The sequence below is a fragment of the Sciscionella marina DSM 45152 genome, assembly GCF_000379465.1.
Taxonomy (GTDB): Bacteria; Actinomycetota; Actinomycetes; order Mycobacteriales; family Pseudonocardiaceae; genus Sciscionella; species Sciscionella marina.
Genome location: NZ_KB905390.1, coordinates 53770 through 109170, shown reverse-complemented (window position 1 = coordinate 109170; position 55401 = coordinate 53770). Strand labels below are relative to the sequence as shown.

The window sequence follows — 55401 nt, the reverse complement described above, 5'->3', positions numbered from 1 at the left end:
ATTTCCAGCCCAAGTACGTGTTCGCCGCGACCAAGGCCGGATGTGCGCTTCCGAGGCGATGGCGCTGGTCTCCTCGCTACCCACGGAGCAGTTCCTCGACTCCGGCCGGCGGGTGCCCTATCTCGCCTCGGTGCTCGTGGTGCTCGCCGGTCTGGTGCTGCGGTTCCTCTCGGTGGAGAGCGCGGAGTTCACCGAGGCGCTCGCCGAGGGGAAGAAGCGCAAACTGCCGCTGGTCACCGTGGTGCGCGAGCACGGAACCACGATCCTGCTGATGATCGGCGCGGGAACGGCCACCTCGTCGCCTCCTACTCGATCCAGGGCTACCTGCCCTCCTACACCACCGAGCAGCTCGGGCTCCCGGAGAAAACCACGGTCATCGCGATCACCGCGGCCTCGGCCCCCTCGGTGTTCGTGCTCCCGTTCTGGCTGTTCGTCGGCGCCCGGACGCTGCCGACCGAGGTGCGCTACACGGGGCTCGTGCTCGCCCGCGAGGTGAACGCCGTGCTGTTCGCGAGCACCGCTCCGTTCATGGCGACCATGCTGGTGCACCTCGGCGGCGGCAGCCCGTGGTGGCTTGCCGGATACCTGGCGCTTTCCGGGGTGGGCACCGCGGTTTCGGTGCTGCGGCTGCGGGAAACGGCGCCCCGTGTCCTGGCCCGCGCGGCGGCGGGGAAGACTGGGAGCGCGAGACCGCACAGGGAAGGCATCCGATGAAGATCACCGCACTCGAGACCTACTCCGTCGCGCCCCGCTGGCTGTTCCTCGCGGTGCGCACCGACGAGGGGATCACCGGCTGGGGCGAACCGGTCATCGAAGGACGCAGCGCCACCGTGGCCGCCGCGGTCGGAGAACTGGCCGACTACCTGATCGGCACGGACCCGTTCCGTATCGAGGATCACTGGCAGGTGCTCAGCAAGGGCGGTTTCTACCGCGGCGGGCCGGTGCTGTCCAGCGCGGTCGCGGGGATCGACCAGGCACTGTGGGACATCAAGGGCAAGGCGCTCGGGGTGCCGGTGTACGAACTGCTCGGCGGGGCGGTGCGGGACCGGATGCGCACCTATTCCTGGATCGCGGGCGACGAACCGAGCCGCATCGCCGATCACGCGCGCGAGCGCATCGAGCAGGGCTTCGACGCGATCAAGATGAACGCCTCCGGGCGGATGCGCCAGCTGGAGTCCAAGGCCGAGCTGGAGGCGCTGATCGGGCGGGTCACCGCGGTGCGCGAGGCGATCGGGGACGCGAACGACATCGCCATCGACTTCCACGGGCGGCTCTCCCCCGCGCTGGCCCGCGAGGCCTGCCGGCTGCTCGAACCGCTGCATCCGCTGTTCGTCGAGGAACCCATCGTCCCCGAGCTCACCGCCGATCTGCCGCGGATCTGCGCGGGCACCACGGTCCCGATCGCCACCGGGGAACGGCTCTATTCGCGCTGGGATTTCCGCGAGGTACTCGGTTCCGGGATGGCCGTCGCGCAACCGGATCTCTCCCACGCGGGCGGGATCTCCGAGGTGCGCCGGATCGCCGCGATGGCCGAGGCGTACGGGGTCGCGCTCGCCCCACACTGCCCGCTCGGCCCGATCGCCTTCGCCGCCTGCCTGCACGTGGACTTCACCAGTTCCAACGCGCTCATTCAGGAGACCAGTCTCGGCATCCACTACAACATCGGCTCGGACCTGCTCGACTACCTGGTGGACGCGAGCGTCTTCGACTTCTCCGCGAGCCACATCGAGCTGCTCACCGGTCCCGGACTGGGCATCGAGGTGGACGAGGCCGCGGTCCGCAAGGCCGCCGAGGACGGGCCGCGCTGGCGCAATCCGGTGTGGCGCAACGCGGACGGCTCGTTCACCGAGTGGTGACTGCTGTTCGGTGCAACTGTTCAGTATTGACGCACAAGTTTTGCCACACTAAATTCGGTTACCGTCGTTGCCGCACGAGCGAACGGAGCGCCGGATGTCCGAGGAGTTCGCGGGATCCCTCGCTGCCGTCGGCGCCGAACTGCGGCAGCGGCGCACCGCGGCCGGATACACGCTGCGCGAGCTGGCCACGGCCGCGGAGTTGTCCCCCGGATTCCTCTCGCTGGTCGAACGGGGTTCCTGCTCGCTCTCGCTGACCTCGCTGTTCGCCGTGTGCCGCGCGCTGGAGATCGATCCCGCCGAGCTGCTGCACTCCGGGCAGCAACCGCGCCCGGCGGCGAAACCCTATGCGGTGGGCACGAAAGGCTGCCCGGACCGGCCCGATGTGGTCGTCGGGGAACGCAGTTTCCGGGTGCTCTCCGAATCCTTCGTCGACCGCGGGATGGAACCACTGCTCATGCGGGTCGCACCGACCAGCACCCCGGCCCCGCCGACCCAGCACGAGGGTGAGGAGTTCGGCTATCTGCTCAGCGGGCGGCTGCTGTTCACAGTGGACGGTGCGGAGTTCGAGCTCAATCCCGGTGACCACATTCATCTTTCCTCGGGCGTACCGCATTCGCTCGTCAATCCCGGTGGCCCCGCCGAGGCGCTGTGGGTGGTGTCCCGGCGGTTGTTCTGAATCCAGCGCACCAGGAAACCCTGCGCAAAGGAGCGCGCAAAGTGCTACGGAACGACATCAGCCGGACCGAACGGAGCTTTCTCGGACATCCGCGCGGGCTGGCCACGCTGTTCCTCACCGAGGCATGGGAACGGTTCTCCTACTACGGCATGCGTGCGGTGCTGCTGTACTACCTCTACGACCACGTGGCCAACGGCGGGCTCGGGCTCTCCACCGCGAGTGCCGCCTCGATCGTCTCGGTCTACGGGGCCGCGGTGTACATGTCCGGGGTGCTCGGCGGCTGGCTGGCCGACCGGGTGCTCGGTTCGCGGCTGGCGATCCTCTCCGGCGGGCTGCTCATCATGGGCGGGCACATCGCACTCGCCATTCCCGGTGGCCTGGCGATGTTCTTCATCTCGATGGCGCTGATCGTGCTCGGCACCGGGCTGCTGAAAACGAACGCCTCCAGCGTGCTCGGTGAGCTCTACGCGGACCAGGACAGCCGCCGCGATGCCGGATTCAGCCTGTTCTACATGGGAATCAACCTCGGCGCCTTCATCGCGCCGTATGTGGTCGGCACCCTCGGGCAGACCGTCGGCTACCACGTGGGATTCGCCGCGGCCGCGGTCGGCATGGCCTTCGGGATTGTCCAGTACGTGCTCGGCGCACGGTGGCTGGGAAACGCGGGCAGGCAGGTCCCGCATCCCTTGCACGGCACGGAATTACACAAGGCGCTCGGCAGGATCGCCGTCTGTCTCGCCGGTCTGGCCGCGGTCACCCTGATCTTCTTCCGGATCACCGGTTTCGCGGTGGACGGGATCGTGAACCTGATCTCGGTACTCGCCATCCTCGTCCCGCTGACCTATTTCGTGGTTCTGTTGCGCAGCAAGCGAATCAGCGGAGTGGAACGATCCAGGGTACGCGCCTTCGTCCCGCTGTTCGTGGCCGCCGTGGCCTTCTGGATCGTGGACGAACAGGGCGCGACCGTGCTGGCCACCTTCGCCGACAAGCGCACCGACCGGGTCATCGGCGGTTTCGAGATCCCCGCGTCCTGGTTCCAGTCGATCAACCCGATCGCCACGCTGATCTGGGCGCCGGTGCTCGCCTTCCTGTGGATGAAGCTCGGCAGCAGGCAACCCCGCACTCCGACCAAGTTCGCGATCGGCCTCGCACTGACCGGGATGTCCTTCGTGATCATGGCGATTCCGGGTCTGTTACACGGAACCCGCGCACCGGCGAGCCCGTTCTGGCTGCTGGCCAGCTTCATCGTGCTGCTCGCGGGCGCGGTGTGCCTTTCCCCGGTCGGCCTCGCGGTGACCACGAAACTCGCACCGCGCGCCTATGCCGCGCAGCTGATGAGCCTGTGGATGATGTCCGACTCCGCGGCTCAGGGCATCAACGCCCAGCTGGTCAAGCTGTACAGCCCGGAAACCGAGATCGGCTATTTCCTCGCGCACGGTGCGGGGGAACTGCTCATCGCCACGGGAATGCTGGCCATCGGCGGCTGGGTGCACCGCAATATGGCAGGCGTGCACTGAGAACGCTCGTTTCGCCCAGAACACAAGGAGGAAGTGCATGAACGCAAGCGAGGTCATCGTGCTCGGGGGTGGCGTGTTCGGCGCGGCGACCGCATACGAGCTCGCCCGTGCCGGTGCGCGCACCATGCTGGTGGACGCGGAACTGGACGGGCGGGCAACCTCGGCGGGCGCGGGCATCGTGTGCCCATGGACGAGCCGGATCGAGGACGAGCACTGGTACCGGATGGCCCGCGCGGGAGCGGAACGCTATCCGGAGCTGCTCGCCGAGCTCGCCGAACTGGGCGCGGGCGATATCGGCTACCGCAGGGTCGGGGCGCTGTGCCCGGTCGAGCCCGGGGACCGGGACCGGCTCATGGCCCGGCTACGCCCGCGGCTCGAGGACGCGAGCGCGCACGGCGCGGTGACCGAACTCGAAGCGGGCGAGGCGGCGCGGCTGTTTCCCCCGCTGCGCCCCGGTCTGGCGGGCGTGCACGTTCCCGGTGCGGCGCGGGTGGACGGGCGGCTGCTGCGCTCGGCACTGTGCCAGGCGGCGGGCGCGCTCGGCACCCGCATCGTGCGCGGTACCGGGAAACCGCAGCTGACCGACGGCAAGGTCGACGGGGTGACCGTGGACGGCGAATTCCATCGGTGCGCGAAACTGGTCGTGGCGGCAGGCGTGTGGACGCAGCCGTTGCTCGCCGAACTCGGCGCCACGCTCCCGGGAAGCCAGCAGCGCGGCCAGATCCTGCACCTGCGCCTTGCCGGGGCGCCGACCGGGGACTGGCCGGTGCTACTCCCCGAGGGCGGGCACTACATGGTCAGCTTCGACGACTCCCGGGTCGTGGTCGGGGCGACCAGGGAACCGGGCGACTGGCTCGAACTCGCGGCCACCGCGGACGGGCTGGCCGAGCTGCTCGGGTTCGCGCTCGGCATCGCCCCCGGACTCGGCACGGCCACCCACGTCGAGACCCGGGTCGGCTATCGCCCGATGAGCCCGGAAATCCTGCCCCAGTTCGGCCCGGTCCCCGGGCATCCCGGGGTCTTTCACGCCACCGGGCTCGGCGCATCCGGGCTCACCCTCGGGCCCTTTCTGGGGCGCAAGCTCGCCGAACTGGTGCTCGGCTAGGGTGCGGGGTAGCGGGCGAAAGGGAGACGATGACGGAATTCAGCACCCCTATCCACGGACGCTATTTCGAGGATTACGTTCCCGGTTCCTGTTACGAGTTCGGCGAAGCCTCGGTGGACGAAGCCCAGATCATCGAGTTCGCCAGGGAATACGATCCGCAGTCCTTTCACACCGATCCGGAAGCGGCGGCGGACGGACCGTTCGGCGGGCTGATCGCGAGCGGCTGGCAGACCGCCGCGCTGATGATGCGCCTGTTCGCCACGCACTACCTGTCCAGCGTGGCCAGCCTCGGCGGTCCGGGAGTGGACGAACTGCGCTGGCTGCGTCCGGTCCGGCCGGGTGATTCGCTGCGCCTGCGGGTGACCGTGCTGGAGGCGAGCCCCTCGAATTCCAAACCGGACCGGGGACTCGTGCGCACCCGCGCGGAACTGCTGGCCCCGGACGGCGAACCGGTGTTCAGCGCGATCGTGCTCAACTTCCTGCGGCGCAGGACATAGACACAGCCTGCGGCGCAGGACATAGACACAGCCTGCTCCGCAGGACCTGAAGAAACTCCGGAACCGAAGGAGAAGACATGGCAGAGGACACCAAGCGTTCGGTGCACATCGAACGGACCGCGTTCGGCCGCTACCGGGCCAGCAATGTGCGCGGCGGGCAGCTCGAATTCGGTTCCGGGGAAGACACCGACTTCACCCCGGTCGAGCTGCTGCTCGCCGCGCTCGGTGGTTGCGGGGCGATCGACGTCGACTTCATCACCGCGCGGCGCGCCGAACCCGAATCCTTCACCGTGACCGTCTCCGGGGACAAGATCCGCGACGAGCACGGCAACCACGTCACCAATCTGGATGTGCACTTCCAGGTGGCCTTCCCCGATGGCGAGGCGGGCGACGCGGCGCGGGAACGGCTGCCGCAGGCGATCACCCAGTCACACGAGCGGTTGTGCACCGTCTCGCGCACCGTCGAACTGGGCACTCCGGTCAACGCACACGGCGATTAGGTACCCGGTACCCCGAGGGTGGGGATCTCGGTGACCTGGTCCAGATAGGTGCCGTAGCCGACCCGCAGTTCGGTGCGCCCGCGCGCGGCCCAGGCGTGCTCGCGCACCGGAAGCAGGTGCAGTGGATCGGCGCCGGACGCGGTGAGTTCCACGCGCGCGTCCAGTCCGGTGACCCCGCTCTGCCCGGAGAACTCGAACGGGATGCGCACCAAGTGATTCACGTCGAAGCCCTTCCCGGTCGCGCTCGGGATCAGTTTGAGGCTGAGCTGATTGGTGAACCAGTCCGGCACGAGTTCGGCCGCCTTCCCGGTGTCCTCGGCCTCGATGCGGACGACCGGAATCTCCGCGGTGGTCAGGATTTCCGCGGAAGTGCGCTCCCCGGCGCGGTCCAGCAGTACCCGCTGCGCCTGCTTCTTGGGCAGGCCGAACAGTTCCCGCCCGGTGAAGCCGTGGTTGAGGCCGGCGATGTAGGACACCAGCGGATACGCGCCCTGTTCCCCGGAGCGTGAGCAGCGCACGCACACCCCGCCCTGTTCATAGCTGGGCAGCTCACCGACGAGTTCCCCGTCGCGTTCGAAGCTGGCGCTCAGGAACCGGGCGACCCAGATCAGCACCTCGGCCTCGCCGTCGCGGCGCAATGGCGGCGGCAGCAGCGAATCGACGACCCCGGCATCGGTGCGGTAGACGACGGTGAGCCAGTCGAGGCTGGCCCGCTCGGTGCCGACGGCGTAGAGCGGGGCGAACGCGGGCATCGCGCTCGCGGAAGGGACGGTCATGTCTGCTCCTCGGTCAGTTCGCCTGCCCGTTTCAGGGTGCGCAGTTCCAGGGTCAGGTCGATATCGCGCACCCCGGGAAGCGCGCCGAGCACGGTGGTGAGGAATTCGTAGAGCTGCGCGTAGTCCCGGACCGCGATCTCCCCGCACAGGTTGAATTCCCCGGTCGTCGCGGCGAGCAGCAGCACGGAACTGTGCCCGGCGAGCGCCTGCCCGACCGTGGTCAGCCGGGACGGATCGATCCGCACCCACAGCAGCGCGCGCACCGCGAGCCCGAAAAGGCCGGGATCCACGACCGCGCGCATCCGCAGCAGCCCACGGTGCATCAGCTCATCGGCCCTGCGCCGTGCGGTCCGCTCCATGACCCCGGCGCGCGCGGCGACATCCACCCAGCGCATCCGCCCATCGGCCTGCAGGGCGGCCACGATCTCCTCGTCCACCTCGGTCAGCGTGCCGACCTGGCCTGCCTGCTCACCGTGGTCCCAGCGGTCCGCGCGGCTGCCGCGCAGCCGGCGCACCACGTCCTGACCGAGTACCCCGCTGTCCCAGCCGTGCGCGGTGGCGAACCGGCGGATCACCACGTGGCTGCTCGATCCGGTCACCCCCTGCATTCCGCCAAGCCGTTCGTAGGCGAGTTCGGCGAGCTGACCGGGATCGGCGACGACCACCTCGGCCATGCAGTCCACGGTGCCGGAGAGCAGGTGCGCCATCCACACCTCGGAGCGTCCGGCCAGCTCGGCGGCCACCGTCGGCGCGGTGCCCGGGGTGCAGGAGACCCGCATCAGCACCGGGGTGCCCCGCCCGGCAGCGATCACGTCCAGGGTGCCGAGTACCTTGACCACGCCGCGTGAGCACAGTCGCGCGCCACGGCGCGCGACGGTCGATTCCGGAATGCCGAGCACCTGCGCGATCAGCCCCCAGCTCGCCCGCGGATGCAGCACGAGCGCGGCCGCGACGCGCCGGTCCACCGGGTCGGCGGGTCGTTCTCGCTCACCCAAGAGTTGCCCGCTTCCGCTCAATCATTGAACTCAAATAGTCGATCTTTCCCGATGTGATTTCGACTATGGCGATGTACACCCACATTAGCGCATGCTCATGGCCAGTCCGCAAGACCAACCGAGGAGGAACGATGGCGGCCGGACTCTTCGCACGGCCCGCCCGGTCGCAACCGGAATCGAGGCGTGCACGCGCGGTTATCGCGGGCACGATCGGAAATTTCGTGGAGTGGTACGACTGGGCGCTCTATGGGCTGATGTTCCCGTTCTTCGCGGGCCAGTTGTTCCCCGGAACCGACACATCCTCGCGGATCTCGGCGCTCTCGGTACTCGCGATCTCGTTCCTGATGCGCCCGGTGGGCGCCGCGGTGCTCGGGGCCTATGGGGACCGCAAAGGCCGCAAATCCGGGCTGGCGGCGACGATCCTGCTGATGGGCGGCTCGAGCCTGCTGTTCGCGGTCGTGCCCAGCTATGCGGCCGCGGGCTGGCTCGCCCCCGCGCTGGTGATCCTGGCCAGGTTCGGCCAGGGCATCGCGACCGGCGGGGAATACGGCGCCTCCTCCGCCTATCTGACCGAGTGGGCGAAACCGGGCAGGCGCGCGTTCACCGCCTCCTTCCAGCAGGTGTGCGTCGGGCTCGGGGTGCTCGGCGCCTCGGCCTCGGTGACCATCCTTTCCGCACTGCTCTCCGATACCGCGATGCACGACTGGGGCTGGCGCATCCCGTTCGCGATCGGCGCGGTCGCCGGGCTGGTCGGGCTGTGGCTGCGGTCCAAGGTCGCCGAGCCGGAGCCGTACCAGAACCTGGAACGCAGCGGAACCGTGGAGCGCGCCCCGCTGCGCGAGATGCTGGGCGCGCACCGCAAGGCCGCGCTGCTGCTCGGCGGGCTCTCCCTTTCCGGATTCGTCACCTACTACATGTGGCTGACCTATCTGCCCTCCTACGCCAACATCACCACCGGAATCGACAAGGCATCGGCCTCGCTGACCAATACCATCGGGCTCGCCGTGTTCGCCGTCGTGCTGCCGTTCATCGCGATCCTCTCCGACCGGATCGGGCGCAAACCCACCCTGCTGATCTATTCCGTCGGTACCGTGCTGCTCGCCTATCCGCTGCTGACCGGGCTGACCGGCGGGTTCGGGAATCTGTTGCTGATCGGCACCGCGGGACTGTTGCTGCAGGCGTTCAGCAGCGCCACACTCACCCCGCTGTACGCCGAGCTGTTCCCCGCGCGGGTGCGCACGGTCGGGATCGCGCTGCCGTATGCCGTCTGCGGGGCGCTGTTCGCCGGGACCGCCCCGCTGATCATGGAGGCCTTCGCGGACGCGCACATCAACTGGGCCGCCCCGGTGTACGTGATCGCCGTCGCGCTGATCACCACGGTCGTGGTGTGGCGAATGCCCGAGACCAAGGACAGGAGCCTGGCATGAGCGAGCTTGCGAGCGAATCATCGATACAGCGTCCTCGGCGAAGCACCGAGCTCCCCCAGGGAGCGAGGGCATGAGTCGGCTGCTGAGCCCCTCCGACAGCGTGCCCCGACAGGTTGGGAGTGTCATGAGCCAAGGATCCGTTCCGCCGCAACCGGTCGTCCCGCTGGCCACCGATCGCGACCGGGTGGCTTCCCCGGCCCCGGAGCTGAGCAGCGGGCAGCGCGAACGGCTGGCCGACATCCTCGCCGGGCCAACGGTTTCGCTGCACGATCACCCCGTGCGGCTGCCCGATCCGCTCAATGAGCGCAGCTGGATTCGGTTCGCCGATTCCGGGCAGGTGTTCCTCGGCGAGACCGGACTGTCCACGGTGTTCGCCAGCAAGCTCGCCGGCGGAACCCTGGACGAGGCGGTCGCGTTCGGAACCGCGGTGACCGCGCAGCAGAACAGCGGCGCTGCGACGTCCGACACCACCGTACTCGGTGCACTGGAGGACCTCGGGCCGATCGGTACCGAGCTGCGCGGCCTCGATGCCTTGTACGGCGCGGGAATCCGGTGTGCCGGGCTGGCTTACAACACCGGTACCGCGCTCGCCGGTGGGCTCGGCCAGGATCCGGATCCCGGTCTGAGCCCGGTCGGCAGGGGCGCGGTGCGCGCCATGGAAGAGCTCGGCATGCTCGTGGACCTCGCGCACGTCGGGGATCGGTCGAGCATCGAGGCGGCACGGCTGGCCACCCGTCCCCTGGTGATCAGCCACGCGGGCGCGCGCACGGTGTGGCCGACCCCGCGGATGAAACCGGACGAGGTGCTGCGCGCGGTCGCCTCGACCGGTGGCCTGATCGGGATCGAGGCCGCGCCGGGCAGCACCCGCAGCAGGGCGAGCAGCGGTGACCACGACCTCGACGACGTGATGCACCACCTCGAATACTGCGCCGAACTGATCGGCATCGAGCACGTCGCACTCGGCCCGGATACCTTCTTCGGCGACCACCTCGGGCTCTACGCTGCCGCAGGCTGGCCACGCCCCTCGGCGAGCGGAATGCCCGCGCTGGACATCGAATTCGTCGCCGGAATGGAGAACCCGGCCGAGGCGATCCCGAACGCGGCAGCCTGGCTGATCGCACACGGCTGGGCCGATGCCGATATCGCCGCGATCGTCGGCGGCAATGCCGCACGCCTATGGGAAGGAGTCCGGTGAACGCCACGGCGCACACCGCCATCGATGCGAGCATCGAGGACAACCGGAAAGCGCTCACCGAACTGAGCTTGGATCTGCACGCCAATCCCGAGCTCGCGCTCGCCGAGAAGTACGCGGCGGGCCGGTTGACCGGGCTGCTCGAGGAACACGGATTCCAGGTCACGCGCGGGATCGCGGAGCTGCCGACCGCGTTCCGCGCCGAGTCCGGATCCGGTTCCCCGCGCATCGCCTTCCTGTGCGAGTACGACGCGCTCCCGGACATCGGCCACGGCTGCGGGCACAATCTGATCGCCACCGGCGGCCTGGCCGCGGGGATCGCGGCCGCGCGAGCCCGGCAGGCCGCCGGTCTGGACGGGACCGTCTGCGTGATCGGCACTCCCGGAGAGGAAGGTGCGGGCGGCAAGATCACCGAGCTCGAGGCCGGTGTGTTCGCGGATATCGATGCCGCGCTGATGTTCCACCCCGGCGATCGCACCGTGCCGATCCGGCACGCCACCGCCGCGCAGTCGATCACCGTGGAATACCACGGGATCGCCGCGCACGCCGCGGGTTCCCCGCAGGACGGGCGCAGTGCGCTCGCCGCGCTCATCCAGCTGTTCGTGGCCATGGACACGATGCGCCAGTTCGTCCCGGAGACGGTGCGGATGCACGGGGTCATCACCGAGGGCGGGCAGGCGCCGAACGTCGTTCCCGAGTACGCCAGCGGGAAATTCCAGATCCGGGACATCTCCAGCGAGTCCGTTGTGGAACTAGTCGAGCGCTTCAACGAGGCCGCGCACGGTACGGCCGCGGCGACCGGGACCAAGGTGGAGCTGACCTACGGACCGCTCTACGCCGAGCGCAAGAACAACCATCCGCTCGCCTACCGGGTCGCCGATTACCTTCGCGGTCAAGGGATCCCGGTCTCCGAACCGGTGCTTCGCGGGGGCACCGGTTCCTCGGACATCGGGAACGTGAGCCTGGAACTGCCCGCCATCCACCCGTATCTGGCGATCATGCCGGAGGGAACGGCGAGCCATTCCCGGGCGATGACCGAGTACGCGGCGACCGATTCGGCGCACACCTCGATGTTCGCGATGGCACGAGCACTGGCCTGTGCGGGCGCCGATCTGCTCGCCGATCCGGTTTTCCTCGCGCACGTACGGCAGGATTTCGCCACCAGGGCACCGGATTACCCGCGATGACCGAACTACGGGCACTGCGCAGGCGGTTGCACGCCTATCCGGAGACCGGGTTCACCGAGATCGTCACTGCGGCCACGGTGATCGGGGAACTGCGCGCGGCGGGCATTGAACCGTGCTACGGCGAGCAGGTGTGCGTGGTCGAGGGACTTGCCGGGCTGCCCGATCCGGCCGAGCTCGCCGCCGCTCGCGAACGGGCCGCTGTTCAGGGTGTCGCACCGGAGCTGATCGACACGCTTTCCGGTGGCCGCACCGGAATCCTCGCCGAAGTGCACGGCAACCGTCCAGGGCCGGTGCTCGGGATCCGCTTCGATATGGACGCGCTCCCGGTCACCGAAGCAGGCGAGGCGGCGCATTTCCCCGCGGCAGAGGGGTTCGCCTCGACGCGGGAGGGCGTGATGCACGCCTGCGGGCACGACGGGCACACCGCGATCGGGGTGGAACTGGGCAGCAGGCTCGCCGCAGATCCCGACTTCCCGGGCACCGTGCGGCTGTTGTTCCAGCCCGCGGAGGAAGGCGTGCGCGGGGCCCGTGCACTCGTCGAAGCCGGGGCGTGCACCGGAATCGGCACGATACTAGCCCTGCATCTGGGGCTGGGCCTGGAAGTGGGCACCGTCGCCGCGGCCGCGCGGGGCATGCTCGCCACGGTGAAACTGCGGGTGCGGCTCACCGGGCGCGCCGCGCATGCCGCGCTCGCCCCCAACGAGGGCCGTAACGCCCTGCTCGCCGCAACTCACGCGGCGAACGCCTTGCATGCCATGCCACCGATCCCGGGCATCGCGACCCGGGTCAACGTCGGCACCCTGCGCGCGGGGACCGCCGCCAACATCGTGCCCGAACACGCCGAACTCGGCATGGAACTGCGCGCCGAGACCACCGCGGCCTGTGCCGAGCTGATCGAGCGCGCGCGGGCGATCTTGGAGGGCGCCGCGCACATGCACGGCGTCGAGCTGGAAATCGCCGAGACCGGGAAAGCCACCGCAGCCGTGCACGACGAGGCGGTGTGCGCGGGGATCACCGCGGCCGCACAGGCCACCGCGGGCGTGCGCGAATGCCTTGCCGAAGCACCGATGTCCGCGAGCGACGACGCCACCCTGCTGCTCGACGCGGTCCGCGAACAGGGCGGGACCGGGGCATACTTTCTTGTGGGGGCAGCCAATCCGGCGCCGCACCACCACGGCCGCTTCGACATCGACGAGCGCAGCCTGCCGATCGCCGTCGAGCTGCTGGAACGGTTCGTCCGAGCACGCTGAGCGCGCCTCAGCCCGGATCAGCCGGGATCTGCGGATGGCCGTGCACGCTCAAAATGAACGGACACAGCTTACGGGAATTGTGCTAGAATTGGGAGCATGAACGGACTGGGGAGTCGTGAATTCGAGGACGCGTTGGTGGAATCCACGTGTTCCTATCGGACCGAGCAGGCACGGCTGGATCATCGGATCCTGATTGACGTGCACCAACTATGGCGCTCGCAGGCGGCACGGTTCGGGGAGGAGCTGGCGCGGGATTCGGTGATCGAGGAACTACGCCTCGCTTGGTGTTGTTATCGGGGTAAGGCGATCGGTACAGTCGAATTGTCGGTCGAGATGCACGAACGATTTCCCGAATTACTGTCCTGCATGAGTGAGGGGTTGCTGGATTCGTTTCTCGCGTCGAAAGCCACCGAAGTACTGCGCCCACTCACCCCGGAACTGGCCGCGATCGCGGACCGGCGGATCGCGCAACGCTTACGCGAACAGGGCCTGCCGCACGACTGGCGCGCCTACCTGCGGCGGATAGCGGACTCACTGGACCCGACAGCGAAACAGAAGCGGCTCGCGCAAGCGCGTGCCGCCCGGTATGTGTCGTTCCAAGATGAGGAGGATGGCACCGGGACGGTGTTCGCCCGGATCCCCGCCGAAGACTCCCACGCATGCGAAACACGCATCCGAGATCTCGCACGGGCGATCAGACAACGCGGAGATACGCGCACCCAGGAACAAATCCGCGCGGACGTGTTCACCGACCTACTCCTCGGACGCGGTGACGATCACCCACCGGTACACACGGTCGTCAACGTGCACGTTCCCCTCGGCACCGCGCTACAGCTGAACAACAGCACCGCAATCGTCGACGGAATGGGTGAAATCCCCGCGCACGTCGCCCGTCAACTGCTCGCCGACCCGAACAACGTGGTGCGCAAAGTCCTCACCGACCCGGACACCGGCGTGGTACAAGGCCTGGGGCGCAAGCGTTACCGGCCGACCCGGCGCCAGCGCGATTTCGTCCACATCCGCGACCGCCATTGCCGCGCTCCGGGATGCAGGCGACCCATCGTCGAGATCGACCACGTCGAACAATGGCACCGAGACCACGGCACCACCGATCCCGCCAACCTCCAAGGCCTCTGCCGAATCAACCACAAACTGAAACGCATGCCCGACTGGAAACACCAACTCGACCCCACCACCGCGCGGCTCACCATCACCACCCCGACCGGACGCGAATACACCAGCACACCCGGCTGATGCCGTAACCGGCCACGGATTCCGGCTCAGCTCGCTTCCGCCGGGTTCGCCACACCCGCCAGCAGTTCACACGGAGTCGCCGCGGCGCGCACCCGTCCGCGCAGCGCGGCCACGAAACAGCCGGAGCCGCCGAGCTCGTCGAGGCTGAGTTCATCGAGGACCTGCTCGGCCTCGTGCCGGACCCCCTCGATGTGCGCGAGATAGGGCCGCACCACCTCCGGGTCGAGCATCCGCTCCAGCAGTTCCTCCCGGGCGTGCGTGTCCGTTCGCGCGCGCCGCAGCAGCGCGAGGACGCGTTCGCGGCGGGCACCGTGGCCGGAGTTCAGCAGTGAGACGAGGTGGAAGGTGGGGGTGGCGTTGGCGAGGTCTTCCATCCGTCCGGACTGCAGATCCTCCTGATCGTTACGGAACTGTCCGAGCAACCCGAGGTTGCGGCCGAACCGCCGCCACCCCTCGGTGCGCGCGTCGTCGGCGCCCGCGGTCCTGGCAGCCATCGCGCTCGCCATCACGTACGGTGCGCTGCTCTTGTTCAGGTAGGTACGCAGCACCTGATCATGCGAGAGCTCTCCGGGTTCGGTGAACAGGTCGGCGAGCTGCCCTTCGGTCGCGGCGGTGCAGGACTGCAGGAACTCGGTGGTGAGCGCGCTGCGGACCGGTTCGGCAACCGGCAGCGCGCTGGTGACCCGCGCGGGCAGCACATACGCCCAGTTGAACGCGACCAGCATGGTGGCACCCGGTCCGATCCGGCGCGCCGCCTCACCCGCCTGGTCATCGGCGAGGTCGTCGATGATGTTCGCCGCGCGCCACCACAGTGCGTGCACGGCCGCGATCGGCACCGCTGCGGCGGGGTCACCGGTCTCCGCCCCGTGCACGAGCAGGGGAAGGGCGAACTCGTGCCGGTCCGCACGGGCTTCCCGGACCACGGTGGGCACGATGGCGCGCAACTGACCGTGTTCGCTGGTGTATTCGGCGACCAGTTCCGCCATGGTCTGTTCGACCTGCCCGGACAACAACCGGATCTGTCGCTCTGCGTGTTCGGAATCGGTCGGCACCGGCGCCTCCCCAGCGGTAGCGGTCTGATCCCGCACACTACACACAAATATCCGGCTGTCTCACCAAAAAGCGGATGCCGGACGGTAGAAAGGTAGCCATGACGGAGTCCTCGCCATGCGCTCCCTGAACTTCGTGGTGGGCACCGGGCGCTGTGGATCCACCGCGCTGTCCCGGGTGCTCGCCGGGCATCCGGACGTGCTCAGCCTCAACGAACTGTTCGCCTCGCTGGCGCCGGGAACCTTTCCCCCTGGACCCCTGACCGGGGCCGAATTCTGGCGGCTGCTCGCCGAACCGAACCCGTTCTTCGACGCGATGGCGCGCGAACGCAGCCGGGTTCCGGAGTTCCTGTATCCGCGGGATCCCGGCCGATTCAGTCCGGAGACCGGCATTCCGGCGATCGCGATGATGGCGCTGCCGCACCTGAGCGAGGAACCCGACGCCCTGTTCGACGAGCTCGCCGAGCAGATACCGAGCTGGCCCGCCCGCCCGGTCACCGAGCACTACGCGGCCCTGTTCGCCCTGCTGGGCCGGCGTTTCGGGCGCACCGCCGTGGTGGAGCGCTCCGGGTTCTCGCTGCAGTGGATCGGCACCCTCGCCGACCGCTTCCCTGCCGCGCGGCTGGTGCACATGTTCCGGGAGGGGCCGGACTGCGCGCTCTCCATGAGCAGGCACCCGGGATTCCGCCTGGTGGTGCTCGAGAACCGGATCAAGGCGCTGACCGGGGCGCGCGCCATTCCGGAGCTGCGCCCCGCCGATGTGGCCGCGCTCCCGCCGGAACTGGCCAAGGTGCTGCCGGACCGGTTCGACCCGGCCGTGCTCGAACAACCGATCCCGCTGGCCGAATTCGCCGAGCTGTGGACCGCGCAGATCCGGGACGCGGTCACCGGCCTCGCCGAGCTACCGGCCGAACGGCGGTGCACGATCGGATACGAGGACCTGGTCGCGCACCCACGCGCAGAACTCGCGCGGCTCGCCGCTTTCCTGGATGTCGAACCGGATCCCAGCTGGCTGGCCACCGCCGAACGACTGCTCGACCGGAACCGGGTCGGCGGGGCGGCCGCCCTTCCCGCGGAGGAGCTCGACCGGCTGCGTGAGCTCTGCGAACCCGGCAGGCGTGCCCTGCAAGCCCAACGTAGGGAGGTGGCCCCGTGACCGAACCGATCCGGCTCGGCGAACAATTCCTGCAGGACCCCTATCAGCTCTACGACCGGCTGCGCGCCGAGCAGCCGGTCGCCCCCGCGCTGCTGCCGCACGGGCTGCGGGTGTGGATCGTCAGCCGCTATGCCGACGCCCGGGCCGCACTGGCGGATCCCCGGCTGCGCAAGGATTCCGTACGCCAGCAGGAACTGTCCGCGCGGCAGGCGGAGGAGACGAACTCGACCCCGGTGATCACCGAGTTCCTCAATTCGCACATGCTCAACACCGATCCGCCGGACCACACCAGGCTGCGCAAACTGGTCGGTGCGACGTTCACCAGCCGCAGGGTCGCCGAGCTGCGCCCGCGAATCACCGAGATCGCCGGGGAACTGCTGGACGCCTTGCCCCGTGGCGAGGTGGTGGACCTGGTGCACGGCTTCGCCTATCCGCTGCCGATCACGGTGATCTGCGAACTGCTCGGCGTGCCCGAGAGCGACCGGGCCGATTTCCGTTCCTGGACCGCGACACTGCTCAACACCGGGGTCGGCGCGCAGGAACTGGCGGCTGCCTCCGAGGCCATGGTCGGCTATCTGGACGCGCTGATCGCGCAGAAGCAGCTCACCCCCGGACAGGATCTGCTCTCCGCGCTGGTCGAGGCGCGGGAGGCAGGTGATCGGCTCGACGAGGGTGAACTGCGCGCCATGGTGTTCGTACTGCTGGTGGGCGGGCACGAGACCATGGTCAACCTGATCGGCAACGGCACCCTCGCCCTGCTGCGCAATCCGGACCAGCTCGCCGCGCTGCGCGCCGATCCGGCCGGACTGCCCGCCGCAATCGAGGAATTCCTGCGCTACGACGGGCCGGTCAACTTCGCCACATTCCGGTTCACCACCGAGGATGTGCCGATCGGTGAGACGAGCATTCCCGCGGGTGAGTTCGTGGTGGTCGCCCTGCTCTCGGCGAACCGGGACGCGCAGCGGTTCACCGATCCGCGGGAACTTGACCTCGACCGGGCCACCACGGGTCATCTCGCTTTCGGGCACGGGGTGCACTACTGCATCGGCGCGCAGCTGGCCAGGGCACAAGCGGAAATCGCGTTCGGCATGCTGCTCGAGCGGTTCCCGGAGATCCGGCTCGCGGTGGCCCCTGGCGAGCTGACCTGGCGGCACAGCACCCTGATGCGGGGGCTCGAAGCTCTGCCGGTGCTGCTTCAAGCCCCGCGCTGACCGGTCAGGATGGCCTGCCGCGCGGCCAGCACCGCGGCGGCGACCACCCGGATCGGGGCAAAGTAGTCCTTCACCAGCCACAGCGGGGTGATCCCGGCATCCACCACCCCATCGCGCAGCACCGGCTCCGCGCAGGTGAGCGCCTCGGCCACGCCGGTTTCGGTGCTACCGCGCAGAATCAGTGCGGCGTACGCGGTCTCCTCCATGGTCACCCAGCGCACGCCCCAGCCGCCGCCGGGATGCCTGGTATCGAGCACCCAGCGCCTGGCGCGCCGCGCGGCGGCCTTCGCCGGTTCGCCGTCCACCGCGGAAAGCGCCTCGACCGCGCACACCGTGGCGTAGTACGGGGAAACGTGCCAGAAATCGAACCAGCTGCCATCGGCGCGCTGCTGGTCGAGCAGCCATTCGGTATTGCGCCGCAGCACCGGACCGTAGCGCTCGCCGTGCTCGGGGCGCTCGGCGAGATAGCGGTGCAGCAGGCTCACCGTGTGCCCGTTCGTGGCCGGTGAAGCGATCGATTCGCCGGGATAGATCTGGAAATGGTCCTCGGCCCAGTAGGTCAGCAGCCCGTCCAGTCCGGCCGTGCGCCCATGACAGAGCAGCGCGTTCACCACCGCGGCGGTGTCGTCCCCGTCCACGGTGAGATCCCTGCCGCCCGCGATCCCGTGCGGGCCCAGTTCGGACTCGAGCCGGTCCAGGATCCGCTCCGGGCAGTCGTGCGGAACCCGGTGCCAGACGAAGGTGTTCAGCATCCAGGCGTGCTCGAAGTAGTCGATCGGCGCGGCCACCGGCACCAGGCCGTTCCCGTGGCGCTGCAGCTCCTCGAGGAACCGCGCGGCCGGGCTGCCCGGATCCGATGCGGTGCGCAGCCACCCCGCCGTTCCGGCCGCCGAACAGCTCACCGAACCCGCGTAGGGGTGCGCCGAATCGACCGGGGTGGCGATCTCCCAGGCATGCCAGATGTCCGCGGGCAGTTCCCGGCCCGCGGCGGCGTCCGCCCGGATCGCGGCCAGCCGTTCGGTGGCACACCCCGCGGGCATCGGCAGCTCCGGTTCCCCCGCGGCCGCCAGGCGCGTGTTGATCCGGTCCACCAGCATCGGCACGATCAGTTCCACGCTGATCGTCGCCGGTGGCCCGGCCGCGTAGCGCCCGCCGGGTGCCAGCCAGTCGCGCAGCGCACGCAGGCCCTGCCCGGCCACCGCGCGGGCCTTGCCGCGCTCGATGACCTCATCCGCGGGTTCCCGCCGCTGGGCAACCGCGAGCAGCGCCTCGGTGGCCGAAAGCGTGGCGTTGAACGCGAATCCGTCCTGCCCCCAGGTGCCGTCGGCGGTCACCGTCCGGCACAGGTGGCGCAACCGCTCGGCATGCCCGCCGAGCCACGGTGCGTCCGCCACCAAGCGGGCACACTCGTACACCGAAGGGGTCAACCAGGCCCAGGGATCCGCGGCGGACTCGTGCAACAGGGTGTTCGCGGCGCTGCGAAAGTCATCGGTCACCGTTCCTTCCTACCGCGCCCCGGCTCGTGCGCACAGCCACCTCGTCGAATTTCGTTCCGGCGACTTGGTACCGATCGGTACTTGCGTCGCTCGAACGTAACACCCTAGAGTCATTAGCTATGACTCTGACTCATTACATGAACCCTGCGCTCCGCGGATTCGGCGCGCACCATCGCTGGCTGATCCTCGGCATCGGGGTGGCCGCACAGGCCAGTTTCTCGGCCGCCTTCGCCGGAATCCCCGCCACCGGACCACTGCTGCGCGGGAGGTATCACTTCAGCGCGGGACAACTCGGCCTGGTGCTCGGCGCGATCCTACTCGGCATCGCGATCTCCGAGGTGCCCTGGGGAATGGTGACCGACCGGCTCGGTGACCGGCGAACCCTGCTCACCGGCCTGCTCGGTACCGGCGCCCTACTGGCGCTGCTGGCGGTCGTCCTGACCCCGGGGGCTCCGGCATTGGTGTTCGCGGCCGCGCTCTTACTGGTCGGGGTACTCGGCGGTTCGGTGAACGGTTCGAGCGGCCGCGCGGTCATGGCCTGGTTTCCCGATGATCGCCGCGGATTCGCGATGAGCATCCGGCAGACCGCGATCCCCGCGGGTGGTGCGCTCGGTGCGGCGCTGCTTCCGGTACTGGCCGGTGATCTGGGGTTCCGCGCGGTGTTCGGCGCGCTCGCCCTGTTCTGCTTCGCCTCGGCGGCCGCGGCCTTCGCCTGGCTGCACGAACCGGCCGAGTCCACCGCGCAACCGCGCGGCATCGGCGGTTCCCCGCTGCGCAGCCGGGCGGTGTGGCGGCTGGCATCGGCGAGCGGGCTGCTTTCGGTCCCGCAGTTCGCGGTGACCACCTTCGCCTCGGTTTTCCTTGTCAGCCAACGGCATACGCATCTCGCGCTCGGCACGGTGACGCTGCTGATCGTGCAGCTGGGCGGGGCGGCCGCGCGGGTATGGAGCGGCGGATACACCGATCGGCACGGGAACAGGCGCGGGTACATCAAGGCGGTCGCCGGACTGAGCACGGTGGCCTTCGCCGGGGCTGCGGTGCTCACCGAGGCGCCCGTGGGGCTCACCGTGGCCGCGCTCGCGGCAGGTGGGTTGCTCGCTTCGGCTTGGCACGGCGTGGCCTACACCGAGATCGCGCGTATGGCGGGAACCAGGCGGGCCGGGACCGCGCTCGGCCTGGAGAACACCACCGTGTTCGCCGCGGGTTTCCTCGCCCCGGTGCTGATCCCGGTGCTCGCGGACGGCGCGTCCTGGGCGGCGGTCTGGGCGGGCGCCGGTGCGTGCTGCCTGCTCGCGACCCTGGTCAGCCCGGGACGGCATAATTCCCCCGAAGGGATGTGATCACCTTGGCAAGCGAGCAGCTGCGCTTCGACACCGGCCGGGTCTGCCTCGATCTGCTGGCCACCGTCGGATCCCGGCTCAGCGAGCATCCGGTGGAACGGCTCAACGGGCCGGACCGGCTGCACGCCTGGTTCACCGGAACCGGGTTACTGCCCGCCGATCAGCCGATCGCGATCGGGCCGGACTGGTTCGCGCAGGTCGACCGGGTGCGCACGCTGCTGCACCGGATCGTGCAGGACACCGTGCACGGGCGAACCGTCCCCGTCTCGCGTGTGCGCGCGCTCAACGAACTGGCCGGGCAGACCCCGCCGATTCCCCGGCTGCGCACCGATGCGCGCACCGTCCGGCTGCGCGAACCGGTCACCCTCGCCGGGCTGCTTTCCCTTGTCGCCAGGGATGCCATCGAACTGCTCAGCGGCAGCGAACGGCAGTATCTGCGCGAATGCGCGGGCGGCGACTGCGATCTGGTCTACCTGGACCATTCCCGCGGGCGCAGGCGGCGCTGGTGTTCCTCGCGGGTGTGCGGCAACCGGGAACGCGTCGCCAACTATCGCGAACGCCTCGGCTGAGCGCCGTACCCTGGCCGGCATGAAACACACCTCGTTCGCCGACTGGCCGTGCTCGATCGCGCGGACCGTGGACCTGCTCGGGGACCGATGGGCGCCGCTCGTGCTGCGCGAGTGCTTCTACGGGCTGCGCCGCTTCGACGAATTCCAGCGCGAACTGGGCATCGCCCGCAATACGCTCACCGAACGGCTGCGCAGGCTGGTCGCGGACGGGCTGCTGGAGAAGCGGGCCTATCAGCGCGAACCGATGCGCCACGAGTACCTGCTCACCGAACAGGGCAGGGATTTCTTCGGCGTGCTCGCGGCGATGGCGCGCTGGGGAGATCGCTGGCTCGCCGGGGAGCAGGGTCCTCCGGTGTTACTGCACCACGCATGCGGCGCGGACAGCCACGCCGAGGTCGTGTGCGCCGCCTGCGGGGAGCCGATGCGCGCCGGGAACACCCGCGCACGGATGGGTCCCGGCTTCCCCGAAGCGCTCGCCGACCGCACCTCGGTACGGAAAAGGTTCTCTTGACATGCTGAGTTTCATCATGCAACTTAGTGGCGAGCAGGGAGGCCGCCAATGGAGTCAACGGGATTACGTCTCGCCGAGGCACCGAGTGTCGAGGTGGACCGGTGGATCGCCGCCGCACCCGAACGAGTATGGGAACTGGTCTCGGATGTGACCGCGATGCCCGCGATGAGCACCGAACTCCAGGCCGCGGAATGGCTGGACGGGGCGAGCGGGCCCGCACTCGGCGCGCGGTTCCGCGGGCACAACAGGAACGACATCCTCGGCGACTGGTCCACGGATTCCCAGGTCATCGAATGCATTCCGGGACAGGTGTTCGCCTGGGCGGTCAGCGATCCGGACAACCCCAACGCGGTGTGGCGGTTCCGGCTCGAACCGGAGAACGATGGAACGCGGCTGCGCCAGTACGCCCAGCTGGGCCCGGGCCCGTCCGGGCTGACCCTCGCGATCGCGCGCATGCCGGAGAAGGAGGACCGGATTCTGCGCCGCCGGCTGCGCGATGTCGAGCAGTTCATGACCGACACGCTGGACCACGTCAAGACCACCGCCGAGGCGTGATGCGCACCGCGACCACCGTCGAGGCCTCGGGCGGGCCGGACTGGAAACAGACCGGGGAGTTCGTCGTCGAGGCGGAGAAACTGGGCCTCGACGTGTGCTGGGTCGCCGAAGCCTGGGGTTCGGATGCCCCTTCCGCGCTCGGTTACTACGCCGCCCGCACCGAACGGATGCTGCTCGGCTCCGGCATCATGCAGCTCGGCGTGCGCTCCCCGGTGGCGACCGCGCAGGCCGCGATCACGCTGGCGAACCTGTCCGGGGGCCGGTTCCTGCTCGGGCTCGGCGCCTCCGGGCCGCAGGTGATCGAGGGACTGCACGGAGTTCCGTTCCAGCGCCCGCTTTCCCGGATGCGCCAGACCGTGGAAGTCCTGCGCCAGGCCCGTTCCGGGGAGAAGATCTCGGTGCCCGGCCGCATTCCGCTTCCCGGCTCGGAAACCCGGCCGATGCGGCTCTCCGCGCGAGCGGAACACCCGATCCCGGTCTATCTCGCCGCGCTCTCCCCCGCCATGCTGCGGCTGACCGGGGAGCTCGCGGACGGCTGGCTCGGCACCAGTTTCGTCCCCGAGGGTGCCGATGCCTACCTTGCACACCTCGACCACGGACTGCGCGATTCCGGGCGGACCCGCGCGGATCTGGACCTGTGCCAGGGCGCCGAGGTGGCCTTCGCGCCCGATGCGGACGCGCTGCCCGGGATGCTCGCCGCACGCAAGACCGGGCTCGCGTTCAGCCTCGGCGGAATGGGCACCGCGGACACCAACTTCTACAACCGCGCCTACGGCCGTCAGGGCTGGGCCGAGGTCGCCGCCGAGGTCAGCGCCCGCTGGCAGGCGGGTGACCGCACCGGCGCGGCCGAACTGGTCCCGGACGAGATGGTGCTCGCCACCACCCTGATCGGCACCGAGGCCATGGTCCGCGAACGATTGCGCACCTGGCGGGACACCGGGATCGACACGGTGCGCCTCTATCCGGCGGGCGAGTCACTGACCGAGAAACTCGACACCCTCGGCCGGGCCATCGAACTCGTGCACGAGCTCGACTGAACAATTCGACAGTCCAGGCTGATTAGTTTAGGCTGTCGAATATGGCAGAGATCTCCACCGAAGCCGCCAAGGCAGCGCAGGACCTGCGAGTGCTCTTCAGCCGGTTGCGCCGCCGCCTGCTGGATTCCGCGGCGACCGAGGATCTGAACGCCTCACAGACCTCCGTGCTCGCCCGGCTGGTGAAGGACGGACCGTCCTCGGCGAGTGTGCTCGCCGGCGCGGAACGGGTGCGGCCGCAGTCGATGGCCACCACCCTGACCGCCCTGGAGAAACACGGCCTGATCGAGCGCGCGCCCGATCCCGGGGACGGACGTCGCCAGGTGATCACGCTGACCGCGGCCGGCCGGAAGCAGGGACACGGCGCGCGGGCGAGCCGGGAGGAATGGCTGGCCAGGTCGATCCAGGAGCGCTACACGGCGGCCGAACGCGCAACGATCATCGAGGCCATCGCCCTGCTGGACCGCGTGGTCCAGCAGTGAAACCGCGCGAGCGGTTCGCGGCACTGAGCGAGGGTTTCGACCGCAAGCTGCTCGCTCCGATGATCTCGGGCGCGATCCTCAACCCGGTCAATTCCTCGATCATCTCGGTGTCCCTGGTACCGATCGGGGCCGCCTTCGGCGCACCGCCGACCGCGACCGCCTGGCTCGTCTCGGCGCTGTACCTGGCGACCGCGGTCGGCCAGCCGGTCGCCGGGAAACTGATCGATGTCCACGGGCCGCGGCGGCTGTTCCTCGGCGCCAGCGTGCTCGTCGGTCTCGCCGGGATACTCGGCATGCTCGCCCCCGATCTCGGCGTGCTGATCGTGGCGCGGGTGTTGCTCGGTTTCGGCACCTGCGCGGGTTATCCGGCCGCGATGCGGATGATCCGGGACGAGGCGGAGCGCACCGGAAAGGACAGCCCAACGGCAGTTCTGACGGTGCTCGCGATGGCCACCCAGACCATCGCGGTCATCGGTCCCCCGCTCGGCGGACTGCTGATCGGGCTCGGCGGCTGGCGCGCCACCCTCGGGGTGAACATTCCCTTCGCGATCCTCGCGTTCGTGCTCGGGGCGCGCCGGATCCCGGCGACCGCCCGGAAAACCACGAACCGGCCGAACCTCGATTTCCTCGGCATGGCCCTGTTCGCGGGCATGCTCGTGTCCCTGCTGCTGTTCCTGATGCACCCCTCGGCGACCGACTGGTATCTGCCACTGATCACCGTGGTGGCCGCGATCGCTTTCGTACTCCGGGAACTGCGGTCGACCGAGCCGTTCATCGATGTGCGGATGCTCGCCGGGAACCGCCCGCTGGTGGCCACCTACGCCCGGGCCCTGCTCGCCTATATCGTCTCCTACGCTTTTCTCTACGGTTACACGCAATGGCTCGAGGACGGGCGTGGGCTCACCGCGGCGCAGGCCGGGCTCATCCAGCTGCCGGTGTTCGCCACCGCGGTCGTGGTCTCCGGGCTGACCGGGCGGCGCAAGGAGGTGCGCGCCAAACTCGGGGCCGGCGCGCTCTGCCAGATTCTCGCCTGCGCGCTGATGCTGGTGCTGTGGCCGGAAAGCGGGATCTGGCTGCTCGTGACGATCGCACTGATCTTCGGGATCACCCAGGGACTGATGAGCCTCGCTCTGCAGAATTCCGTTTACCACCAAGCGGATCCGGACAGCATCGGCACCTCGGCCGGGCTGCTGCGCACCTTCAGCTATCTCGGCGCGATCATCGCTTCCGCCGCACAGGGCGGTTTCTACGGACAGCACGCCGACACCGGCGGGCTGCACCAGCTCGCGACCTTCCTGCTCGTCATGGGCGGGCTGCTACTGCTGATCACCCTCGCCGACCGGAAACTCGGCCGGACAACCAACTGAAGAGGAGCTGTCTCATGACCGACACCATCGACCCGCGGCACAGTGCGCTGCTCGTGATGGACTACCAGAACGGAATCATCGGATCCCTGCCCGACGCCGAGGCCCTGCTCGAGCGTGCGGCCGGGGCCATTTCCCTGATGCGCGACCGCGGCGGGCACATCGGCTACGTCCGGGTCGCCTTCACCGAGGAGGACTTCGACCGGATCCCGCCGAGCAGCATCATGGCCGCCATGGTCACCCCCGAACGGCGCGCCGCCATGCACGCCGAAGCACCCGCCACCGCCGTGCACGAGCGCCTCGCCCCCGAGCCCGGCGACATCCAGGTGCGCAAGACCCGGATCGGCGCCTTCTCCACCACCGATCTGGACGAGCAACTGCGCGCACGGGAGGTGCACACCCTCGTGCTTGCCGGGGTCGCGACGAGCGGAGTGGTGCTGTCCACGGTCATCGAGGCCGTGGATCGGGATTACCGGGTCGTGCTGCTCACCGATGCCTGCGGCGATGCCGATCCGGAACTGCACACCCTGCTCACCGAACGCATGCTCGGCAAGCGCGCCCGGCTGAGCAGCACGACGGAACTGCCGTCCCTGCTGGGCTGAACGCCGAGCTCAGGAAGGCCAGGCCGGGGCGCGCAGGCCGTGCCCGCCCGCATAGGCGGCGCGCTCCGGCCTGCGCCAGTCGCGCAGCAGCGCGGGATCCGGGCGGTACACCTCGACACCGATGGGATGGCACACCTCGAGCGGATCCCCGGCGTCCGGGCCCCACATCGGCACCGAGAGGTCCCCGCCCGGACAGGTGGACAATGCGCAGAGCAGTTCGAGTTCGGCGAAGAATTCGAAGTAGTCGCCCGGTCGCGCGGGACAGGCTTTCATGAAGTAGCGGTCTTCCTCGTTGAGCCCGGTGCACTGGAAGACGTTGAGCACATCGTGCACGTCGAATTCGGTCAGCCCGTAGGGAAGCACGGCGCGCACCAGGTTCGAATGGCAGTGATAGTCGAAATCCTCGCCGGTGAGCATCCGGTTCACATAGGGATCACAGCGGCTGCCGAGCAGATCGTGCACCCGGCCACCGTCCGCGTCCTGTCCGTATCCGGCGAGCGTGTCGGCGGTGACGGTGACCAGCGGCCGCAGGAACGGCAGATTCGACCACAGCCGCTCGAAGGTGCTCACGTGCGCGCGCTGCAGCTGCCTGGTGCGCGCGGCCCAGAGCCGTTCCCGTGGATCCGCGGCGTTCCAGATGTTCAGATCGCCGACCTGCGGACCGTCCACAGTGACCAGTCGGCACAGATGTCCTTCCGGGACGGTCCACGCTTTCCCGGTCCGGATCGGGATCTCGAAGGCGTCCACCAGTTCGTGCCTGGTCTCGGCGAGGCTCCGGTAGAAGTCCCGGTCCACGTCGAGCGCGCCCTCCCCGGATTCGTACGCGGCGGCTACCACGGTCATGTCCTCCCGGTCATCTCATCGGCGCGGACCACATCGAGTACGGCGAGCTCGGAGTCCTCGAGGTACTGGCGGGTCGCCGCGATCGCCGCGCCGCGCTGCCCGCCGCGCACCAGATCGCAGATCTCCCGGTCCCGCGGAATCCACGGCGGCTGCCACTGCGCCTCGTCCGGCATCACCGCGAACGCGAGACGCAGCTGCGCGAGGATGCCCTGGAAGAACCGGTCGATACTGCGGCTGCCGAGCAGCTCCACCAGTGCCTGATGGAACCACAGGCTCGCGGTGCCGACCGTATTCCACGATTCGCACGCGACCGCCACCTCCGCGGCCCGCACCCGTTCTTCGAGCCCGCGCAGGGCAGCGGATCCGGCGAGCGCGCTCTGCTGCACGGCGGCCAGTTCGAGGGTCCGCCGCACCCGGTAGATCTCGTGCACATCCTCGGTGCACAGGGTCTTGACCACCGCACCCTTGTGCATCCGGTAACTGATCAGGCCCTCGTATTCCAGCTGCCGCAAGGCATTGCGCAGGGTGTGCCGGGCGATCCCGAACTCCGCGGCCAGCGCCGTGTCCCGCAGCTGGGTGCCCGGCGGCAGCCCGCCCTCGGTGATGCGCACCCGTAGCGCATCGGCCACCTGCGCACCGGCGGGCACGGGTTCCTCGTTCACCACGCCACTCAACTTAGTCATTATTGTTCCACAATTCAAGGCCGCTGATCCGGGCAGTTGTCGGCATCCTTTGCCGATCATGCCGTGATGTGCGCACGGATGGTTCCACAGTTCTCCCGCTGGATAGGCTCGACTCGAGTCCACTGTGGAGTGATGCTGTGTCCGAGAGTCCCGGCCTGCGCCGCACCCTTTCCGCCCGCGACCTGATCGTCTACGGGCTGCTGTTCATCGGCCCGACCGCGCCGATCGGTATCTTCGGGGTACTCGATGCGGCAAGCGATGGGGCGAGCGCGCTCGTGTTCGTCGTCGCCACGCTCGTGGTCGGGTTCACCGCCTGGTCCTATGCCCGGATGTCGGCCGCCGTGCCGCGCGCGGGATCGGTCTCCGCGTATGCCACGGCGGGTCTCGGCAGGGCGCCCGGTTTCTTCGCGGGCTGGCTCGCCGGACTGGACTATCTGTTCATCCCCTCGGTCGCCGCCCTGCTCAGCGGGACCGCACTGCACTCCACGGCCCCGGCGATCCCGACCTGGCTCGCCACCGGGGTCGCGATCTGCGTGTTCACCGCGCTGAACCTCGCCGGGGCACGGATCGCCGCCCGGGTCGGCATGATCGTGCTCGCGGTCGGGCTGGTGCTGCTGTTCGTGTTCGTGGTGTGCGCCATCGTCGTGCTCGCCGAACACGGTCCCGCGCGCGGCTGGTTCTCCCCGCTGACCGGGACCGGCGGGCTCACCATGGGCGCGCTGCTGGGTGCGGCCTCGGTGGCCGCGCTCTCGTTCCTCGGCTTCGACGCGATCGCCGGGTTCGCCGAGGAGAACACCGGCGGGCCCGAACAGGTCGGCAAGGCTTTGGTGTTCTGCCTCGGGCTCGCGGGCGTCCTGTTCGTCATCCAGACCTACCTCGCCTCGCTGATCTCCCCGGTCGCCCCGGAACAGCTCGCCGCGCACCCGCAGGACCAGGGCACCGCGTTCTACACGCTGATCCACAGTGCGATCGGCGGCTGGCTCGGCATCTCGGTGAGCGTGTACAAGGCGATCGGCCCCGTGTTCTCCGCGCTCGTGGCCCAGGCCGCGGCCGGGCGGCTGCTGTACGGCATGGCCAGCCAGGGACACCTGCCCGGCTGGCTGGCCACGGTGAGCCCGAAAACCCGGACCCCGCGCACCGCGATCCTGCTTTCCGCGGCGTGCACCGCGGCGATCGCGGTATGGGCGGCACTGCAACCGGACGGGCTGGACACGCTTTCCTCCATGGTCACCGTCGGCGCACTCACCGCCTTCGTGCTGCTGCACGCCTCGGCCATCCGGTATTTCGGCAAGCGGCGTGGTGCGGGACCGTGGCTGCTCATCCCGTTCGCCGGAACCGTGCTCACGATCGCCCTGCTGGCATCGGCTTCCCGGCTCGCCCTGCTCATCGCGGCGGGCTGGCTCGTGATCGGGGTGCTCGCCTACCTGATCGCGCGCGCCCGAACGTAACGGCCGATCTTCGCCAGCGACACCGCCGCCGCTGCCCCACGATGGCGGTATGACTGAGAAAACCAAAGTCGCCCTGATCACCGGCGGCAGCAGGGGTATCGGTTCGGCGATCGCGAACCGGCTCGCCGAGGACGGGATGGACATCGCGCTCACCTACCGGCGTGACGCCGCAGCGGCCGCGGATGTGACCGCGAAGATCGAGGCCACCGGACGGCGCGCGCTCGCGATCCGTTGCGAGAGCTCGGATCCGGAAGCGGCGACCGGTCTCGTGCGACGGGTGCTCGACGAATACGACCGGCTCGACGTGGTGGTCAACAACGCCGGGGTCTATCACGTCGCTCCCGTCGAGGAACTCGGCCGGGAATTGTTCGACGAGACGGTCGCGGTGAACGTGCGCGCCCCGTTCCTGATCGCCAAGGCCGCGGCCGCGCACCTCCCCTCCGGTGGGCGCATCATCAACATCGGCAGCAATGTCGCCGAACGAGTGGTGTTCCCCGGATTCTCGCTGTACGCCATGAGCAAGGCCGCGCTCGCCGGGCTGACCAAGGGGCTCGCCCGCGAACTCGGTCCGCGCGGGATCACCGTCAACCAGGTCGACCCCGGGCCGATCGACACCGACCTGAATCCGGCCGACGGTCCGGCCGCCGAGACCGTGAACGGATTCACCGCGCTCGGCCGGTACGGCAATCCCGCCGAGATCGCGGCCACCGTTTCGCATCTCGCCGGCGCGGACGGCAGCTACACCACCGGCGCACGATTGGCGGTGGACGGCGGATTCAATATCTGACTACACACACGTGTAGCAAACTGCACGTGTGTGTAGTAGCGTGGCGGGCATGGCCGATTCACCGGAGGACCGCACCGCCCGAGCCCGCATCCGGGACGCGGCGCTGTGGCACTTCGGTGAACACGGCTTCGACCGGGCCACCATCCGGGAAATCGCCGAGACGGCCGGGGTCTCCTCCGGACTGGTCCGGCATCATTTCGGCAGCAAGGAGGCGCTGCGCGAGGCGTGCGACGCACATCTGGCGGAGCTGCTGCGCCAGATCAACGAGCGAGTGCGTGCCGATCCGACGGCGGACGGCATGAACCCGGTGGCCCTCGCGCGGGCCGCGATCGGGACGTATCAGCGGTATCTGGCGCGCGCCCTCACCGAGGGCCGCGCCACTCCCTTGTTCGACATGATGGTGGATCTCGGGCAGCAGTGGCTCGACGAGGCCGATGCGCGGCGCGCCGATCCGCCGGGCGCCGACTCCCGGACGAGGGCCGCAGTGGGCACCGCGATGGCCCTTTCCGTGCTGGTACTGCAACAGCAACTCACCCGGGTCCTCGGCGTGGACGTGTCCAGCGCCGAGGGAGACCGGTTGCTCGCCAGCGCATTGATCGACATCTATTCCCGCCCCATGCTCGGCACCGAGGAAGCCGCCGCGATGCGAACCGCGCTGGGACTCGAGCCCGACGACCAGCGAAGGAGCTGACATGCCACAGGCGACACCTCCCCGGATCCAGCCACTTCCCACCGCGGACATGAGCCCCGAACTGCGCAAGCTGGCCAGGCTCGGCGCGGACACCGTGATCCAGGTGCTGGCGCACCATCCCGGACTGTCCCAGGCTTTCCAGCCGCTGGGTGGTTTTCTGCTCGCCCAGGGAACCCTCGACGGCCGGATCCGCGAACTGGCCATCCTGCGGGTTGCGCTGCGCTGCGACGCACCCTACGAGTGGGCCAACCACGCACCGGCCGCGCTCGGCGCCGGCGCCACCGAGACCGAGATCGAGGCGCTTTCCGATGCCGGCGCCGAATGGTCGCCGAGCGATGCCGCCGTGCTGCGCGCGGTGGACGAACTCTGCGCCGAGGTGTACGTCTGCGACGAAACTTGGGCCGCGCTTGCCGAAACCCGGGACGAGGCCCAGATCATCGAACTGCTGTTCCTGGTCGGCTTCTACCGGATGATGGCCGGATTCCTGAACTCCGCGGGCCTCGAGATGAAAGCCGGGCAAGCAGCACTTGGTGCGGCGCACGGTTCCACGCCCGCGTTCACCGCGGACACCGCCGAAGCGCCCAGCGCGCCGAGCGGCAAGACCGGCCCGAACGGCACCTGGAACCTCACGTTCACCCATCCCGCGGGGAGTAAGGCCCTCGTGCTGAGCCTCGACACCAGCGGCGGCGCCGTCACCGGTTCCATCTTCGACACCCAGATGGAGATCACCGTCCCCATCACCAGCGGCACCGTGGACGGCACGCATCTCACCCTCACCGCGCAGGTGACCGAACCGGCGGCGTTCGACATCAGTGCCGAGGGCAGTATCGACGGCGATTCCTTCACCGGAACGGTCACCATCACCGGCGGTGGAACCTTCCCGCTCACCGGAACCCGGGCTGCTTAGCCGTTTTCGGAACCGCCGAGCGCCGCGAGCCGGTCCACTGTTTCGGCGATCGGCCGCCGGGTATCGAGTTCCACGGTGGCCGAGGAGCGCAGCAGCGGGTCGATCTCGGCGGTGTCCGCGATGATGCGTTCGCGTTCCTCGGGAGTCTTGCCGAACGGATTGGTGCTGCGGGCCTCGATGCGTTCGAGCATGACCGGCAGCGGGGCGCTGTGCAGGATGATCTCGGCGAACCGGGGATAGAACGCGCCTTGGTTCACGACCGTCCCCGCGATGAACAACGGTTCGCCCGATCGCTCGTGTTCCGCGATCAACGCCTCGATCCGGTCCTCGCGCCACTGCGGTTCCGTACCGGTTCCGCCGGGCAGCGGGGCATTCTCGATCCACCAGCCGAGGTCGGTGTCCACCGCCCGGTAATCCCGCTGCTCCAGCAGACTGAGCACCGTGGACTTCCCTACCCCGGGCATACCGGTCACCAGCAGAACGGCGATACGGTCAGCGTACCGAGGACGTGCCGGTGAATTGCCGGTATTGGGGTGGGGTGAATTCGGGTTTGCCGTGCTGGATGTGATGCGCCTGGGTGAGGTTTGGTGGGTGATCGCAGTCGGGGTGGGCACAACCGTGGCCGCGGGCGATGAGTCTTCGGTGAAGTTTGGGTGCTGCGATGCGGTCCCGGGACCCATGTCGAGCACCCCACCCTCGCCGCCGAGCACGGTGGGGATGATTCCGGCGTCGCAGTTCAGTCCCTCGATCGAGCATCGCCTGAATGGAGCAGCCGCATGAATCCCTTACGGCACAAGCGATTCATTCGGCGATACGCGCGGAACCGCACGCGAAGCGAGGGAAAACCGGCGGGCTCACCTCCAGGAAAACCTGGACCCTATTCCCCCAATCCGGTCAGTACGATACGCAATCCGGCGCGGAATTCCTCAGCCGCTTCGCTCTCCCTTGCCGCCTGTGCGATCTCGATCAGTTTCGGGAATCGGTCCGCGGGCAGTTCCGCAATCCGTTCGGTGACGCTGGCCGGATCTTCGCCGTGGGCAAGCGAAAGCAGCCCGGCGAGCTCGGCCTGCGCGAAACCGGTGACGTATCCGGACACCACGCGGAACGCCACCAGAAGTTCGGAGCCGGAACGGCCGGACCGGGCCAGGGCGTGCAACAGGGCCTCGGCCGGTTCGAGCGTGCCGAGGTCGAGGCTGCGCCGGGTGAGGATGAGCGGAATGGCATGGGGATGCGCCCGCACGGCACGCCACATTCCCTCGGCGATCGCGGAAACCTCTCCCGCCCAGTCCTCGGGCACCGGTTCCCACCGGACCTGAGCCATCACCGCCTCGGTGACCAGGCGCTCGAGCCCGGAGCGCCCTTCCACGTAGTTGTAGATCGTCATGGCACCGGTCCCCAACGCCCCGGCGAGGCTGCGCATGGTCAGACCGGCGAGGTCGTGCTCGTCGACGAGGGCGAGCGCGGCCTCGCACAGGCGCTCCTTGGTGAACTTCCGTGGCGCGGGCATACCCCTCCTTGATTACGTACAAGGTACGTGTTTAACTGGAGTCGTTCACGTACATCGTACCTAATGAGGTTTCATGACCATCCGCACCAGCTTTTCCTCCGGCGGCGACCGGTGCGCCGCCTGGCTCACCCTCCCGGACGGCGCAGGACCGCACCCGGCCGTCGTACTCGTACACGGCGGCGGAGCGACCCACGAGATGATGCTCGACCAGTACGAGAAGTGGTTCTCCGCGGCGGGGATCGCGGTACTGGCCTTCGACTTCCGGCACCTCGGCGAATCCGGGGGCACCCCGCGGCAACTGGTCAGCCAGCGCCGGTACGTCGCCGATGTGGACGCAGCACTGGCGTTCGCCGCCGCACATCCGGAGATCGACGCCGGGCGCCTCGCACTGTGGGGGACTTCCTTCGGCGCGAGCCATGTTGTCGCGGCCGCCGCACGGCATCCGGAGCTGCGGGCAGCCGTCGTGCAGTGCCCGGTGCTCTCCGGGCGCGCGGTCGTCGCACGGGCCGGAATCCGCCATCTGGCCCGGTTCACCGGGCCGATCCTCAGCGATCTCATCCGCTCCGCGCTGCGCCTGCCCCGCCGGTATGTGCGACTGGTCGGGAAACCCGGAGAACTCGCGTTCGTCAACCAGCCGGGCGCGCTCGAAGGCTGGGATTCGGTCACCCCGCCCGGCTACGAGTTCGACAATCGCATCACCGCGAGTTCCGGGCTGGGCATGCTGTTCTACAACGCGGCAGCCGATGCCCGAAAGGTGCGCTGCCCCTTGCTGATCTGCGCCTGCGACCGGGAGAACCTGATCGACCCGGCGATCGCCCGCAAGGTCGCCGATTCCGCTCCCCGCGCGGTGCTCGAGCGCTTTCCGGCGGACCATTTCACCGTCTACCACCCGCCGGTGGTCGAGCAGGTGGTCACCGAGCAGATCGCGTTCCTCGGCACCCACCTCGGGACGAACTAGCCACGCAACCGCTGCGCGCCGTCACCCGCGGAAAGCGCGCCGATCCCGGCATCCTCGAGCAGCTCGCGCCTCGGGAACGCGAGGTGCTCGCCGCGATCGGACGCGGATACGACAATGCCGAGATCGGCGAACGGCTTTTCATCAGCCCGGCGACCGCACGTACCTATGTCGGCAGGCTGCTGACCAAACTCGAGGCGCGCGACCGGGCACGGCTCATCGTGATCGCACACGCCAGCGGGCTACTCGACGCGGAAGCACCGTTCCCCGGCGAATAACCGAAGCTATTTCATGACGGAGATTTTCGCCGAGGCACCGCCTGCCTCAGCTCCGCCGCCCTCGGCGGTGATCCGGTCCTTGGCGACGCCGTCCTTCTCCAGTTGGCTCGCGACGGCCTCGGCGCGCTCCTTCGAGAGTTTCTTCTCCTGGTCCTCGGGCAGCGACTTCGGCACCACGTAACCGGTCACCTTGACCTTGGTGTCCTTGGCCTTGTTCAGCACCTCGGCGACCGACTTCAGGGTGGTCTCGCTCTTCTCGTCGAGCGTGGACTTCATCAGCGCGAAGTGGATCGGGCTCTCCTTGAGCTTGTTGTCGATCTCGCTCTGTTCCGGAGCGGACGAGGCCGAAGCGGAGGAGGAAGAGCTCGATGGCGCGCTGCTGGACGACGGCGCCGAAGCGGAGCTGCTCGCGCCCGCACCCTGGCCGCCACCGGAACCGCACCCGGCAACGATCACCGCCGCGGAGACCAGCGAGACCATTCCAGCGACCGTACGAAACTGTTTCACCGAATTCTCCTTTCGGGGATTCATCAAGCGAATTACGGCCGCAACCTAACCCACAACGGAGCGGATAAAAACCGCAGGGAAATATAGCAAAGGAATGCAAATCACCCTGAGTGTCCGATAATCCCCACGGTCCGGCATGCCCGTGCTATCGAACGGGTGAAAACAAGCCGAGCTCGTCCCCTGATCGATACTCCGGGCAGGAAACGGCCCTCAGTGGTCAGCCGTTCGCGCGGAAGTACTTTCGCTCCGACCCCGGGTGAGCCTGCCGGGGCATCGGGGTTTCCGCGGAACCGCCGTACTCGTAGTGCCAGTGCAGAACGGCAAGATGCGCGTGCATGGCGACCCGGGCTCCGGCCTCGTTCCCGGCCACGAGATGACGGAGTATCGCCCGGTGTTCCCGATCGATCCGCCTGGCGAACTGCGCGGGCAGATGCCGTCCGGGCAGCCGCTCACCGAGTATCCGCAGCACGGGCTCGAGGCCGACCTCGAGCACCGGATTGTGCGCGGCGGCCAGGACCCCGGTGTGGAACCGGTACTCGCTCGCGTACGGATCGGTCAGATCCTCGGCGTCGGGATCGATGAGGGCTTCCCGGATGTGTTCGAGTTCCTCCGCGGTCCGCCGTCGCGCGGCCAGTCCGACCCCGTGGATCTCGATCGGATCGCGGACCTCGGCGAGCGAACGCGTGGAGTCGCCGCTGTCCTCGGTGAGCAACCGGATCGGCGTCGGCAGATTGGCGGCGAGCCTGCTCGGTGTCGGGCGGCTGACGAACACTCCCCCGGTGACGCCGCGCTTGGTCGTCACGAGCCCCTGTCTGGCGAGCACCCGGAACGCCTCGCGGGCGGTGTTCCTGCTGACCTGGTACTGCGCGGAGAGCTCCGGTTCGGTGGGCAGCCGGTCGCGCGCGGTTCGCGGGCCGAACCGTTGCGCGCCGGGACATCAGAGAGGGGCACCTGCATCACCTGTCGCCTTTCCGGGCAACACCGCCTGGCGCTGCTCCCCGGCCCGCGCCTCGCGCATGATCCGTTCGCGCTGTGGCCAGTACGACCAGTACGCGCCCGCGTAGTGCAGCCGGGTGAGCTGGAGCAGGAAGGGGTTGTCCGCGTAGTTGTTGTCTTCCGCACCCGATCCGGGCTCGGTGGGCAGCATGACCCGGTGCTGCTCGGTTTCCGGAACCAGGCTGCGCAGCAGGCGAAGTGTCCGGGTCCAGCGCCCGTCCGGGGCCCGCAGCGTCCCAGGGTCCTCGGGAAGTTCGGGTGAGAAATAGTAGACGGGCCGGATTCTGCCGTGTCCGTCGAACAGGAACTGCCGCTCGTAGGCGGCCGCGTCGGGGCACCCCGCACGCGGGGTGAGCACGATCGGTTCGAGGGCCGTATTGGACTGCAGTCCGGGGACGGTGGCCCGGCCCGCGCACTCGGCGGCGAGCCGGATCCCCAATGGCGAGTAGGGAAACACCCGGATACCGAGGGTGTACCCGACAACAGCGGCATCCCAGTCCAGTGAGCGGCGCACGATATCGGCCAGGGTCGCCGCCGTCTCCCCGGGCATGGCGAGCAGCACCTCGGCCATCACCGGGATTCCGTGCGCGCGGGCGAGTGCGCACACGGTGCCGATATCGTCCGCGGTGTAGAAGCGGGTGCCACGCGCGGTGACCTTCCATCCGTCCAGCAGCTCATCCCGGACGTGATCGGGGGCGAGGTTGATGCCCGCACATCCGGCCCCGGCCAGCAGTTCCATCAGCTCGGCGTCGAACGGAGCGGGCTGGGCGTAGATCCACAGCCGCATGCGGTGCAGCGGCGAGCCCGGATCGATATGCTTGCGCCGGATCACCTCGGTGAGCACGGCCTTGGTGTGCGAGATGAGCAGATTGAACTCGCTGTCGGTGGTGTGCAGGTCATACACGCCCGAGGCGGTGAGCAGTTCCATCTCGTCGACGACCGCGGTCACCGTCCGCCGGGTGAACCGGCTGCCCTTGGCGTCCGGCTCCATGCAGTGGGTGCAGGCGAAAGGGCAGCCGTTCTTGGTCAGGATGTTGCCCAGCCCGCCGTTCCGGTAGTAGGCGAGGTTGTCCACCTTGCCGGGCACCCCGGAGCGCCGCAGGTACGCGGTGTCCGCCGGCGCCGGGTTCTGCACCGGTGGTCCCGCGGTCCCCCGTGCCGACCGCCCCAGCGGATGGCCCGCGTTGACGATGAGCCCAGGCGCCGCGCGCGGGGCCCGGTCCTCGGCGAGCGCGCCGGCCAGCTCGAGGATGTGGTGCTCGCCGGGTCCTTTCACCCCATAGGGAATGTCGAAGTACTCCACGAGCGCGTACGGCATCGAGGAGAATCCGACCCCGCCCGCTACGATGGGGGCCGCGCACTGGTCCGCGATCTGCCGGAGCACCGCCCGGTGTTGCTCGAGGAAGACCCGTTGTTCCTGTGGATAGATGGTGTCGGTATTGCGCACCGTCACGCCGACGAGCAGCGGCCGGTGCGTGGCGAAGTATTCGAGCAGTACCGAACGCCAGTCATCGCGGTGCCAGCACAGGTCGAGCACCTCGGCCCGGAACCCGCCGAACTCCAGCACCGTGGTCAGGATGTCCAGTGCATAAGGGGTGATCGGCGGATGCACCTGATTCGGATTGACCAGCGTCACCAGACCCTTCGTCATCCGGCACGCCTCCTTCTCTGCCACGCTCGAGCCATGGCCACCCGCGGCCGGACAGCACAGTGGACCCGGACAGGAACCACCGTAGGAATCCGCCGCTCCCCGAAGGGGCCGGAGTACGACGACCCCGGCCCGGTTTCCGCCACAGGTCCATCCCGGCTCAACCGGCCAGGGTGTCGGACGGGGGCCTGCCGAACCGGTGCCGATAGTCGGCGGCGAACCGGCCGCGGTTGAGGAAGCCCTCGCCGCGGGCGATATCGGCGACCGTGGCGGTCTCCGGATCGGCGGCGAGCAGTTTCTGGTGGACCCGGTCCAGCCGGACGCTCTTGTAGTAGTTCATCGGGCTCACCCCGAGCGTCTCCTGGAACTTGCGCTCCAGGGTGCGGGTGCTGACCCCGACGGCACCGGCGAGCCGGGCCTGCGTGTAGTACCGATCGGTGTCGTTGTGCAGGATGTCCAGGCTGCTGCGCACGATGCGGGAAGAGGCGGGAGCAGGCTCGGCGTCCAGATCCTCCCGGTAGTTGTGGTTCGCGGCCAGCAGCAGGAAGGTCATCAGCGATTCCTCGGTCACCGCGATCAGGTTGTGCTGCCGGTAGAGCTCCGGGGTGTACTCCATCCGATTGGCCACCCTGGCGACGTCCTCGGCGAAGGCCCGCCCCTCCCCCGCGTTCAGGTCAACCGTCAGATCGAGGTTGAGCGGGCCCCGGTACAGCGGGCGGCCGAGCATCTGCGCCAGGCGGGCGTGCAGCGCGGGCAGTTCGAACCGCACCACCCGCTGGGCGCAGGCGCCCGTCCAGCGCATGCTCAGCCATTCATCGGGATTGGGCACCGCGGCGATCCCGGGACCGGTGTACGCCTCCTGGCCGCCGCAGCGGATCACGCTGTTGCCGGAGAGCGGGATCATCGCGACGAAGAACGATTCCAGGCGCCCGGGGACGATCTGCACATCGTCCCCGTAGGCGATGTCGTTCACCGAGGTATCGCGCAGGCGGCGGGACCACATCGTGGCGTCCAGATGCCCATCGCGGCGCAGCATCTCCAGATCGTGCGGGCACATCGAACGCTGCACGACCGCTCTCGCCTGATCGACATCCGTCATATGCTGCTGTCCGGTGTGCGGCAAGGTACTGAACATGGTGGCGAATCCCCACGTGCTCGGTCGTTCCGCCGTGGTGGACCGGAACGAACTACCAACCTATTGTACCGCAAATTCCGATCTGCAAATTGCGATTCGCGGAGTGACTCTCTTCGGGTGGCGCCCGCGGCTCAGTGTTCGAAGGGCACCGGCTCACCGAGCGGAGCCAGCACGGCGGTGAAATGCCGCAGCGTACGGGCCTGCTCGAGAATGCGGTACCCGGAAAGCGCCGTGGCCTTGGCCGCGACCTGAGCGGCGATATCGGCGACGTACTCGAGGTGGTTGCGCGTATAGACCCGGCGCGGGAGGGCGAACCGGACCCATTCGCGGGGCGCCGGACGGTCCGGTCCACCTTCGGGATCGGGTCCGCCGAACACGAGCGTACCCAGATCGGTGACCCGGACCGCGCCCGCCAGGTAGAGGGCATTGGCCAGGGCGGTCGCGGGCAGTTCGGGCGCCGGGATGTGCGCCAGCTTGGCGGCGGCGTCCACGTAGACGGCGTGGCACCCGGTCGGGCGCAGCACCGGGAACCCGGCCGTTTCCAGCTGATCGGCGAACCAGCTCGCGGATTCGGCGCGGTATTCGAGGTAGCGGGGATCCATCACCTCATGCAGGCCCTTGGTGAGCGCTTCGAGATCGCGGCCGGCCAATCCGCCGTAGGTCGGGAAACCCTCCACCTCGATCAGCCGGTTCCGGCAGTCGCGGGCCAGCGCGGCATCCCGGAGGGCGATCAGGCCACCGGTATTGGCGAGGCCGTCCTTCTTCAGGCTCGCGAAGCAGCCGTCGGCGAGGTCGAACATCGCCCGCGCGACGTCCGGAATGCTTGCCCGCACCCATTCCGGATCGCGCCGCGTGACGAGGTAGGCGTTCTCGGCGAACCGCGAGGCATCGAGCAGCACCCCGATCCCGCGTGGGGCGCACAGCCGCCGCACCTCGGCCAGGTTCGCCGGCGAGACTGGCTGGCCACCCCCCGCGTTGTCGGTCACGGTCAGCACCACGCACCGCACCTTCTCCGGACCGCGCAGCACCCGCTCCAGCCCTTCGAGGTCGATGTTTCCGCCGAACAGCCCGGAATCCTCCGTGTTTCCCGGCAGATCGGGGCGGCCCGGCAGATCGATGCAGCGCGCGCCCGCCGCGGCCACGCTCGCGGCCGTGGTGTCGAAGTGCGTGTTCGCCACCGAGATCTCGCCCGGCCGCAGCAGTGTCCCGAACAGAATCCGCTCCGCCGCGCGCCCCTGGTGCACCGGGATCACCTCGGGCATCCCGGTCAGTTCCCGCACCACCGCCTCGAAACCTTCGTATGACCGGGCGCCCGCATAGGATTCGTCCCCGGAGAACACCGCCGACCACTGCGCCGCCGACATGGCCGCGGTTCCGGAATCGGTGAGCAGATCGACCGTCACTTGTCGTGCCGGTACCCGGAACAGATTGAATCCGGCCTGCGCCAAAGAATTCCGCCGTTCCTCGGCGGTGGGGAACGGAATCGGTTCCACCGACTTGATCCGGAACGGCTCCATGAACGGGGGCGTGACCATCATCCCTCCCGGGTGCTGATCGGCGACCCCACGAGTGTCCAGCCGCCGGCGCCCTGGAGGAAAGGGCCATCCGGGCGCTCCAGTTTCCTACTGCTCAGGAACGGCGAGATAGCGGACGGCCAGTTCCGCACCGACCGTCGTGGTGTGCGCGACGATCCGGTCCGCGGAAGCGGTGACCGTTCCGGCGAGCCAGGCGCTGACGAGTTCGGCGAACCCGCCGATGCCCAGCAGCACGCTCATGTGCAGATCGGTGTGGTCGACGTCCGGTTTCAGGTACGGCGTGGCGAGTTCGATGAGCAGATCGGTGAACTGCTGGATGGTGTCGTGCCGGAGCCGTTCGAGCACCTCGTTGCCCGCGTGATCCCCGAAGCCGATCCTGGCCAGTCGCGGATCGTCCACGATATCGCGCACCAGCCGGTCGATGGCCGCGTTCAGTTTGGCGAGCGGATCATCGGGCGCGGCCATCACGACCTCGAGCAGGCGCTGGGTCGTGTCGGCGCTGTGCTCCTCCCAGACCGCGCCGAGCAGCGCGTCCCGGTCGGCGAAGTTCTCGTAGAAGTAGCGGTCGGTGAGTTCGGCGCGCGCACACACGCCACGCATGGTGACCGCGGCCCACCCCTGCTCGCCCCAGATGTCGAACGCGGCCCCGATGAGCTTGCGGCGGCGCTCGGCCTGCCGCTGCTCAGCACTGCGCCCGGCATAGACCCCACGCCGCGGGTGATTTTTCGTCACGGCTTCATCTTGACAAGCTTCGGGCCAAAAGCCAATCTGAGGGCATGCGACCTCAGAGACGGTGGTTGCCATCAGGTGGGCATCGGGGTTCCCTCTCCGCCCGGATGGTCACCCGGGTTTCGGCGGCGACGGTGCGCCCGGTGGTCTCCGCGATCCCGGTTTCCCCGCGCGGGGTCTGGCTGACCCGCAGGGCGGCGGCCGGTGCGCTGGCCGCGTTCTCCCCCGCACTGCCCGGTACCCGGATCGAACCCTGTTCGGCTCCGCTCGCCGGGGGAACGCGGTTACGGGGCGAATGGGTGCGCGCGCCCGGAGTGGACAGCGGGGACTCGGTGCTGCTGTACGTGCACGGCAGCGGGTACGCGATCTGCTCGGCGCGCACGCATCGCGGGATCACCTCCCGGCTCTCCGCGGGCACCGGTGCGACGGTGTTCGCCTGCGACTACCGGCTGGCGCCCCGGCACCGGTTCCCGGCAGCGGCCCAGGATGTGCGCGCCGCCTACGACTGGCTGCTTGCCAAGGGGTACCCGCCGGAGCGGATCGTGCTCGCCGGTGATTCGGCAGGCGGGCACCTTTCGGTGATCCTGGTCGCCGAGCTGCTGCGTGCCGGGCTCACCCCACCGGCGGGGATGCTGCTGTTGTCCCCGCTGGCCGATCCGACACTCGGCCTGGCGCGCGAACGCGAGCGAACGCGCCGCGATCCGCTGGTGTCCGCGGCCCGTGCGGCCAAGCTCCTCGAGCTCTACACCCACGGGGCGGATCCGGCGGACCCACGGCTGGCCGTGTCGATACCGCGCGACCGGGACTGGCCGCGCACGCTGATCCAGGCCGGTGGCGCCGAAATGCTGGCCGCCGACGCCGAATGGCTCACCCGACGACTGCGCCAGGCAGGCGCGGACTGCGAACTGACGATCTGGGACGAACAGATGCACGTATTCCAAGCTTTCGCCACGGTCAACCCGGCCGCGCGCCGGGCACTCGCCGAGGGATCCGCGTTCCTGCACACCGCGCTGCGGCCCGGAGACCGGACGGTGCCGGCATGATCGGCCCGTTGTCCCGAAGGGATCGGCGCAGCGTCGAGGCCGCCGCCGTGGTCACCGGGGCGGGAAGCGGAATCGGGCGGGCGTTCGCACGGGAACTGGCCCGCCGCGGCGGCGCGGTGGTGTGCGCGGACATCGACGAGGCGGCCGCCAAACAGACGGTGCGGCTGATCGAGGATTCCGGTGGCCGGGCCGTCCCGGTTTCCTGTGATGTCACCGAAGAGCGGCAAGTGTGGGATCTGTCCGAGACGGCGGAGGACTGGCTCGGCCGCCAGCCCGGCCTGATCGTGAACAACGCCGGGATCGGTACCGGTGGCACGCATATCGGCGATACCGCGCTGTCCGACTGGCGGCGCACCCTCGCGGTGAACCTGTGGGGCGTGGTGCACGGGACTCACGTGTTCACCCCGTGGCTGCGCGCGATGAATTCCGGCGGGATCATCAATATCGCCTCGGCCGCGGGATTCGCCGCCGCACCGCGGATGGGCGCGTACAACGTCAGCAAGGCGGCCGTGGTGGCACTGTCCGAGACCCTGGCCGCCGAACTGGCCGGGACCGATGTCGCGGTCACCGTGGTGTGCCCGACCTTCGTGCAGACGAACATCCTGGCCAGCGAATCCATCGACAACGCGGCGGCGAACCTCGCGGGCAAACTCATGCGCCTGACCGGGGTTTCGCCCGAATCCATCGCACGGATGAGCCTGGACGCCAACGACCGCGGACGGCTCTACGCGCTGCCCCAGCTCGACGCGCGGCTGATCTGGCGCGCCAAACGCCTGCTGCCCGGCACCTATCTCACCGCCGCGCGCCTCGGTGAGCGACTGTTGTCCTGAACTCACCGGAGAAAGAGCGAGTCATGTTCTCCGATGGCGAGGAAATGCCGCACACGATCACGGACAAGCGGTAGTCCTCGGCGGATATCGACTGGGACGCACCCGGCGCGGATTCCATCACCGATCAGCAGTGCCCCACACTCGAGCAGTTCATGACCGATCCGGTGTGGATCGAGAACATCGGCGCGCGCGGATTCGAACGCCGAACCAGCGCTGCCGAAGCGCCGGGGACGCAGTGCACCCGCCAGCTCGCCCCGGTTCGCACCCGAGCGCTATTCCGGCGCGGAACGCGGCTGGACGAGCACAACCCGGCGCCCGCGGGAGTGACCGGCCCGGCTGTCCCGGTGCGCCGCGGCGGCCTCGGCGAGCGAGTACGTTTGCTCCACCGGCATGCGCAACCCACCGCATCCCGGATCGAACTCGTCACCGACCGGCCGCGCGCGGCATACCTCGTGCACGCGCGCGTACCGGGCTGACCCGGGTCTCCGGTCAGTGGATGCTGTTCACGAAGTCCAGCAGTAGTTCACGGAACTCCGCGGGCCGTTCCAATGGCGCGAGGCCGCCCGCCGCGGGGATGATCACCGGTGCACCGGCGTTGAGCTCCCCGGCCAGCTGCTCGCCTCCCTGGTAGAAGTCGAGCGTATCGTGTTCGCCGACGCCGACCAGCGCGGGTACGGCGAGCGAAGCCGCGCCGCAGGGGCTCGGTCGAACGGCCCTATGGCCTGGGGCGCTTCGCCATCGGCAAGCCTGATTTCCGGTTGCGCGCGCATCGTCCAGGCTTCGAACCCGGCCCGCACCGCCGTGTCGAGATTCCCGGTTTCCAGGGCGGTTTCTCGGCAGCCCAGGCGCTTCCCAGCCGCGCCCGGGCTTCGAGCATCGGACCCGGGGATCGTCCCGCAACCATGCCGGATCGAGAGAACTCGGACCGTAGAGAGTTCGGGGGATTCGATCCCCCGAACATGATCCGAAACGAGCCGGTGAGCGCTCTCCGCGAGCACACACCGGGCAAGTGGAGGTGCCGGGAATCGAACCCGGGTCCTCTGCCGCATCATCAGGGCTTCTCCGTGCGCAGTTCGCTGTATCCCTACTCGGCCCAACCGGTCACGCGAACAAGCCGGTTCGACGGGCCCAGTCGCTGTTTGCTTCCCGAATGGCCCCCGCGACCGGGACCACAGGTAATCCTCCTAGTCGATGCCGGCAACCGGGTCGGAGGAATCCCCGGGCCGACAGACTCGCGATCGCTGTATCAGGCAGCGAGGGCGAAGTCGCGCTGACTATTCGTCTTGGCGCTTGTTGTTTGCGATGACGCTTACGGTGGTCTCTCGCCTGCACCGGCACGCTTCCCCTGACTTTGTCGTCCAGAGTCGAAACCGATCACCCCCTGGATACAACCCGTCAGGGCTGTGGGCGTTATGGAGTTGTCCGTCCATCATAACGTCCACCATCGCCCGGGTCATTCCGGTTTCGGCGGTGGGGTTGTCCCTACCCCGGACCGGCCGGTGCGCACCATGGCACACAACCCCATACGCAGCAGAGAATAGTCGCCATGACCACCGAAACGGCACCGATCGTGACGCGCAATCGGCCCAACACGGGCGCGGCTCTCGGGTATTTCCTGCTCGGGATGCCGCTCGCGATCCTCTGGTTCACGCTCCTGGTCACGCTGCTCACGGTCGGTGTCGCGGCCTCGATCACCTGGGTCGGCCTGCCGATCCTGGCGTTCGCGATCCTGCTGACCCGCGGGATCGGGCGGTTCGAGATCGGCAGGGCGAACGCGATGCTCGGTACCCGGATCACCCCGGAGTACCGCGCTGTGCGGGGCATCAAGGCGCGGATGACGGACCCGGCGACCTGGCGCGGGCTCGGCTACACGCTGTCCCTGCTGCCGATAACGATCCTGGAGTTCGCGGTGGTCGTGGGGCTGTGGGCGGCCGGGCTGAACTATTTCGCGGTGCCGTTCTACTACTGGGCGCTGCCGGGCGGGATGTGGACCTTCCCGACGATCGGCGACGGCCCGCACTGGTTCGCGGTCCGGAGCTTCACCGATGGTCTGCCGTGGATGGCGCTCGGGGCGCTGCTGCTGACCCTTGCGGTGCTGGTGACCAAGGGCATCGCGGTCTGGCATGCGCGATATGCGCGCCGGATTCTCGGCGAATCGGGCAGGATGGACAAGAACACGCAGCAGAACGGGGAGTGGGGATGACGGAGAACGCACAGCGGCGGTTGCCGAGGGCGGTGCGTTCGGTCGGCTTTCTGCTACTGAACTTCCCGGTCCGGCTGGTGATGTTCATCCTGCTCATCGTGGGCCTGACGCTGGGGATCGGGCTCGCGGTGGTGTGGGTGGGCCTGCCGATCCTGATGCTGACCTTCGCGCTGAACAACAGGCTGGCGCGGTTCGACCGGAACTGGGTCGGTTCCTGGCTGGGGGTGCACATCGAGGAGCCGGAGCCGAAGTACTCCCCCGATCAGGGTGCCTTCCGCCGCCTCACCGCCCGCCTGACCCACGCGCCGACCTGGCGTTCCTTCGCCTATCAGCTGCTGTGTCTTCCGCTGGCCTGCTTCGAGCTCGCGTTCGGGATCGCTTCGATCGTGCTCACGCCGATGGCGGTCTGGGTGTCCCCGACCGTGGCCTGGCTGCACGCCTCGCTCGCGAAGGCGTTTCTCGGCCCGAGTTCGGCGACGGAACTGCGCGCGAAGGCGGAGCATCTGCAGGCTTCGCGGGCCCGCGGGGTGGACGCGGCCGAGGCGGAGCGCCGCCGGATCGAGCGCGATCTGCACGATGGGGCGCAGCAGCGGCTGGTCGCGGTGGCGATGGGCCTCGGCAGGGCGCGCAGCAAACTCGCCGCGGATCCGGAGGGCGCGAGCTCGCTGATCGAGGAGGCGCACTCGGACGCGAAGCAGGCGATCGCGGAACTGCGCGATCTGGCCAGGGGCATCTATCCCGCGGTGCTCGGGGACCGTGGACTGGACGCCGCACTGTCCGCGCTCGCGGCGAAGTGCCCGGTGCCCGTCGAGGTTGCGGTGGATGTGGACCCACGCCCGCCGACAGCGGTGGAATCGACCGCCTACTTTCTGGTCGGCGAATCGCTGACGAACCTGGCCAAACACGCGGGAGCGAACTCCGCCCAGGTACGGGTACAGCGCACCCAGGACACGGTGGTTGTCGAGGTGACCGATGACGGGAAGGGCGGAGCCGTGCTCACCGAGGGCGGCGGGCTTTCCGGGTTGGCCGACCGGGCCGCTTCGATCGATGGCGTGGTGACGGTGTTCTCCCCCATCGGTGGCCCTACCGTGGTCCGTGCCGATCTGCCATGTACACGCTGAGGAGACAGTCCATGCGCGCCGTGATCGCTGAAGACAGCGTCCTGCTCCGCGAGGGCGTGCAGCGCCTGCTCGCCGACGACGGCATCGAGACGGTGGCCGCGGTCGCGGACGGGGATTCACTGCCGGACGCGGTACTCGAGCACCGGCCGGATCTGGCGATCGTGGATGTGCGCATGCCGCCGACGTTCACCGATGAGGGGCTGCGCGCCGCGCTGAAGGCCCGCGAACTCGTGCCAGGGCTCCCGGTGCTCGTGCTCTCCCAGTACGTGGAGGAGCAGTACGCGGTCGAGCTCATCTCCGGGGGCGGTGGCGCGGTCGGTTACCTGCTCAAGGAACGGGTCGCCGATGTCACCGACTTCCTCGCCGCGGTACGCAATGTCGCGGGCGGCGGTACCAGTATCGATCCCGAGGTGGTGTCCCAATTGCTCGTGCGCAGCCGCAAGGACCCGATCGCCGCGCTCACCGCGCGCGAGCGCACCGTGCTGGAGCTGATGGCCCAGGGCGCGTCGAACACCTCCATCGCGCGCACCCTCGTGGTCTCCGACGGCGCGGTGGAAAAACATATCGGGAACATCTTCGCCAAACTCGGACTCGAGGTGACAAGCGAAGAACACCGTAGGGTCCGCGCGGTCCTGACGTTCCTGGAGAACCGTTAAGAGCGCGTCTGATGACTCTCGTCCGCCGCGAGCGGGAGCCGCAGTGGTTCTGCGGGACACCCGCACCCGAGGAAGTGCATGGCAAGGCGGACGCTCGTCGGCAGCGGCGCTGCAACGTCGAGAGCCCAGCGGGACGAGGACGACGCCGCTAGGCGCGAATAGGGCATGCGAAGGTATTCGCCGACGTTGCAGCACAGCGGCACAGGGAGTGGTCAGACGTGCTCTAACATCGCCGGAATGGCGAACGACAGAGAAGCCTCCTACGGCATCGACGCACCCTCGGCACCCGTCGGCATGATCCTCGGCGCGATCGCGCTGATCGGGGTCGGTATCGGGTTCGTGATCATGGCCGGGTGGTGGGCGGCGATCCCGTTCGCCGGTGCCGCCTTCGAGATCGCGCAGGCGGTCAGCTACCTGTACGCGACCAAGAAGGGCAAGTTCCTCGCCTGGGAACGCCTGCTCGATCGCCTGGAACTGAGCGGGGACGAACAGATCCTGGACGCGGGCTGCGGCCGGGGAATGGTGCTCATCGCCGCGGCGAAGCGGGTGCCCGAGGGCAAGGTCACCGGGGTCGACCTGTGGCGGACCAAGGACCAGTCGGGCAACGCGGAGTCCGCGACGATGGCGAACGCGAAGGCCGAGGGGGTGGCCGAGCGGGTCGAGCTGCGCACCGCCGATCTGCGCGAGCTGCCCTGGAAGAAGGCGCGCTTCGACGTGGTGCTCTCCGCCGCGGTGTTCCACAACCTCAAGGGGGCCGAGGAGCGCAAGGCCGCGGTGACCGAGGCCGCGCGGGTGCTCAAGCCCGGGGGCAAGCTCGTGATCGCGGACATCGGACGCACCAAGGAGTACGTCGAGGCGCTCACCGAGGCCGGACTGGAGAACATCACCCGCAGCAGCGGCGGTCTCGGCTACAACTACGGGCTGGTCATGCAGTCCATGGTGGTCGCGGCGACACAGCCGACTCAGCCGGTGAAGGCGAGCAAGCGGGCCGGGGCCTCGTAGAGCACCGAATGCAGGAACCGCTCCCCCAGCCGGTCGTCCCGCGCGGCCCAGTCCGCGATCGCGCGCAGCTGGGTCGCGTAGTCGTAGGGGATGTTCGGGAAATCGGTACCGAGCACGATCCGGCCGGCGCAGTCGGCGATCCGGGCGGGCCAGTCCGCGGGCAGAGCCATCATCCGCTCGGTGAACGGGGTCCCGACCATGGTCGTGTCCAGGTGCACGTTCGGGTAGCGGTGCACCAGCTCGAGCGCGCCCGCGTAGTCGGGCATCCCGGCATGGGCGAGTACCGCGGTCAGCCGCGGATGCGCGGAGAGCACCTCGCCGAACACATCCATCCCGGTGTGCGCGCCGGGGATCGGGCCGTGCCCGCAGTGCACGATCACCGGGATCCCGGCCTCCGCGAGCAGCCCCCACGCCTTGGACAGCAAGGGATCCCGCGGATCGTAGGCGCCGACCTGAACGTGTGCCTTGGCCGCCCGCGCCCCGGACTCGATCGCCTGCCGCACATAGTCGGCGACCCCGGGCTCGGGATAGATCGTGCAGGTGGGCACGGCCTCGGGCACCCGATCGGCGAATTCGCGCGCCCATTCGGAAAGCCAGGCGGCCATCTCGGGTTTGTGCGGGTACACCAGCGGCGCGAAGCCGCGTACCCCGAACTCGCGCAGCTTCTCGATCCGCTCCGCCTCGGGCAGCCGGTAGTGGACCGGCCATTCCGTCCCGTAGTGCTCGCTCGCCCGGTCGAAATACGCCCACACCTTGTCCAGGACGGGTTTCGGCAGGAAGTGCACGTGCAGATCCACCAGCCCCGGAATGCCGAGGCCACGGACCCAGGAGGCGATCTCGGTGTCCTCGGCGGGCCCGGTCACCGGCTCGCTCATGCGAGATCCCTGCCCTTCGCGAACCGGCCCATGGCGCGCTGGATCTCGCGTTGGGCGTCCCGTTTCGCGATGGCCTGGCGCTTGTCGTGTGCCTTCTTGCCCCTGGCCAGGGCAAGCTCCACCTTGGCGTAGCCGTCCTTGAAGTACAGCGAGAGCGGGACCAGGGTCAGCCCGCCCTCATGCGTCTTGCCGATGAGCCTCGCGATCTCCTTGCGGTGCAGCAACAGTTTGCGCACCCGGCGCGGCTCGTGGTTGGTCCAGGAACCGTGGGTGTATTCGGGCACGTGCAGCCCGCGCAGGAAAATCTCCCCGTCGTCCACGCTCGCGTACGCGTCCGCGAGCGAGACCCGGCCGTGGCGCAGGCTTTTCACCTCGGTACCCACGAGCGCGATCCCCGCCTCGTAGATGTCGAGGATCTCGTAGTCGTGCCGCGCCTTCCGGTTGCTCGCGATCACCCGCTGTCCACGTTCCTTGGCCATGAGAACCCATTCTACGGGCGCTCGCCAGCGGGTTTAGTGGCGCACATACAGCCGCAGCGTCACGTATCCGGTGAGCGCGGAGATCACGATGGACACCCCGAGCAGGATCGGCGAGACCAACAGCACATCGCCGATTCCCATACTGGTCACGATGCCACCGATGGAGGATCCGCCGCCGCCGAAGACCGCGCCGACCAGGGCGAGCAGGCCACCGATTCCGATGACCGCACCGACAAGGCCGGAAACCACCGCCTCCAGCAGGAAGGGCAGCTGGGTATACCACCGGGTCGCCCCGACGAGCCGCATGATGCCGACCTCGGTCCGCCGGTTGAACGCGGAGAGCTGCACGGTATTGGAGATCAGCAGTAATGCCGCGACAGCGAGTACGACCGCGAACCCGAAGGCGACATCCCGGATCGTGTTGAGCTTGCTGAACAGGTCGCGCACGAACTGGCCCTGATCGCCGATGGACTTCACCCCCGGCCGGTTCTTGAACTGCTGCGCGAGCACCTCGGTCGGGGTACCCGGATTCGTCTTGACGTGCAGGGTCGCGGGCAGCGCCTGTTCCCTGGTCAGTTCGACGAGCTGGGGCTGCGCGGCGAAGATCTTCTTGAACCGCTCGAAGACCTGGTGCCGGTTCTCGTAGTTCACCTCGCGCACGCCGTAGGTGTTCTGCAGCTGGGACTTCAGGTCCGCGCACGGGCTCTGCGAGCAGCTGGTGTCGATGGCCGAGGAGTCGTTGGTCAGGAAGATCTGCACCTCGGTCTGTGAGGCGAAGTTCTCCTGCACCTCACCGACCGCGCGGACGATGAGCAGCCCGGCGCCGAGCGTCGTCAACGAGATCGCGGTGGTGAGGATCATCGCGATCGTCATCGTGAAATTGCGGCGAAGGCCGGTGAGGACCTCGCTGAAGACGAAACTGGCGCGCATCGGGGAACTTGGGTCCTATCTCGGTCGGTCGGTGAGTCTGATCGGCATGCGGGTGCGCGCGGCGCTAGCGGCCGACGCCGTAAACGCCCCGCGCGTCATCCCTGATGACCTCGCCGAGCGAGAGCTCCACGACCCGGCGGCGCATCGAGTCCACGATGCCGTGGTCGTGGGTCGCCATGAGCACCGTGGTACCCGTGCGGTTGATGCGTTCGAGCAGCAGCATGATGTCCTGGCTGGTGTCCGGGTCCAGGTTGCCCGTCGGTTCGTCGGCGAGCAGCACGAGCGGCCGGTTGACGAAGGCACGCGCGATGGCGACCCGCTGCTGTTCACCACCGGAGAGCTCGTGCGGCATCCGGTCGGATTTTCCGTCCAGGCCGACGAGCTCGAGCACCTCGGGGACGACCTTGCGGATGGTGTTGCGCGGCTTGCCGATCACCTCGAGGGCGAACGCCACGTTCTCCGCGACGGTCTTGTTCGTCAGCAGCCGGAAGTCCTGGAACACGCAGCCGATGGACTGGCGCAGCCGCGGCACCCGGCGCCGCGCCATCCGGGCGACGTCGAAGTTCGACACGTACACCCGGCCCTTGCTCGGCACCTCTTCGCGCAGCAGCAGCCGCAGGAACGTCGATTTGCCCGAGCCTGACGGGCCGATGAGGAAGATGAACTCTCCCTTGTCCATATCGACGCTGACATTGTGCAGTGCGGGACGCGTCGAGGTCTTGTAGACCTTCGATACTCCTTCGAGCCGGATCACGAGCGGGGAGTGTACTCGGGGTGCACGTGAAGTTTTGGTCTCACCCTGCTCTCGGGCGGGTCACACCCGTTCACACGCTCGGAGTAGTGATCTGGGTCCTACTCCGCCGCAGTCAGTCCTCGCCGAGTTCGCGCTGCCGCCGCCAGCGGATGCCCGCCTCCAGGAACGGGTCGATGTCCCCGTCGAACACCGCGGTGGTCTGGCTGGTCTCGTGCTCGGTGCGGTGGTCCTTGACCATCTGGTACGGGTGCAGGACATAGGAGCGCATCTGGTTGCCCCAGCTCGAGCCGCTGTCCTTGAGCGCGTCCATCTCGGCGCGCTCCTCTTCCTTCTTCTTGGCGAGCAGCTTGGCCTGCAGCACGCGCAGCGCGGCGGCCTTGTTCTGCAGCTGCGACTTCTCGTTCTGACAGGACACCACGATACCGGTGGCCAGGTGCGTGATGCGCACCGCGGAGTCGGTGGTGTTCACGCTCTGGCCGCCGGGCCCCGAGGAACGGAACACGTCGACCCGGATGTCCTTCTCGGCGATCTCCACCCGGTCGGTCTCCTCGACCGCGGGCAGCACCTCGACCCCGGCGAAGGAGGTCTGGCGCCGCCCCTGGTTGTCGAACGGCGAGATCCGCACCAGCCGGTGGGTGCCCTGCTCGACGGAGAGGGTGCCGTAGGCGTACGGGGCGCTGATCTTGAAGGTGGCGCTGCGGATACCCGCTTCCTCGGCGTAGGAGGTGTCGTAGACCTCGGTCGAGTACTCGTGCCGTTCCGCCCAGCGCAGGTACATGCGCAGCAGCATCTCGGCGAAGTCGGCCGCGTCCACACCGCCCGCCTCGGAGCGCACCGTGACCAGGGCGTCGCGTTCGTCGTACTCACCGGAGAGCAAGGTTCGCACCTCGAGCGACTGGACCGCCTCGCGCAGACTCGTGAGCTCGGTGTTCGCCTCGTCCGCGCTCGCCTTGTCCTCCTCGGCCTCGGCGAGCTCGTAGAGCACCTCGAGGTCCTCGAGGCGCTGCCGCAGTGCGGTCACCCGGCGCAGGTCGGCCTGCTTGTAGGACAGCTGAGTGGTCACCCGCTGCGCCCGCTCCTGGTCGTCCCACAGATCGGGCTTGGTCGACTCCTCCTCGAGCCCGGCGATCTCGGCGCGAAGCGTGTCGAGGTCCATCACGGCCTCGATGCTGCCAAGCGTGTCGGACAGCTCTTTCAGTTCGGCGGCGACGTCGGCATTCACGACCGTCAAGCCTAGTCGCGTCGCCCGCGCTTCAGGTGGTCGGGATCGAATCCAGCAGTTTGAGCAACGCCTTGTTCTGCGCGTTCGCGAACTCGGCGATCGCCTTCGCGTACGGGCCGTCCGCGGCGCGCGCGGCCGCCTTGGCCGCCTCCTGCTCCCCCACGTACCGCGCCTTGGCCTGTTCCACCAGCGCGGTGCGCTGCTTCTGGGTCAGCGCGTCGGCGTGCGCGATACGCAACAGCAGGGGGCTGCGCAGGTGGTCCGGGCCGGGTTCTTCGGTCAGCCAGGACTTGAAGGCCTTCTTCCCGGCGGCGGTGATCAGATACTGCTGCGAGGAGCGGGGACCCTGCTTGCCCTCACGGACGAGCCCGGCCTCGGCCAGGGTGGGCAGCTCCCGGTAGACCTGGCTGCGCGTCACGCTGAAGAACGCGCCGAACCGCTCCCCCGCAGCCGAGATCAGCTCGCCGCCGGTGCGTGGACCATCGTGCAATAGACCGAGCAACGCTGCCGCGGTCGCATTCAGTGCAGACACGTGACCACCGTGCCACGCCGCTCCCCGTCTGTCCACAGTGGCCAGTCGTGGCTCAGAAGTCGAACTCGCCGTCCTTGACCCCGTGCAGGAACGCGGACCACTCCGCGGCCGTGTACCGCAACGGCGGCAGGCCGCGGTCCTTCGTGTCGCGCAACAGCACCCCGCCATCGGCCAGCGGTGCCACCTCGACGCAGGTTTCCGCGCTGCCACCGGAATAACTGGAGGTGCGCCAGGCGTGCTCGGTCATATCGACTCCTCGGATTCGAAGGAACACTGTTCGAGTAGAAGTATAGAACTCTTCTGTGCAGCTGTACAGCCGGAGGCCCCGCGAACCGGATACTCGAAACTCGCCCGTAGCGGGGAGACCCCGGCACCGGCGCCACGGCCGGGGGACGCGCACCGGAGCACGTGCGGATCTCACATCCGCTTTCCTAGGATCACGCAATGCTGAAGCGGATCGGACAACTCGACAGGAAACTCACCCGGCACAGCGCGCGGCTGTCGACGCCTCCGGTGGATTCCGCCCTGCGCCAGCTCTCCGGCGCGGCCGACCACGGGGTGCTGTGGTTCTGCTCGGCAGCCGTGCTCGGCGCGCGCTCCGGTCAGGCGCGGCGCGGCGCGATCCGCGGGTTGGTCGCGCTCGGCATCGCCAGCGCAAGCGTGAACCTGGCCGGCAAGCGACTGTTCGGCAGGCGACGCCCGGACAGCGCACATCTGCCGCTGCGCAGGCGTGCACTGCGGGAACCGAGCTCCCCCGCCTTCCCCTCCGGTCATGCCGCATCGGCAGCCGCCTTCGCGACCGGAGTCATCCTGGAAAGCCCGCCCGCCGGTCTGGCGTTCCTCCCCCTTGCCGGGGCGGTGGCCTATTCGCGGGTGCACACCGGGGTGCACTGGCCATCCGATGTGGTCGCCGGTGCCTTGATCGGCAGCTCGGCAGCGTTATTGACCAGCTACTTCTCCCCCGTTCGCGAGGACGAGCCGATGAGTGTGCCGCCCGCGGCCAACGGTCCCCGGCTGGACGCGGGCGAGGGACTGCTGTTCGCGGTGAACCCGCACTCCGGGGACGGTTCCGGGCGGGAAACCGTGCAGGCGAACTGGCCGCGCGCGCACCGGGTCGAACCGGGCGAGGGCGAGGATCTCGGCGAACTGGTCCGGACCCGGATCGCCGAGCTGAATCCGGTCGCGCTCGGGGTCGCCGGTGGGGACGGGACGGTGGCCGCCGTCGCGGCGATCGCGGCCGAGACCAAACTGCCGCTCGTGGTGCTCGCCAGCGGGACACTGAACCATTTCGCGCGGGACGTCGGATGCGGAACTCCCGCCCAGGCCGCGACGACGGAGGGGACGACCGCCCGCATCGATCTGGCGAGCGTGCGCGTGGACGGTTCCACGCCCCGGTGGATCCTGAACACCGCGAGCCTCGGTGTCTACCCGCAGATCGTGGCCGAGCGGGAGCGGCTGGAGCACCGGATCACCAAGTGGCCCGCCGCGGCGGTGGCACTGATCCGGGTGCTGCGCGCCGCGGAACCGCTCGAACTGACCATCGACGGGAAACCGCACCGGGCATGGACCGTGTTCGTCGGCAACAACGCCTACCTGCCCTCCGAGTTCACTCCGGGCTACCGGCCATCCATGGCGAGCGGGCTGCTCGATGTCCGGATCATCCTCGCCGACGTGCCGTACTCGCGGCTGCGGTTCATCCTCGCCGCACTCACCGGTTCACTGCACGAGACGAAGACCTATCGCCGCGACTGTGCCGAGACATTGAATGTGCGCAGTGAAGCCCCGGTCCGGCTCGCGACCGACGGGGAGGTCGGCCCGCGCGGGACGCGGTTCGAGTTCCGCAATCACCACAGCGCGCTGCGGATCTACCGGGACCTCACCACACACAGCACTCGTACCGTCAGCCGGACGAAGTGATCACTGCTGCAGCTGGCCGTAGACGATGGTGTTGTCCTTGTAGCTGCGTTTACTGGCGTCGAACTCCCCGCCACAGGTGATCAGCCGGACCTGGGAGTCCGGGGTGTTGCCGTAGACCTCTTTGCTCGGGAAGGACGTCTTCGGGATCTGCTTGGTCTTGTTCACGATGAACGTGGCCACCGAACCGTCCTTGCGGCCGATGAGGACCTTCGCGCCCTTTTTCATCTCGTGCAACCGCCAGAAGATGCCCTTCTTGTGGTTGCCGTCGATGTGGCCGAGGATCACCGAGGGGCCCAGCTGCCCCGGGGTCGGGCTGTACTTGTACCAGCCCGCCTGCAGCGGCTGGCTCACCGGCGGGATCTCGACCGTCTTGTCCTTGTTCAGCCCGAGCGGCACCAGCGAGGAGTTCGCGTCGATGCTGGGCACCTTCACCCAGGTCGGTTCCGAACGGGGCATGCCCTTCGCCGCGGCGGGTGCGGCCTTGGCGGCGGATTTGCCCGCGCCCTCGTCACCCGAGCCGCAACCGGCCAAGGTGATCGTCGCTACCAGGGCAAGCAACACGGTCGCCAACCGGAGCGGTTGGCGACCGTGTCCTGCCCGCCATGTACTGGCGTGCATCAGATTCAGCCTGCCACGGCCGCGAGGCTGCCGTCACCGGTCTCCGGCGCGCCCTTCGGCACGACGCTGACCTGCGGGGTGCCCGGGGCGGTCGCGCCGTTGTCACCGCCGTTCGAGCCATCACCGTTGTGGTCGCCACCGCCGTTGTTGCCGCCACCGTTGTGGTCACCGCCACCGTGGTGCGGCGGGGTGGTCGTCGGGGGCTTCGGCTTGTCCGTCGGCGGGTTCGGCTTCGAGTCGGTCGCCTTGCCGCAGGTGGAGGAGGCCAGCACGATGTCGCCGCTGCCGAGCGCCTTGGTCACCTTGCCGCCGAGCAGCTGCACGTGCAGCGCGTTCACCGTCAGAGAGCCGTCGGAGTTCTTGACCTGCTCGTTCGCGACGATCTTCGCGACCTCGGGGATCTCGATCTTCAGGTTCGGGGTGCCCGCGTGGATGTTCCCGAGCTTGCCGAGGTCGAGGTTCGCGAGGTTCGAGCTACCGGTGATGCCCTTGCTCGTGGCGACGCACTTCGAGGTGATCACCGAGGCCTCCGGCGTCTTGCCGACGAGGCCCTTGAGCAGCGGGAGCGTGGCGTTGACGACCTTCGCGGAGGAGGTCACCTTGCCCGACTCGGTGTCGTGCTTGCTCGAGCTCGAGACCACGGAGGCGTTGATGATCGGCTTGAGCTTGGCGCCGACGACCTCGTTCTTGGTCTTGCCGTCCGTGCTCGACGCGGCCATCTTGCCGGTGCCGACATGTACACCACCCAGGACTCCGGGGAGCAGCTTGACTTCGGCCTCGGCACCATAAGCGGAACCGTGACCCGGCTTCGCTGTGGCCGCCGCTGCGGGTGCAGTGGCCGCGAAGATCGCCGCAGCCGCGACGACACCGGCCACACCACTGGTGGCCAGGAGCTTTCCGCGCATCAATATTCCTTTCGCATGACCTGGAAGATTGCCCCCGCCAAAGCGCACCATTCCCGCCGACTCA

At 68.7% G+C, this 55401-nt stretch carries 59 protein-coding genes, 1 other RNA gene and 1 pseudogene; 35 read left to right on the top strand and 26 right to left on the bottom strand.

Translation table 11 applies throughout. The features are described from left to right. Nucleotides 1-117: 117 nt before the first annotated feature. On the bottom strand, nucleotides 118-294 hold the full coding sequence (locus A37U_RS51590; RefSeq protein ID WP_020497708.1) for a hypothetical protein: 177 nt from the start codon (nucleotides 292-294) through the stop codon (nucleotides 118-120). 111 nt (nucleotides 295-405) lie between these two features. Between A37U_RS51590 and A37U_RS0116240 the strand changes: the two genes are divergently transcribed. The 7 genes from A37U_RS0116240 to A37U_RS0116210 all read left to right on the top strand — a co-directional run bounded on the left by A37U_RS0116240 (nucleotide 406) and on the right by A37U_RS0116210 (nucleotide 6151). Continuing rightward, entirely contained in the window at nucleotides 406-714 is a 309-nt protein-coding gene (locus tag A37U_RS0116240) for a hypothetical protein (RefSeq protein WP_020497707.1), read from the top strand. Further along, the gene (dgoD, locus tag A37U_RS0116235; protein ID WP_020497706.1) at nucleotides 711-1856 is read left to right on the top strand and encodes a galactonate dehydratase; all 1146 of its coding nucleotides are present in this window, start codon (nucleotides 711-713) and stop codon (nucleotides 1854-1856) included. Before A37U_RS0116240 ends, dgoD begins: the two co-directional genes overlap by 4 nt. Nucleotides 1857-1950: 94 nt before the next feature. Beyond that, nucleotides 1951-2532 carry a helix-turn-helix domain-containing protein gene (locus A37U_RS0116230; protein ID WP_020497705.1) on the top strand — a complete coding sequence of 194 codons (582 nt, stop codon included), beginning with the start codon at nucleotides 1951-1953 and terminating at the stop codon, nucleotides 2530-2532. Nucleotides 2533-2573: 41 nt separating this feature from the next. Beyond that, nucleotides 2574-4049 carry a peptide MFS transporter gene (locus A37U_RS0116225; RefSeq protein WP_020497704.1) on the top strand — a complete coding sequence of 492 codons (1476 nt, stop codon included), beginning with the start codon at nucleotides 2574-2576 and terminating at the stop codon, nucleotides 4047-4049. Between the two features lie 37 nt (nucleotides 4050-4086). Then, entirely contained in the window at nucleotides 4087-5154 is a 1068-nt protein-coding gene (locus A37U_RS44005; protein WP_020497703.1) for an NAD(P)/FAD-dependent oxidoreductase, read from the top strand. A gap of 29 nt (nucleotides 5155-5183) precedes the next feature. Beyond that, nucleotides 5184-5651 carry a MaoC family dehydratase gene (locus A37U_RS0116215; RefSeq protein ID WP_020497702.1) on the top strand — a complete coding sequence of 156 codons (468 nt, stop codon included), beginning with the start codon at nucleotides 5184-5186 and terminating at the stop codon, nucleotides 5649-5651. 77 nt (nucleotides 5652-5728) lie between these two features. Continuing rightward, nucleotides 5729-6151, top strand: coding sequence for an OsmC family protein (locus tag A37U_RS0116210; protein ID WP_020497701.1), 423 nt, complete (start codon nucleotides 5729-5731; stop codon nucleotides 6149-6151). On the opposite strand, the gene A37U_RS0116205 is transcribed toward A37U_RS0116210, so the two are convergent. Next, complete coding sequence (locus tag A37U_RS0116205; RefSeq protein WP_020497700.1) at nucleotides 6148-6927, bottom strand: acetoacetate decarboxylase family protein; 780 nt, start codon at nucleotides 6925-6927, stop codon at nucleotides 6148-6150. The genes A37U_RS0116210 and A37U_RS0116205 overlap by 4 nt on opposite strands. Continuing rightward, complete coding sequence (locus A37U_RS0116200; protein ID WP_026197275.1) at nucleotides 6924-7922, bottom strand: Lrp/AsnC family transcriptional regulator; 999 nt, start codon at nucleotides 7920-7922, stop codon at nucleotides 6924-6926. The genes A37U_RS0116205 and A37U_RS0116200 overlap by 4 nt, the downstream gene beginning before the upstream one ends. 131 nt (nucleotides 7923-8053) lie before the next feature. Here A37U_RS0116200 and A37U_RS0116195 point away from each other — a divergent pair, with 131 nt between their 5' ends. The 5 genes from A37U_RS0116195 (at nucleotide 8054) to A37U_RS49730 (ending at nucleotide 14232) form a co-directional block, all read left to right on the top strand. After that, a complete protein-coding gene (locus A37U_RS0116195) occupies nucleotides 8054-9349 on the top strand; it encodes an MFS transporter (RefSeq protein ID WP_020497698.1) in 1296 nt (431 codons plus the stop codon). Between the two features lie 124 nt (nucleotides 9350-9473). Next, on the top strand, nucleotides 9474-10544 hold the full coding sequence (locus A37U_RS44000; protein ID WP_020497697.1) for a dipeptidase: 1071 nt from the start codon (nucleotides 9474-9476) through the stop codon (nucleotides 10542-10544). Continuing rightward, nucleotides 10541-11728, top strand: a complete 1188-nt coding sequence (locus A37U_RS43995) for an amidohydrolase (RefSeq protein ID WP_020497696.1) — start codon at nucleotides 10541-10543, stop codon at nucleotides 11726-11728. Before A37U_RS44000 ends, A37U_RS43995 begins: the two co-directional genes overlap by 4 nt. After that, complete coding sequence (locus A37U_RS0116180; protein ID WP_020497695.1) at nucleotides 11725-12978, top strand: amidohydrolase; 1254 nt, start codon at nucleotides 11725-11727, stop codon at nucleotides 12976-12978. Before A37U_RS43995 ends, A37U_RS0116180 begins: the two co-directional genes overlap by 4 nt. A gap of 96 nt (nucleotides 12979-13074) precedes the next feature. Continuing rightward, entirely contained in the window at nucleotides 13075-14232 is a 1158-nt protein-coding gene (locus A37U_RS49730; RefSeq protein WP_020497694.1) for an HNH endonuclease, read from the top strand. Between the two features lie 26 nt (nucleotides 14233-14258). Here the strand turns inward: A37U_RS49730 and A37U_RS43985 are convergent, their stop codons facing one another. Continuing rightward, a complete protein-coding gene (locus A37U_RS43985; protein WP_157182861.1) occupies nucleotides 14259-15284 on the bottom strand; it encodes a polyprenyl synthetase family protein in 1026 nt (341 codons plus the stop codon). A 115-nt stretch (nucleotides 15285-15399) separates the two neighbouring features. Here A37U_RS43985 and A37U_RS0116165 point away from each other — a divergent pair, with 115 nt between their 5' ends. Beyond that, nucleotides 15400-16437 (top strand): sulfotransferase family protein, encoded by a 1038-nt coding sequence (locus A37U_RS0116165; RefSeq protein ID WP_020497692.1) that lies wholly within the window; start codon nucleotides 15400-15402, stop codon nucleotides 16435-16437. Then, nucleotides 16434-17648, top strand: coding sequence for a cytochrome P450 family protein (locus A37U_RS0116160; protein ID WP_020497691.1), 1215 nt, complete (start codon nucleotides 16434-16436; stop codon nucleotides 17646-17648). Before A37U_RS0116165 ends, A37U_RS0116160 begins: the two co-directional genes overlap by 4 nt. Here A37U_RS0116160 and A37U_RS43980 read toward each other — a convergent pair. Further along, nucleotides 17633-19144 (bottom strand): prenyltransferase/squalene oxidase repeat-containing protein, encoded by a 1512-nt coding sequence (locus A37U_RS43980; protein WP_020497690.1) that lies wholly within the window; start codon nucleotides 19142-19144, stop codon nucleotides 17633-17635. The two genes, A37U_RS0116160 and A37U_RS43980, sit on opposite strands and share 16 nt — an antisense overlap. Nucleotides 19145-19263: 119 nt before the next feature. Between A37U_RS43980 and A37U_RS0116150 the strand changes: the two genes are divergently transcribed. Genes A37U_RS0116150 through A37U_RS0116115 form a run of 8 tightly spaced genes read left to right on the top strand, consistent with a single transcriptional unit; the run spans nucleotide 19264 to nucleotide 25601 of the window. Then, complete coding sequence (locus tag A37U_RS0116150) at nucleotides 19264-20484, top strand: MFS transporter (RefSeq protein WP_020497689.1); 1221 nt, start codon at nucleotides 19264-19266, stop codon at nucleotides 20482-20484. A 5-nt stretch (nucleotides 20485-20489) separates the two neighbouring features. Continuing rightward, nucleotides 20490-21053, top strand: coding sequence for a CGNR zinc finger domain-containing protein (locus A37U_RS0116145; RefSeq protein ID WP_205622949.1), 564 nt, complete (start codon nucleotides 20490-20492; stop codon nucleotides 21051-21053). A gap of 19 nt (nucleotides 21054-21072) precedes the next feature. Further along, the gene (locus tag A37U_RS0116140) at nucleotides 21073-21564 is read left to right on the top strand and encodes a winged helix-turn-helix transcriptional regulator (protein ID WP_020497687.1); all 492 of its coding nucleotides are present in this window, start codon (nucleotides 21073-21075) and stop codon (nucleotides 21562-21564) included. A gap of 48 nt (nucleotides 21565-21612) precedes the next feature. Beyond that, a complete protein-coding gene (locus tag A37U_RS0116135; protein ID WP_026197274.1) occupies nucleotides 21613-22119 on the top strand; it encodes an SRPBCC family protein in 507 nt (168 codons plus the stop codon). Continuing rightward, entirely contained in the window at nucleotides 22119-23156 is a 1038-nt protein-coding gene (locus A37U_RS0116130; RefSeq protein WP_020497685.1) for an LLM class flavin-dependent oxidoreductase, read from the top strand. The genes A37U_RS0116135 and A37U_RS0116130 overlap by 1 nt, the downstream gene beginning before the upstream one ends. Before the next feature lie 41 nt (nucleotides 23157-23197). Continuing rightward, complete coding sequence (locus A37U_RS0116125; RefSeq protein ID WP_020497684.1) at nucleotides 23198-23635, top strand: MarR family winged helix-turn-helix transcriptional regulator; 438 nt, start codon at nucleotides 23198-23200, stop codon at nucleotides 23633-23635. Continuing rightward, nucleotides 23632-25002 carry an MFS transporter gene (locus A37U_RS0116120; protein ID WP_020497683.1) on the top strand — a complete coding sequence of 457 codons (1371 nt, stop codon included), beginning with the start codon at nucleotides 23632-23634 and terminating at the stop codon, nucleotides 25000-25002. The genes A37U_RS0116125 and A37U_RS0116120 overlap by 4 nt, the downstream gene beginning before the upstream one ends. A gap of 14 nt (nucleotides 25003-25016) precedes the next feature. Continuing rightward, complete coding sequence (locus tag A37U_RS0116115) at nucleotides 25017-25601, top strand: cysteine hydrolase family protein (RefSeq protein WP_020497682.1); 585 nt, start codon at nucleotides 25017-25019, stop codon at nucleotides 25599-25601. 9 nt (nucleotides 25602-25610) lie between these two features. Here A37U_RS0116115 and A37U_RS0116110 read toward each other — a convergent pair whose 3' ends face one another. Next, nucleotides 25611-26444, bottom strand: coding sequence for an urea carboxylase-associated family protein (locus A37U_RS0116110; RefSeq protein ID WP_020497681.1), 834 nt, complete (start codon nucleotides 26442-26444; stop codon nucleotides 25611-25613). Next, nucleotides 26441-27127 carry a GntR family transcriptional regulator gene (locus A37U_RS0116105; protein WP_051111653.1) on the bottom strand — a complete coding sequence of 229 codons (687 nt, stop codon included), beginning with the start codon at nucleotides 27125-27127 and terminating at the stop codon, nucleotides 26441-26443. Before A37U_RS0116105 ends, A37U_RS0116110 begins: the two co-directional genes overlap by 4 nt. Nucleotides 27128-27264: 137 nt before the next feature. Here A37U_RS0116105 and A37U_RS0116100 point away from each other — a divergent pair, with 137 nt between their 5' ends. From A37U_RS0116100 to A37U_RS0116085, 4 genes are read left to right on the top strand one after another with little or no spacing between them, the layout of a single operon-like run. After that, entirely contained in the window at nucleotides 27265-28575 is a 1311-nt protein-coding gene (locus A37U_RS0116100; protein WP_020497679.1) for an APC family permease, read from the top strand. A gap of 49 nt (nucleotides 28576-28624) precedes the next feature. Further along, nucleotides 28625-29362 carry an SDR family NAD(P)-dependent oxidoreductase gene (locus A37U_RS0116095; protein ID WP_020497678.1) on the top strand — a complete coding sequence of 246 codons (738 nt, stop codon included), beginning with the start codon at nucleotides 28625-28627 and terminating at the stop codon, nucleotides 29360-29362. 49 nt (nucleotides 29363-29411) lie between these two features. Then, complete coding sequence (locus A37U_RS0116090) at nucleotides 29412-30053, top strand: TetR/AcrR family transcriptional regulator (RefSeq protein ID WP_020497677.1); 642 nt, start codon at nucleotides 29412-29414, stop codon at nucleotides 30051-30053. Nucleotide 30054: 1 nt separating this feature from the next. Next, nucleotides 30055-30960, top strand: coding sequence for a carboxymuconolactone decarboxylase family protein (locus A37U_RS0116085; protein ID WP_020497676.1), 906 nt, complete (start codon nucleotides 30055-30057; stop codon nucleotides 30958-30960). Here A37U_RS0116085 and A37U_RS0116080 read toward each other — a convergent pair. Together A37U_RS0116080 and A37U_RS0116075 are read right to left on the bottom strand one after the other, a co-directional pair. After that, a complete protein-coding gene (locus tag A37U_RS0116080) occupies nucleotides 30957-31424 on the bottom strand; it encodes an AAA family ATPase (protein WP_040587892.1) in 468 nt (155 codons plus the stop codon). The genes A37U_RS0116085 and A37U_RS0116080 overlap by 4 nt on opposite strands. A gap of 413 nt (nucleotides 31425-31837) precedes the next feature. Beyond that, the gene (locus tag A37U_RS0116075; protein ID WP_020497674.1) at nucleotides 31838-32467 is read right to left on the bottom strand and encodes a TetR/AcrR family transcriptional regulator; all 630 of its coding nucleotides are present in this window, start codon (nucleotides 32465-32467) and stop codon (nucleotides 31838-31840) included. A gap of 73 nt (nucleotides 32468-32540) precedes the next feature. On the opposite strand from A37U_RS0116075, the gene A37U_RS53665 reads away from it, so the two are divergent. Both A37U_RS53665 and A37U_RS53660 read left to right on the top strand, forming a co-directional pair. Beyond that, entirely contained in the window at nucleotides 32541-33425 is an 885-nt protein-coding gene (locus A37U_RS53665; protein WP_020497673.1) for an alpha/beta hydrolase, read from the top strand. A gap of 11 nt (nucleotides 33426-33436) precedes the next feature. After that, nucleotides 33437-33700, top strand: coding sequence for a response regulator transcription factor (locus A37U_RS53660; RefSeq protein WP_083933561.1), 264 nt, complete (start codon nucleotides 33437-33439; stop codon nucleotides 33698-33700). A 6-nt stretch (nucleotides 33701-33706) separates the two neighbouring features. Here the strand turns inward: A37U_RS53660 and A37U_RS49720 are convergent, their stop codons facing one another. From A37U_RS49720 to A37U_RS0116035, 6 genes are all read right to left on the bottom strand, one after another. Further along, a complete protein-coding gene (locus A37U_RS49720; RefSeq protein WP_157182860.1) occupies nucleotides 33707-34207 on the bottom strand; it encodes an OmpA family protein in 501 nt (166 codons plus the stop codon). A gap of 217 nt (nucleotides 34208-34424) precedes the next feature. Then, nucleotides 34425-35099 carry a FadR/GntR family transcriptional regulator gene (locus A37U_RS43970; protein ID WP_276141377.1) on the bottom strand — a complete coding sequence of 225 codons (675 nt, stop codon included), beginning with the start codon at nucleotides 35097-35099 and terminating at the stop codon, nucleotides 34425-34427. Between the two features lie 45 nt (nucleotides 35100-35144). Further along, nucleotides 35145-36854 carry a tryptophan 2-C-methyltransferase gene (gene tsrT, locus A37U_RS43965; RefSeq protein ID WP_020497668.1) on the bottom strand — a complete coding sequence of 570 codons (1710 nt, stop codon included), beginning with the start codon at nucleotides 36852-36854 and terminating at the stop codon, nucleotides 35145-35147. A 157-nt stretch (nucleotides 36855-37011) separates the two neighbouring features. Further along, nucleotides 37012-37986 carry an AraC family transcriptional regulator gene (locus A37U_RS0116045; RefSeq protein ID WP_020497667.1) on the bottom strand — a complete coding sequence of 325 codons (975 nt, stop codon included), beginning with the start codon at nucleotides 37984-37986 and terminating at the stop codon, nucleotides 37012-37014. A gap of 131 nt (nucleotides 37987-38117) precedes the next feature. Then, nucleotides 38118-39524 carry a tryptophanase gene (locus A37U_RS0116040; protein ID WP_020497666.1) on the bottom strand — a complete coding sequence of 469 codons (1407 nt, stop codon included), beginning with the start codon at nucleotides 39522-39524 and terminating at the stop codon, nucleotides 38118-38120. An 84-nt stretch (nucleotides 39525-39608) separates the two neighbouring features. Beyond that, nucleotides 39609-40253, bottom strand: a complete 645-nt coding sequence (locus A37U_RS0116035) for a TetR/AcrR family transcriptional regulator (RefSeq protein WP_020497665.1) — start codon at nucleotides 40251-40253, stop codon at nucleotides 39609-39611. Nucleotides 40254-40357: 104 nt separating this feature from the next. Here A37U_RS0116035 and A37U_RS0116030 point away from each other — a divergent pair, with 104 nt between their 5' ends. Together A37U_RS0116030 and A37U_RS0116025 are read left to right on the top strand one after the other, a co-directional pair. Further along, nucleotides 40358-41293 carry an alpha/beta hydrolase gene (locus tag A37U_RS0116030; protein WP_020497664.1) on the top strand — a complete coding sequence of 312 codons (936 nt, stop codon included), beginning with the start codon at nucleotides 40358-40360 and terminating at the stop codon, nucleotides 41291-41293. Next, complete coding sequence (locus A37U_RS0116025; protein ID WP_020497663.1) at nucleotides 41290-42123, top strand: SDR family NAD(P)-dependent oxidoreductase; 834 nt, start codon at nucleotides 41290-41292, stop codon at nucleotides 42121-42123. Before A37U_RS0116030 ends, A37U_RS0116025 begins: the two co-directional genes overlap by 4 nt. Before the next feature lie 272 nt (nucleotides 42124-42395). Here A37U_RS0116025 and A37U_RS49715 read toward each other — a convergent pair. Beyond that, nucleotides 42396-42527, bottom strand: a pseudogene (locus tag A37U_RS49715) (zinc-binding dehydrogenase); the annotation flags it as partial. A gap of 603 nt (nucleotides 42528-43130) precedes the next feature. Continuing rightward, nucleotides 43131-43505, bottom strand: a transfer-messenger RNA (tmRNA) gene (gene ssrA / locus A37U_RS49100). Between the two features lie 164 nt (nucleotides 43506-43669). Between ssrA and A37U_RS0116010 the strand changes: the two genes are divergently transcribed. From A37U_RS0116010 to A37U_RS43960, 4 genes are all read left to right on the top strand, one after another. Then, entirely contained in the window at nucleotides 43670-44326 is a 657-nt protein-coding gene (locus A37U_RS0116010; protein WP_020497660.1) for a sensor domain-containing protein, read from the top strand. After that, nucleotides 44323-45447 (top strand): sensor histidine kinase, encoded by a 1125-nt coding sequence (locus tag A37U_RS0116005; RefSeq protein ID WP_020497659.1) that lies wholly within the window; start codon nucleotides 44323-44325, stop codon nucleotides 45445-45447. Before A37U_RS0116010 ends, A37U_RS0116005 begins: the two co-directional genes overlap by 4 nt. Nucleotides 45448-45458: 11 nt before the next feature. Next, entirely contained in the window at nucleotides 45459-46103 is a 645-nt protein-coding gene (locus A37U_RS0116000) for a response regulator transcription factor (protein WP_020497658.1), read from the top strand. A gap of 237 nt (nucleotides 46104-46340) precedes the next feature. Then, nucleotides 46341-47105, top strand: a complete 765-nt coding sequence (locus tag A37U_RS43960; RefSeq protein ID WP_020497657.1) for a class I SAM-dependent methyltransferase — start codon at nucleotides 46341-46343, stop codon at nucleotides 47103-47105. On the opposite strand, the gene A37U_RS0115990 is transcribed toward A37U_RS43960, so the two are convergent. The 7 genes from A37U_RS0115990 to A37U_RS0115960 form a co-directional block, all read right to left on the bottom strand. Beyond that, nucleotides 47066-47980, bottom strand: coding sequence for an amidohydrolase family protein (locus A37U_RS0115990; RefSeq protein WP_020497656.1), 915 nt, complete (start codon nucleotides 47978-47980; stop codon nucleotides 47066-47068). The two genes, A37U_RS43960 and A37U_RS0115990, sit on opposite strands and share 40 nt — an antisense overlap. After that, on the bottom strand, nucleotides 47977-48459 hold the full coding sequence (gene smpB / locus A37U_RS0115985; protein WP_020497655.1) for an SsrA-binding protein SmpB: 483 nt from the start codon (nucleotides 48457-48459) through the stop codon (nucleotides 47977-47979). The genes A37U_RS0115990 and smpB overlap by 4 nt, the downstream gene beginning before the upstream one ends. Nucleotides 48460-48492: 33 nt before the next feature. Beyond that, a complete protein-coding gene (gene ftsX / locus A37U_RS0115980; RefSeq protein WP_020497654.1) occupies nucleotides 48493-49389 on the bottom strand; it encodes a permease-like cell division protein FtsX in 897 nt (298 codons plus the stop codon). Between the two features lie 64 nt (nucleotides 49390-49453). Further along, complete coding sequence (gene ftsE / locus A37U_RS0115975) at nucleotides 49454-50143, bottom strand: cell division ATP-binding protein FtsE (RefSeq protein WP_020497653.1); 690 nt, start codon at nucleotides 50141-50143, stop codon at nucleotides 49454-49456. A gap of 112 nt (nucleotides 50144-50255) precedes the next feature. Next, complete coding sequence (gene prfB / locus A37U_RS0115970; protein ID WP_020497652.1) at nucleotides 50256-51365, bottom strand: peptide chain release factor 2; 1110 nt, start codon at nucleotides 51363-51365, stop codon at nucleotides 50256-50258. A 31-nt stretch (nucleotides 51366-51396) separates the two neighbouring features. Beyond that, nucleotides 51397-51897 (bottom strand): PadR family transcriptional regulator, encoded by a 501-nt coding sequence (locus tag A37U_RS0115965; RefSeq protein ID WP_020497651.1) that lies wholly within the window; start codon nucleotides 51895-51897, stop codon nucleotides 51397-51399. Between the two features lie 52 nt (nucleotides 51898-51949). Beyond that, nucleotides 51950-52144 (bottom strand): DUF397 domain-containing protein, encoded by a 195-nt coding sequence (locus tag A37U_RS0115960; protein WP_020497650.1) that lies wholly within the window; start codon nucleotides 52142-52144, stop codon nucleotides 51950-51952. A gap of 197 nt (nucleotides 52145-52341) precedes the next feature. Here A37U_RS0115960 and A37U_RS0115955 point away from each other — a divergent pair, with 197 nt between their 5' ends. After that, entirely contained in the window at nucleotides 52342-53814 is a 1473-nt protein-coding gene (locus tag A37U_RS0115955) for a bifunctional phosphatase PAP2/diacylglycerol kinase family protein (protein ID WP_020497649.1), read from the top strand. On the opposite strand, the gene A37U_RS0115950 is transcribed toward A37U_RS0115955, so the two are convergent. After that, nucleotides 53815-54432 (bottom strand): class F sortase, encoded by a 618-nt coding sequence (locus tag A37U_RS0115950; protein ID WP_051111652.1) that lies wholly within the window; start codon nucleotides 54430-54432, stop codon nucleotides 53815-53817. Nucleotides 54433-54437: 5 nt separating this feature from the next. Continuing rightward, complete coding sequence (locus A37U_RS0115945) at nucleotides 54438-55337, bottom strand: choice-of-anchor P family protein (RefSeq protein WP_020497647.1); 900 nt, start codon at nucleotides 55335-55337, stop codon at nucleotides 54438-54440. Nucleotides 55338-55401 lie beyond the last annotated feature (64 nt).

Excerpts from the sequence above, each read along its gene's own strand:
- A37U_RS0116215 (WP_020497702.1), top strand. The coding sequence starts at position 5,184 with ATGACGGAATTCAGCACCCCTATCCACGGACGCTATTTCGAGGATTAC.
- dgoD (WP_020497706.1), top strand. The coding sequence starts at position 711 with ATGAAGATCACCGCACTCGAGACCTACTCCGTCGCGCCCCGCTGGCTG.
- ftsX (WP_020497654.1), bottom strand. The coding sequence starts at position 49,389 with ATGCGCGCCAGTTTCGTCTTCAGCGAGGTCCTCACCGGCCTTCGCCGC.
- A37U_RS0116180 (WP_020497695.1), top strand. The coding sequence starts at position 11,725 with ATGACCGAACTACGGGCACTGCGCAGGCGGTTGCACGCCTATCCGGAG.
- A37U_RS0116010 (WP_020497660.1), top strand. The coding sequence starts at position 43,670 with ATGACCACCGAAACGGCACCGATCGTGACGCGCAATCGGCCCAACACG.
- A37U_RS0116000 (WP_020497658.1), top strand. The coding sequence starts at position 45,459 with ATGCGCGCCGTGATCGCTGAAGACAGCGTCCTGCTCCGCGAGGGCGTG.
- A37U_RS53665 (WP_020497673.1), top strand. The coding sequence starts at position 32,541 with ATGACCATCCGCACCAGCTTTTCCTCCGGCGGCGACCGGTGCGCCGCC.
- A37U_RS0116135 (WP_026197274.1), top strand. The coding sequence starts at position 21,613 with ATGGAGTCAACGGGATTACGTCTCGCCGAGGCACCGAGTGTCGAGGTG.
- A37U_RS0116110 (WP_020497681.1), bottom strand. The coding sequence starts at position 26,444 with ATGACCGTGGTAGCCGCCGCGTACGAATCCGGGGAGGGCGCGCTCGAC.
- A37U_RS0116085 (WP_020497676.1), top strand. The coding sequence starts at position 30,055 with ATGCCACAGGCGACACCTCCCCGGATCCAGCCACTTCCCACCGCGGAC.
- A37U_RS0116115 (WP_020497682.1), top strand. The coding sequence starts at position 25,017 with ATGACCGACACCATCGACCCGCGGCACAGTGCGCTGCTCGTGATGGAC.
- A37U_RS0116040 (WP_020497666.1), bottom strand. The coding sequence starts at position 39,524 with ATGATGGTCACGCCCCCGTTCATGGAGCCGTTCCGGATCAAGTCGGTG.
- A37U_RS0116205 (WP_020497700.1), bottom strand. The coding sequence starts at position 6,927 with ATGACCGTCCCTTCCGCGAGCGCGATGCCCGCGTTCGCCCCGCTCTAC.
- A37U_RS0115990 (WP_020497656.1), bottom strand. The coding sequence starts at position 47,980 with ATGAGCGAGCCGGTGACCGGGCCCGCCGAGGACACCGAGATCGCCTCC.
- A37U_RS44000 (WP_020497697.1), top strand. The coding sequence starts at position 9,474 with ATGAGCCAAGGATCCGTTCCGCCGCAACCGGTCGTCCCGCTGGCCACC.
- A37U_RS0116045 (WP_020497667.1), bottom strand. The coding sequence starts at position 37,986 with ATGTTCAGTACCTTGCCGCACACCGGACAGCAGCATATGACGGATGTC.
- A37U_RS0116195 (WP_020497698.1), top strand. The coding sequence starts at position 8,054 with ATGGCGGCCGGACTCTTCGCACGGCCCGCCCGGTCGCAACCGGAATCG.
- A37U_RS0116125 (WP_020497684.1), top strand. The coding sequence starts at position 23,198 with ATGGCAGAGATCTCCACCGAAGCCGCCAAGGCAGCGCAGGACCTGCGA.
- A37U_RS0115960 (WP_020497650.1), bottom strand. The coding sequence starts at position 52,144 with ATGACCGAGCACGCCTGGCGCACCTCCAGTTATTCCGGTGGCAGCGCG.
- A37U_RS0115955 (WP_020497649.1), top strand. The coding sequence starts at position 52,342 with ATGCTGAAGCGGATCGGACAACTCGACAGGAAACTCACCCGGCACAGC.
- A37U_RS0116150 (WP_020497689.1), top strand. The coding sequence starts at position 19,264 with ATGACTCTGACTCATTACATGAACCCTGCGCTCCGCGGATTCGGCGCG.
- A37U_RS0116230 (WP_020497705.1), top strand. The coding sequence starts at position 1,951 with ATGTCCGAGGAGTTCGCGGGATCCCTCGCTGCCGTCGGCGCCGAACTG.
- A37U_RS0116165 (WP_020497692.1), top strand. The coding sequence starts at position 15,400 with ATGCGCTCCCTGAACTTCGTGGTGGGCACCGGGCGCTGTGGATCCACC.
- A37U_RS44005 (WP_020497703.1), top strand. The coding sequence starts at position 4,087 with ATGAACGCAAGCGAGGTCATCGTGCTCGGGGGTGGCGTGTTCGGCGCG.
- A37U_RS0116075 (WP_020497674.1), bottom strand. The coding sequence starts at position 32,467 with ATGCCCGCGCCACGGAAGTTCACCAAGGAGCGCCTGTGCGAGGCCGCG.
- A37U_RS0116140 (WP_020497687.1), top strand. The coding sequence starts at position 21,073 with ATGAAACACACCTCGTTCGCCGACTGGCCGTGCTCGATCGCGCGGACC.
- A37U_RS0116105 (WP_051111653.1), bottom strand. The coding sequence starts at position 27,127 with ATGACTAAGTTGAGTGGCGTGGTGAACGAGGAACCCGTGCCCGCCGGT.
- smpB (WP_020497655.1), bottom strand. The coding sequence starts at position 48,459 with ATGGCCAAGGAACGTGGACAGCGGGTGATCGCGAGCAACCGGAAGGCG.
- A37U_RS0116080 (WP_040587892.1), bottom strand. The coding sequence starts at position 31,424 with ATGCCCGGGGTAGGGAAGTCCACGGTGCTCAGTCTGCTGGAGCAGCGG.
- A37U_RS0116095 (WP_020497678.1), top strand. The coding sequence starts at position 28,625 with ATGACTGAGAAAACCAAAGTCGCCCTGATCACCGGCGGCAGCAGGGGT.
- A37U_RS0116005 (WP_020497659.1), top strand. The coding sequence starts at position 44,323 with ATGACGGAGAACGCACAGCGGCGGTTGCCGAGGGCGGTGCGTTCGGTC.
- A37U_RS0116090 (WP_020497677.1), top strand. The coding sequence starts at position 29,412 with ATGGCCGATTCACCGGAGGACCGCACCGCCCGAGCCCGCATCCGGGAC.
- A37U_RS0116030 (WP_020497664.1), top strand. The coding sequence starts at position 40,358 with ATGGTCACCCGGGTTTCGGCGGCGACGGTGCGCCCGGTGGTCTCCGCG.
- A37U_RS0116025 (WP_020497663.1), top strand. The coding sequence starts at position 41,290 with ATGATCGGCCCGTTGTCCCGAAGGGATCGGCGCAGCGTCGAGGCCGCC.
- A37U_RS0115950 (WP_051111652.1), bottom strand. The coding sequence starts at position 54,432 with ATGCACGCCAGTACATGGCGGGCAGGACACGGTCGCCAACCGCTCCGG.
- A37U_RS0116210 (WP_020497701.1), top strand. The coding sequence starts at position 5,729 with ATGGCAGAGGACACCAAGCGTTCGGTGCACATCGAACGGACCGCGTTC.
- A37U_RS49730 (WP_020497694.1), top strand. The coding sequence starts at position 13,075 with ATGAACGGACTGGGGAGTCGTGAATTCGAGGACGCGTTGGTGGAATCC.
- A37U_RS43960 (WP_020497657.1), top strand. The coding sequence starts at position 46,341 with ATGGCGAACGACAGAGAAGCCTCCTACGGCATCGACGCACCCTCGGCA.
- A37U_RS0116130 (WP_020497685.1), top strand. The coding sequence starts at position 22,119 with ATGCGCACCGCGACCACCGTCGAGGCCTCGGGCGGGCCGGACTGGAAA.
- A37U_RS0115945 (WP_020497647.1), bottom strand. The coding sequence starts at position 55,337 with ATGCGCGGAAAGCTCCTGGCCACCAGTGGTGTGGCCGGTGTCGTCGCG.
- tsrT (WP_020497668.1), bottom strand. The coding sequence starts at position 36,854 with ATGACGAAGGGTCTGGTGACGCTGGTCAATCCGAATCAGGTGCATCCG.